Here is a 57,671-nt window from a genome sequence, read left to right as displayed (position 1 = left end):
ATATCGATCAGTTCCATAATCGCCGCAGTAATTGTGGTAATGATGATAATGATCTTAATAAATTTATTTCTTTCGGCGGCCATTCTCATCCTGATTAATGAATTTTAACATCTGCTTCTACGCTTAAACCAGCTTTTAAAATAGTCTGAAGTGACGCTAGATCGTCGATATCAATAATCACAGGAACCCGCTGTGTTACTTTTACAAAGTTTCCGGTCGAATTATCAGGGGGAAGGAGTGAGAATTTTGCTCCGGTAGCATCGCTAAAACCAGATATTTTTCCGGAGATCGTATGGTTTGGATAACCATCTACTTTGATGTTCACGGGCTGTCCCACTTTCATATGTTCGATCTGAGTTTCTTTAAAATTGGCCACCACCCAGTATTTTTCATTGCTGACCAAACTGAAAAGTTGCTGTCCTCCTTGAACGTACTGCCCCTTTCTTAAATTGGTTTTACCAACTTTTCCAGTAGATGGCGCAATAATTCTGGTATAAGACAGGTTAAGTCTTGCGCTTTGCAGGGCAGTCTCTTTAGCGGCAATATTAGCTTTAGCCTTTGCTATCTGTGCTTCAGCTGTACCGGTTTGTGTACTCGCCTGTGTGAGTCGGCTACGGCTCGAAATCAGCATTTTTTGTGCAGTTTCGTAGGCAGATTGGCTGTTCTCAAATTGCCGCTGCGTAATGGAACCCTCTTTAAATAAAGCCTCATCACGGGCAACGTCTCTTTTTGCCTTTTGTACTGCTACTTCTTCGACACTGATTCCGGCCGAAGCTACCTGTTTATTAGAACCGATGGTTGGCAGCTGGGATTGGGCACTGCTCAGGTCTGCTTTTGCGCCTAAAAGGTCGGCTTCAGCTTGTTGAACAGCCAGGGTATATTCATGATCATCAATTATTGCTATTGTATCACCTTCTTTGACAACCTGATAATCCAATAATGAAAACTTGCTGATGTACCCTGGTATACGGCTTAAGACTGGAACCGAATTTGTTTCGATCTGTGCATTATCTGTGTTTTCGTGATTTAAAGCATGATTTACTTTGTTGAATACAAAATAACAGACGACAATGGAGACCAACCCTGCCAAACCTATTTTTAACGTCTTTTTAGCTGACGATTGTTTTTTTTCTACTGTTTCCATGAGATTAATTATAGCAGCAAAAGTAAACTTAGTTGACTATTAAAGTCAACTAAGTTTACTAAATATATCAAGGTCGATTAGAAAAATACAATTATATGACAATGAGGTATACTTAAAAAAGTCCTATTTTTACAGCATGGAAAAACAGGATGCCAATGCGCGGGTAATTTTCAGAATAATGTATATTCTTAAAAGACTAACCGATAAATGGGTGTCTAATAATTTATCGAAAGTCAGTTCATCTGACTTCAATGTAACGCATTTACCGTATTTCATGAATATTGGTGAAAATGGGATTTCCAACCATGATTTGGTCCAGCTGATTAAGGTTACCAAGCAGGGTGTAAGTAAAATTATTAAAGAGCTCGAAAGTCTTGGACTTACTTATACTGTTAAAAGTGAGACAGATGCGAGGTCAATTATGATTTATCTTACTGACCAGGGGAAGTCCTTATTCGGTTTGCTGAAGGAGGAAACTTACCAGTTACACGACGAGTATAAAAAAGTTGTCGGAGTTAAGAACTTCGAAACAACCATTGATACCCTGCTGAAATTGATTGATTTGCACGAGCAGAAGGAAATTGATTCGGCTGCCGAAGGTAATTAGGTAATCCTGAGCCTGAAAGGCTCAGGATTATAGTTAAATATTAGAAATAAAAGGTGATTTATGATAGAATCGCGTGTCTGACAACTGCGCGATCAGAAATGATGCGATATTGCCTGCCGTAATTTGCTGACCGGGACAATCTGCCAGGTCTACCGCAATTTCAGTTTTTTGCGCACTAAATTCAATCATTGGTACCCTGACCATGGTCCAGTCTGCCTGGCTTTGGGTGAGCAGCGTGTAAGCATTTTGTCTGTCTGTCTGAATTTCCGGATAATTCTCTTTCATCCAGTTTGTTGCGATTAGCGTACTTTGTCCTTTTTGGTCTGAAGGGGTGTCTATATTGATCCCCGCAACCAGGATATAGCGTTTGATTTCGTCGGCAGACATAACTTTCAAAATGTTTTCCGTAGCCTGCCTGGCTATTAATTGTTCGCCCGGACGCTGCCCGATTGTACTGATAACGGCATTGCAGTCTGTTAATAAATTTCGAATGGTATGTAGATCGGCTGCATCACCTTTAATGATTTCAATCAAAGGGTTCTCGAATTGAAAATTTTCTGGGTTCCTTAATAAAACTCTAAGCTTAAGTCCCTTGTTAAGGAGTTGCTGAATGAGATATTGACCTGTTCTTCCGCCGCCGCCAAGGACAGCTATAGTCTGTATATTAGTTTTCATATTATCTTATAAAATTTGACATAAAGAATTTATGCCCGTACAATTAGTCCGGGCAAATTCAAAGGTCATGACCTTTGTTTGGAGTCAGTATTTTATAAAGAGATTCTAATAATACAAGTATAAGGAAAAACAAATAAGAATTCAGATTCGGATAATAAGCAATTATCATCTTATTTAAGATAGATCATGTTCAATACTAATTTTCTCGGGATGCGCCATTTTAAAAGAGTAAATTTAGGTTTGAGCAAAAAGTATAAAATTGCAGGGACCATTTTTACTATTATAGGTTTTGCATTGTTATTTCTTTAGACCTGCCATTAGGTGTATTTAGAGAAGGGTTAGGGGAAGCCTGCTAATCATATTCTGGGTGGGGGTTACCCTGTGATCTGTTGTCAGGTGTGTTTTTTTTATTGTTGACTATTGTTATGTTTCGAAACAACAGGTTAACTGGACAAAACGGGTCGCAGGGTATTTCCATTCCAATGGTAAACGGAATACCACCGGCAGGGATAGTATAGAAAAGCTACGCTGAAATATATAAATAGGCCCTGTCTTTTGCTAAACCGAAATCTTCGCCCCTTTGGAGGCGTGGGTGTTTTTTCATTACGTCCCGGATAGTTTTCTCAGAATCATTGGTGCTTCTGCAGTGAAAGTTATATTTTTCGGGAACCTCATGATCACTAAGACCTATAGTTCCGGTATAAGTTATATCTGCTCCGGATTCTATACAGATTATTAATAATGTCGTGTCGATAAGCTTACACATTTCTACATGTCCTGGTAGAAGCTTATTATTTGCCATTGCGTTCCGACTGGGTAAATTGATTTAATTTTTTTGCTGTCTGGCAAACTACGATGTCCAGTTCCTTGATACAATCAGAGATCATCAGATAGTATTCGCCCTTTTCTATTGGATCGGATGTCGTATTAGTCAGCTCTGATAAACTTAGTATCGAAGCGACAGGTTTGCGAATAGCATGTACGTTTACCCAGGCCATTTCTCGTAACAGGTTATCTTGCTTACTTATTCTACTCTGCTTTTCTTTATTATCTTCCAGACAGCTTATAAGCGACAAATGACTTTTCTTTTTTCGTTTGTTGTAAATACCAAGCACATAATTCAAAAACAGAGCGTTTGACAGAATAAAGATAAATCCCTTCATCGTGTGAATTATTGTTCTCCCGTCCGGAGTAAGGTTGGGTGTAAATATATAAATCAGCTGGTCACTGCTTATAATCCATACACAGCTTAGTAAAAGATAGCTGATAACAATTCTGTTCTTATTTTTCATTTTATTTTTTTAGGTAAAGAATAAGTATTTGTTGTTTATCTTACCTTACAAAGGTACTTTCGCTCTAAATGTGCTGAGGATCAAATCTTATTTTTAAATAACAGATAAAGACTAATGATAAAAACTGTCACCCATCGTTTTGGTGTTGAAACTGCTTGGATAACAGAGATGGCAGGGGCAATGGGTGGTACAGTTGATGGGAACTTTACATTGGTGCCGGAAATTCATACCGGAACGCGTTATACACTATCCATTAATGAAGATATCACAGTTTTACTGGCAGATGCGACCTACCATCAGGATGTACTGTTCAAACTCAGAAATACAGAAAACGATTTTGCCGGTATTTTTTTTAATCTGACCGAGGGTGAGTCCGTCCATATTATAGACGATATCAGCCGTTCGGTAGGCAGATGGGATTACAATCTGGCTATAGTTGACTCCCAACTTGATCTTGACTATCTTATAAAAGCTGGTAGTAAATCATATAACATCTCTATTTTTATAAAGAAAAAGATGCTCAGCGTTTATCTGGAGCGGGCGGGGATTCTGGAAGATGTGCGTAGCCGTATTTTTGATGGACAACAAAATACAATAATTCATTATGATCAAATGAGCAGCAATAGCTGGCATATCATCAATGAATTCAGACAACTCACACCAGGAGGTGTAACTTATGATTTGTTTCTCAGCAGCACAGTATATTATCTTCTCAGTGATTACCTGAGTTTTTTATTGTCGAGAGAGATTATAATCGGTAAAATAGAGAGTGGGGATGTCTTTAGAATTTTGGCCTCTCAAGCCACACTTGTCAAACATCTGAATGATGCGTTTCCTGGTATTTCAGAACTCGCTGCGGATGCTTTAATGTCAGAGACAAAATATAAGACACTTTATAAAAAAATAACCGGCTTTACACCGCACGCTTTTTTTATGCAAAATAAACTGGAACTCGGAAAGGAGCTGTTGGCTTGCAAGCAATATACCGTTGCTGAGATTGCTTTTAAATTGAGTTTCACTACTGCCTCTCATTTCACAGAGTTATTTAAAAATCAATTCGGCATGTTGCCAAAAGTGTATGTAAATTCTTTATGATGGGATCAGCAGAGGAGCGGCGAGTATTAAAAATTTCGCATCAAATGTCAATGGATTCGGAATGGAGAGCTGATTTTGTAGACCAGCTCGGTGCGCGGATTATAAATTCCAGGCAAATGCGTCTACCAGATGATATGGCAGAGGGATGCTCTTATTTTATGGAAGTTATGCCAGGTTTAATGGTACTTATCGTTGATTTCACATTTCATACCAGCATAGAGTTTACAAAACTTGCCAGTAAAGGAGAATTTTGTATTGTTTATTTTGATCTGAGTGACAATATCAGTCTGCATCAGGTAAATGGCACAAGACATCAGGTTGGCTACCAGTCCAAGCTCGGTTTAGGAATTGTAGATGCAGCTTTAAGAAGCACTTATATCCCTGCTGTAGGGGAAAGAATGTATTCGTTTCGTTTACTGGTATCCAAATCTTTGCTGAAGACATATTTTCAGGAAAATATGTCAGCGCTAATGGTAGATCGGACATTTGACGGTCGAAAGAATACTATGTTTTTCTATAGTCACATTAAAAGTTCGACCTGGCTTGCTTTAAACCAACTCAAAGATACCAGCTATGACAGCCCGTCATTCGAACTGATGCTTAAAGGAGTTACATTTAAAGTTTTTGGACACCTCATTGAGCAAATGAATGAAACAGGGCCGGTCATTGTCAGACAAATAACCGAGGTTGATGCTGCACAGGTTATGAAAACTCAGGCGTATCTTATGGAACAGTTGCAGGAGAACTTTCCTGGAGTTGATCTGTTGGCAGAAATGGCGGGAATGTCGGTATCTAAGTACAGCGATATATTTAAAAAACTTTTTAAGTTCAGTCCTAAACAGTTCTTTCTGAGAGAGAAAATGTTGTTGGCGCAAGTACTCCTGGGAAGCGGCGATTTTGGGAATATCAGTGAAGTTGCTTATGAAGTCGGCTTTGGAAAACCAGGATATTTCTCAAAGCTGTATAAAAATATGTTCAATGAGTTTCCTTCCACTGCTTTTAGGAGTCGGGAATAGTGCTTATTTTAGTTAAAACCCAAATATGAACCGTAGAAATTTTATTAGAAATTCGAGTGTTGCAGCCAGTGCCGCGTTACTTACAAACTCCCTGTCTGGATTCAGTATGGAAGCGAAGTCCAAATTTAAACTTGGATTACAGCTTTTTACCATTCGTGACGCTATGAAGAAAGACCCTGAACTAACGCTGAAGAGTGTTGCTAAAATGGGATATGAAGACCTGGAAACTTATGGAATGGGCGAAAACGGGCGCTTTTACTATGACATGCCTACCGCTGATTTTAGGCGTTTGTTGGGCGATTTAGGTTTAACTACCTCCAGCGGGCATTACGACTTACATAAATATATGAATAGTCCTGAAAATGAGATGCTCAATTATGTGGATAGCTGTATAGCTGGCGCATCTTCAATCGGACAAAATTATATCACATGGCCTTGGCTGGCTCCAGAGGACAGAACTTTAGACAAATTTCTTTCTTTAGCCAGGAAATTGAATTTAATTGGCGAACACGTTAGTAAGGCGGGATTAAAACTGGCTTATCACAATCATGATTTCGACTTTGCAGATCTGGGAGGGAGGTCTGGTTATGATATTATTATGGAAGAGACAGACCCTGATTTAGTAAAACTTCAAATTGATTTATATTGGGCAGTGAGGGCTTCAAAACATGATCCTGCTTACTATTTTGAGAAACAACCGGGAAGATTTGAAATGTGGCATATAAAAGATATGGATCGCGTGACTCAGGATTATACCGAATTAGGCAATGGAACTATTGATTATAAACCGATTCTGAAGCATGTGAAATTGTCGGGAATGAAATATTATTATTTGGAACAGGGTGGCAATTTCAGCACAGGTGACGCTATGGATAGCATCACACAAAGTATTCAATTTTTCAAAAAGAACCTTCAAAAATTAGTTTAACAAGTATTTAATTCTTTTTGAGCAATTACTTCCAGGCATTCATTAAGCGTCTTAAAATAATAATTTCAGCGACATGGTAAGCATTGTGATCTGCTATCTGAAGGGCTTCGCGGAATATGGTTTGTCCGTCACCACCTGGAATTTGCTGATATAGATCTTCGCTCTTAACCAGGTTTGTAAACTCTTGCAGATCATTTTTGATTTGTGTGACTGAATTGTTCCAGCTTTCTTCATCAGCGGGTTCAGCCTCTTTTGGCCAGAACCCCTCAGGCCAATCGGGTGACTGGTGCTTCACATTTTTGGAGAATTGCAGCATATCCCACTGTGCAATTCTGATGTGCTCAACCAATTGCCATATGCTATATGGTAAATTATGCGGCTGAACACCGCGTAGGTTTTTAGGAAGACCAGCGATTGCATCGCTCAGCCCGACATGAGCTGTACCTTCGTTTAGTAGTTTTTCAAGTTCTGAGACTAAGAGTTGTTGCTGATCATTCATTTTATGTAATTGATTGTTCGTCCAGTATATTAACATAAACCGCACTTTACTGTTTTAAATCAATTTAATCTCGGTGACTATCACTGGTAAATAGGGGAGTCGCATTACCAATGCTTTTCAACTCTTCTGCCCATATACTACGAAACTTTAGAAATAGATAACACGCTGTTTGTCAATTGTATTTATTGTGTTATGTTATATTTTCTTTACGGTTTACCGTAAAGAAAAGTCTTAACTGATCCTTATTTTTGTGTCTCAATTTTCAATTGATGTTCGAAGAATATAAGAAAGAGTTGCTAGAATCTTACTTTTTAAAAAAGTCGCAAAAACAACTTTCCAATAATTTGGAAAGTCCAGCTCGCTTGAAATTAAAAAAAGAGTGTCTTAAGATTTTCAGAGACAAATACACCAAAAGTGATGATGAGATGCTGAAGGCCTTTTTTGATCCTTTAAGCAAGTTTAATGATCATATAAAGAGTATTGAAAGATTTGAATTAGATAAATTCAGGCCTTTAGTCAATTTTTTGCAAAAAGGAACAAATATCAGAGATGAAGAATCTGTAAAGCTTTTAGCATGGCTGATAGACTTCGAGCCTTATCGGAATTGGAGGTGTAAAGACGATAGTAAAGGTACAGGTGTGCCACCCGGGATAACCGAAGGTGAGCCAGAGGGTAAAAGTGAGGGCACAGAGGATCCTCGTGCTAACGAACCGCAGGTGCCGGATCAGCAAAGTGGCTGGTCAAGTTCAATTAAAAGAACGATGATCTTTTGTATCACGTTATTTGCGGTTGCAGGTACTGGGTTCTTTTTATCGGGAGAGAGTAGGGTGGGTTCGGTCAGAGAACCGTTATCAGATGAGAAATGTATGTATTGGACAGGCGAACATTACGAGCCTATTAAATGTGACAAAAGCATTAAACATGCGGATGTAATGCCTTTGAATCTCGAAATGTTATATGGTTTAAGACGGATAAATGCGACAGATACCCTTACAAAGTATTCGCTTGGGAAAGTTTGGTATTCGAAAATACGAGGTAAACATGAATTTTTCACTGACAGTGGTACGCATCCTGTAGAGCCTAATAAAAGGCTAAAACCATTAACCAATTATATATTGAGTAATTACGTTTCCTATCATAGATATCTGTTGACACGATTAGTTTGGTCAATAGGAATAGGTATTACCGTTGCTGTATCAATAGGTATGGTTTATCTTTTTCGAAGAAAAAACAGGCTCAAAAGCCGAATTGGAAGCGGCATGATCTAATCTTTCAAATATCCTTTATTTCTAAGTTTATCGATTACTTGCTGACCTATCTGTAGATCCCATTCCTGACCTGCAATCATTGATTCCTGAGTAATCACAGGAGTTTTTTCTGCGAATTTTTTACCCACAGGTGTATCATAAAAAGCGATCACACCAGTTAGGTCATCTTCAGTTAAATGCTTTTGATAGATTGGTAATACTAAATTAATAAGCTGGTTAAGTGCATCTTTATTCATTTCTATGGCAACTTCATCCCAAAATTCTTTGGGAACGTTTGATTGCTTTTCTTTGAACATGGTAATCATTTGATTTATTACTCCTTTGTAAGCAACCTCTGATCCTGATACCTGCATCATTTTCTTTAATGATGCTCTGTAAGTACTATTTTCCTGACCGAAAGTAACTGTTGCGCTCAATAGAAGCAGTAGTGTTAGAATAGGTGTTTTCATGGTTGTTGTTTATTTGACTACAATTTCAATCAATTTTTCTTGATCCGATCCTGGATCCCAATTGTCTGAACCGATTGGATGGATATAAAACAAAAAAACCTTAAATCATCTGATTTAAGGTTTTTTGCCGACTTTTAAGTCTAATTGTCGGGGTGGCAGGATTCGAACCTACGACCTCCTGCTCCCAAAGCAGGCGCGATACCGGGCTACGCTACACCCCGAACAAGATCAACAATGAATTTCGTAAAGTTCTTCGTTGTTGTTGGGATTGCAAAAGTACAACATAAATCAGGATTACAAAATTTATTTATTGTTTTTTAAGACGTTTACGTACGTTTTTTAGTAACTATCTGTATTACAATTAGAAAAAAATATAAATTATAATGAGTTTCTTTTAATAACCCGGAAGGGTATTTCAATGCGGACCTTCGAATTATTTAAAATTAATCCAGCTGCTTCTTTTCCCATTCTTACGAAGTCACTAGAAATAGTTGTAATACCATTCCACATGAATTTTTTATATGGTGCGTCATGATAGGAAATCAGGCCGATGTCTGTTCCGGCAGTTAGTTGTTTTTCGTTAATTTTCTCTATTAAGACTGGTAGTTCATCGTCATTCAAGCTGATATAAACAGAGTTTTTTCTAATGTCGTGTGTATTAAGACAGAAAACCGTTTCACTCTCAAATCCATTTTTATGGCAGAACCTGAGAAAACCAATTAGTATTTCGTTCGAATGACACGCATGTTTGGAAAAGATGATCTTCAGATACCGGTATTTTATTAGATGAGGTATAAGTTCTTCCAGTGCATTAAAAATATCTTGTTCGTAGTTCTCATAGATGGCACTGAATTCGCCTGAAATAGATGCTGGAAGCGTATCTACGAGAATCAACTTTTTTGAAGGCAGGTTGTTAATTAGTTTGTATCCTAGGTGCTCGTCAACAGCAAAACAAGGGATAATTACATAATGATCGTAGGAATCTGCCCATGTGCTGAGGAGATCCCTAAAACGGTTAAAATTGTTATCATAGAGGTGTAAGTCGATATTGCCGAAGGATTGAATTTCCGAAACAAAAGCATCGTATATCATTCTTTTATGTAGAGTCATTCTGTCGAAAAGCAACATGATTCTTGGCATACGGATAGGGGAGGTCCCTGTTAAAAAATATCCTTTACCAGCGACAGATTTAACAGCTCCATTATTTTTCAATGCAATATATGCCCTCTCTACAGTACGCCTTGATGTGCCCGTTTTTACACTCAATTTATTTATAGAAGGTAATGCGTCATTTTCGTTAATGTGACCGGTAGTCGCGTTCATAATTGCATTAGCCAATTGCTGATACTTCGGAATGCCGGCATTCAGATCTAATTTTAGAATTCTAATGATATCGTCTTGATACATATACTTAAAATGAGTCTTTAAATGTATAATATCAGTTCTGTTTAGATGAAGGAGTAGAAAATATTAATCTTAAGTAGTTCTGGCGGTGAACATATCAGACCGGGTTACTGGTAGCCCTATCAAATAATCCTGATGGTCCGCATCAGGATTATTTGTAATCTCACTGTAACATTTTTTTGAACATATGCATCTTATGGGTATAAGATTCAAAAAATGAAAACGCTAATACTACTTACTGCCGCACTGTTATGGAATGTGATATTGCCGCAAAATATGCAGGCCCAGGATCAGCCGGTGTCAGGAAAAATATCAGGAAAAGTGCTGGATGAAAAAAAGGAAAGGTTTCCTTATGTTTCCGTAAGCTTGCTTCAGGCAAAGGATTCTGTCGTCCTTAAAGGAACGATCACTGATGATCAGGGTAGCTTTACGTTTCCAAAACTCATAGCGGGTTCTTATCTGTTGAAATACCAGGTAGTAGGTTATTCAGACATGGTTAAGGGGCCATTTGTGATATCAAGTGAGAAGCTGGCTGCGGAAGTACCGGCAGTAGGCATGTTAACTACTGTGAAACAATTAAATAATGTAAATGTCACCGCAAGAAAGCCGCTTATCGAAAGACAGGTGGACAAGACAGTTCTCAATATAGAAAATAGTGCACTCGCAACCGGAAATACAGCACTGGAAATCCTGCAAAAAGCGCCTGGTGTGAGCGTTGATAAGGACGGGAATATCAGTTTGCGTGGAAAAAAAGGTGTGACAGTTATGATTGACGGTAAACCAACCTATTTATCCAGCGAACAATTGGCAAATCTTCTACGTTCTACAGAAGGAAATTCAATTCAGTCTATAGAGCTGGTTACGAATCCGTCAGCCAAATACGATGCTGCAGGCAATTCAGGAATTATCAATATAAAATTGAAAAAGAATAGCAATTTCGGAACTAACGGGACCGTAACCGCAGGTGCCGGCTATGGTAAATATGGAAAGTGGAATACCGGGCTATCGCTTAACCATCGTCAGAAAAAATTCAACTTTTATGGTGATATCAATTACAGTAGAAACAAAAGATTTCACGTATTAAATATAGACCGGGTGAATGAAACAGAGGAGAACAAGACGTTTTTTGACCAGAAAAGTAATGCAGTCGGACGCCGGAGAAATATGAACTATAAAGCTGGATTTGATTATTTCATAACCGATAATCATACTGTCGGTGTTGCCGTAAATGGTTACAGAAGTACAGGAAAGAACGACGTAGATGTCAGCACTGCCATTGGGTCGCAACGATTTGAGACAGACTCTTCTGTAATTGCTTTTAATCCAAATGATTATAAATATACTGGGATAACTTATAACCTGAATTATAAAGGAACTTTAGATACTACAGGGCAGGAAATTAATGTGGACGCTGATTATTCCAGATATCTCGGCAATCCGGACAACTTATTTGAGAATAAATACCTGGACAAAAACGGGCAGGTATACAAGGCCCCCTTTATCTTCCGGAATGCAACGCCTTCTACGGTGAATATTTACACAGCTAAAGCGGATTATACTTATCCCATTAACAAGAAAATGAAGCTGGAAGCAGGAGTGAAGGCAAGTAAAGTCAATACAGATAATAACTCTATTTTTGAGAACTTCGTAGAGAATCAATGGCAGAATGACGTAACCAGAAGTAACCAGTTTATATATGACGAAAGAATTCAGGCTGGATATGTTAACCTCAATAAACAGTTTTCCGGGTTGACAGTGCAGTTAGGTTTGCGCGGAGAAAACACAAATTCGAAGGGTAATTCCATCACTGAAAATAAGATAGTTAACAGACAGTATTTTGATCTGTTTCCCAGCCTTTTTGTTAACCGTGAGCTATCTAAGAATCATGACCTTGGCTTTTCATACAGCAGGAGAATTGACCGTCCCGATTACGAATCGTTAAATCCATTTATCTTTTTCGTTGACCTTTATACATATGGAATTGGTAACCCATTTCTAAAACCGCAATACACAAACTCTTTTGAACTTAGCTATGGTTATAAAAAAATGATCAATGTGACAATGGGTTATAGTCATACCAGCGACGTAATAACCCGCGTACTTGTCTCTGATACTGCTAAGAAAACATTGTTTATTTCTTCGCAGAATCTGGCTGTCCGCAACGCCTATAATATGAATATCAGCTCCCCTGTGAACTTTACCAAATGGTGGACTTCATCTAACAATCTGACTGTTTATTATAATGAGTTTAAAACTCCTGATTTACTCGGTGTTCCCTATGAAAGTGGAAAACTCGCTTTCAACCTAAATACAAATCAAACCATTACCCTTGATCCCAATACTAAATTTGAGATGTCGGGATTTTATCAGTCGGCACAAGTTGAGGGAACTTTATCACTGAAAGCTTTCTATGGTGTCGATTTGGGAGTCAGCAGGACATTTATGGATAAAAAGTTAAATGTGAAGGTCGCTGCCAATGATGTGTTTTATACACAGAAATATCATATTACCAGTGCACTTCCCGGACAGAATTACAGAGTCAATGAAAGGAATGAAAGCAGGGTATTACGTCTGACCTGCAGTTATAGGTTTGGTAACTCTGGGGTAAAGGCAGCACGTCAGCGTTCCAAAAGTTCAGATGCAGAGTCAAACCGGGTTAAGTCGGGAGGTTAGACGGTCTGATCATATTCCGACTTAATCTGACTGATTACACTGCTGGTCATAATTTTACCGACGTCCTCTATATTTGCGAGATTATGCTTAACGAATTCATGATATGAAGCCATATCGGGTGTTTTAATTTTGAGCATAAAGTCAAATGTTCCGGTAAGCTGGTAACATTCCAGAACCTCTTTGGCATGCAGAACACACTGGCGAAAATTTGAGAAACTTTCGCCGGTGTGTTTTAACATCGTGATCTTAGTGATGCAGATTAATCCGGACTCTATTTTACTACGGTCGATAACTGCAATGTATTTTTTAATAAATCCAAGATCTTCTAAACGTTTTCTGCGTTCAAATATCGGAGAGATGCTTAGGTGAAGAGAATTCGCCAGTTCTTTATTGGTGAGTTTTCCATTCTGGTGTAGCAGTTTTAAAATTCCAATACTAGTTGAATCCAGTTGTGTTTTCATAGTTGAATTTTTCAATATTATAATGAGGGCAGGATCGTACAGGAGATCTGCCTTTACGTAAATGTAACCTTTTGATAACTTTTTATTGGCCCAGATGATTTTACTTTAGGTTAATTATACGTTTGTTTTTAGAGTTAGAAATAACCATAATTTCGGTGAACATGTGAGCTAAAAGGTTATAATCTCTTTATAACTGGCATTTTTTTTCACAGCGAATTCTCCCGTTCAGGGACATTATGATAAGGGGAATAGCGTTTCTTTTTCGGCTTTGATCAGAAGATACTTTTGCACATATTATGTTGATGAAATTCGACCCTTTTGAGGAATACCAACATCTCGGATCTGCAAAAATAGGGAATGTGAAAGGTTTTTTTTTAAGTGTTTAAGACTGGAAATGAGTGTTCTAGCAGTCATTTATTTCAATTACCGGCCTATTGTAAAATGATTAGTTAACAACACTTGTTAATAACCCGGATTTATCCACAATAGAAACTGTAAAAACGAGTTAATTAATTGTATAGTAGTGTTTTAGTGGTTGGGTATAAGTTTATATTTTAATGTTGGTAATTTTCTTGAACTTCGCATTCTCCTTCACGAGAGAAGTAAATTTAACATTAAACTTTATAATATTATGCTGACACAAAATACCTGTACTACTGTTTGGAATAACTCACTTCAGACTATAAAAGCAAATATCCCGAATCAAAGTTATAAAACTTGGTTTGAGCCAATTTCTGCTTTAAAGCTGGAAGGAAATGTTCTTACTGTACAGGTTCCAAGTTTATTCTTCTATGAGTGGCTTGAGGAGCATTATGTAGGTTTATTACGTAAAACTGTTAAGCAGCAGCTCGGTGAAGAGGGCAGGCTTGAATATAATATCGTTGTAGATAAATCTCCGGGCAGTATCTCTCCTTATCCGGCAGTGAACCAGGGAACATCTCATAACACAACTCAGAAAGCACAAGGCTCTTCTGCACAGATCACACAGGCTAAAGATTTGAAGAATCCGTTTACGGTTCCAGGACTGAAGAGACTGAATGTTGACCCTCAGCTGAATCAAAATTACACACTTGAGAATTACATTGAAGGTGATTGTAATCGTCTAGCACGTTCAGCAGGTTTTGCTGTTGCTGCTAAGCCAGGTGCTACGTCTTTTAACCCGCTTATGATCTATGGTGCGGTAGGTTTAGGCAAGACTCACCTTGCACAGGCAATAGGCAATGAGATTAAACGGACGTTACCTGAGAAACTAGTTATATATGTGTCCTGTGAAAAGTTTTGCCAGCAGTTTGTGGAGTCTCTGAAAAACAATTCTATTAATGACTTTGTAAACTTCTATCAGGCAATGGACGTGATCATTATGGATGATGTACATAACTTTGCAGGAAAAGAAAAAACACAGGATATCTTCTTCCATATTTTTAACCATTTACATCAAAGTGGTAAACAAATTATCATCACTTCAGATAAGGCACCTAAAGATTTATCGGGACTTGAAGAGCGTTTGCTGAGCCGTTTCAAATGGGGACTTTCTGCTGATTTACAAATTCCTGAACTGGAAACCAGAATTGCGATTCTTAAGAAAAAAATGTCAGATGACGGTATTGAGCTTCCAGCAGAAGTTGTTGAGTATGTAGCAAATCATATTGATAATAATATTCGTGAATTGGAAGGTGCAATGGTCTCTTTAATTGCACAGTCTACGCTAAATAATAAACAAATTGATCTTCCGCTTGCTAAATCAATGCTGAAGAATTTTATTAAAAATAGTACAAAAGAAATCTCAATGGATTATATCCAGAAGGTGGTTTGTGAGTATTTTGATGTCGCTGCTGAGCTGGTTAAATCTCCTACCCGGAAGCGCGAAGTAGTTCAGGCAAGACAGATCTCTATGTATCTTTCCAAAAGCCTGACTAAGTCATCTTTGAAAAGTATCGGTGCATTTTATGGTGGAAGAGACCATTCTACAGTAATTTATGCGTGTCAGACCGTAGACGATCTGATACAGACTGACAAAAAGTTTAAAACCTACGTGGCTGATATAGAGAAGAAATTGAAAATGAGCTAAACAGCTTTATAGATTTTGGAGAAAAAGGCACCGGTGATTTAGATTTCACCGGTGCCTTTTTTATTTTACACCTGCCACCCTTTAAATTTAAAGCGCATATTTATGAACTGCAACGAAAGACATGTCAGGGCTAATCTTATTTTTTAGCCTCAATAGCATTTGAAAGTGCAATTTCCAGCCCCTTATTCTGATAGGATGGGAGAACAGCGAGATCAAAAACGGATTGGTTTTCTTTTGTTGCAGACAACACTGCCGATCCTGCCGGGATACCATTAATAAAGGCGAGGTAATAATAATTATTATTTCTGCTAACGGATGGATAATCAATTGCTAGTTCTTGTTTAATAATAGCGGAGACGATTGACTGCTCTTCTGCAGTACTCACCAATTTAACCGTTATAATCTGCGGAGATTCATTTTTAGCTAATTTTTCCTTGACCATAGCTTCTGCTCTTTGCAGGAAACTGCTTTCCTTTAATTTCTCTTCAGTTTCGTTGAGTGCTTTTAACAGATTGTTCGTGTTTTCGGTTAAATCCACGAGGACAGACTCAATAATAGTCCAGATCGGGCGAAGCTGATGTACAAGGTCAGAACCCTTTTCTGTCAGGAACATATTTCTTTTCCGCTCATCTCTGGTATCTTTTACTGAATCAACGAGATCTCTTTTTTCAAGTTCTTTTAACAATGCAATAAGCGCGGGATGACTAAGGCCTATTTGCTGAGCCAAATCCATAATTCCTAATGGAGATTTGACAGATAAAACATATAGTACCGGAAACCATTTGGTTTCAAATTCAATTCCCTGTGTTTTATAAAAGCTGTTTCCGTCTGCGCGAAGTAAATCATGTATGCGGAGTAAGCGTGTTCCAATTGCTAAAATTCCAGCGTCATCTATAATATTTTTCATTCTTACCAAATATAATGAATGTGTAAATATTTACGTAAAATAAAACTGATGTAGTGTTTTATTTATATTTGGCTGGTAAAACCTATTGATCATATCAAAACTACATAAAATGAAATATAATTTTAAGAATGACTACACCAAAGGCTGCCATCCAGATATATTAGCGGCACTGTCGACACATAATATGAGTGCGGAGGATGGTTATGGTGAGGATAGTTTTTCTTTGCAGGCTGCTGCGCTGATAAAGGATAAGATTGGAAATAAAGACGCGGGGGTTTATTTTGTCTCCGGTGGTACCCAGGCTAATCTAACCGTTATTGCCTCTATCTTACGTCCGTATGAATCTGTAATAGCGGCAGAGAGCGCCCATATTCAGGTTCATGAAACCGGTGCGATAGAAGCTACAGGGCACCGTATTCAAACCGTAAAGTCTGCACATGGGAAATTAAAGCCGGCAGATATCGAAAAACAACTAGATAAGTTTGAGGAAGTCCATACCACAATCCCACGCATGGTGTATATATCCAATTCAACTGAAGTCGGTACCATCTACAGCAGGGAAGAGCTAATTGCAATTAGCAACTTCTGCAGAGAACATGACTTGATTTTATTTGTAGACGGAGCAAGATTGGCTTCTGCGTTAACTTCAATTGATAATGACCTTTCCCTGGAAGATCTCGGGCGTTACACAGATGTTTTTTATATCGGTGGAACTAAGGCGGGTGCATTAATCGGGGAGGCAATTGTTATCAATAAGCCGGATCTGCAAAAGAATTTCTTGTATAATGTAAAGCAACGTGGAGCACTATTGGCTAAAGGAAGGTTGTTTGGAATTCAGTTCCTGGAATTATTTAAAAATGAACTGTTTTTTACGCTCGGTGCACATGCGAATCAAATGGCCAGGAAGTTAAGTTCCGGCATAACTGATTTAGGATTCAGCTTTTTAACGCCAACATGTACAAATCAGATTTTTCCGATTTTCCCGAATGCTGTTATAGCGGATTTACAGCAGGATTATGCATTTTTTACATGGGAAAAGATTGACGCAGAAAAATCTGTGGTTCGTCTGGTAACTTGTTGGGCTACTGATGAGGGTGCCGTTGACGAATTTATACGGGACTTAAAAAAAGTATGCTCCAATCATACCTAAAATAATACGGGAGAAGCCTCCAATCATGCGATTTGGGGCTTCTCCTGTATTATTGATTACATATCAATTCTGCAGCAGCTTTTGCCAGTTTAATCGGATGTGAATTACCCAGTCCCTTACTTCGGATAATTGCGCCTTCAAATAGCATCATTACCTGCATGGACAATGATTTGCTATCCTCTAAATTTCCCTCTTTCAGATAGCGTTCAATCAGTTCCTGAAGAGCTTGGACATAAGCATCACAGGCCGTCTCAATTTCCATAGCCTTATTTGCGTATTCATTCTTAGCATTCATTGCAAAACAGCCGTACTGCTTACCGGCATCTACATGCATGGACAAGAAGTCGAAAATTTTTAACGCCTTTTCAACCGGTTTTTTTGAGTCATATTTTTGCAAATAATTGAAAATAACCGTGTACATAGTTTGGTGATAATAGTCTATTGAAGCAAGGATTAAACCTTCTTTAGAAGCGAAATGCTTGTATAGCGTACGTTTGGAAATGCCTGTGCCTTGAATTATCGCATCTACACCGGTAGCGTGAAAGCCATTTTTATAAAAAAGTTCGTAAGCGTATTTAATCATTTCATCCCGTTTAAGGGATCTCGAGCTCAAATTTACTTCTTTAGTCATAATTGATATTTTTCCATTGCAAATGTAAACTAAACGGTTTACATTTGCAATTATGTAAACCGATCGGTTTACATATAAAAGTTGAATTTAATTACAAGAAAAATGAAAGACAATAAAAACATGGGCACTGCAGTAGTAACGGGTGCGTCTTCTGGGTTAGGCGAAGTATTTGCCGAAAGACTAGCCAAACGCGGATATAATTTGAAACTGGTAGCACGTCGTAAAGACAGGTTGGATAGCCTTGCGGAAAAGTTAGAGAATAAGTATGGTATCAAAGTAACCAATCTGGTCGCAGACTTAGGGTCTGAAACGGATCTGCAGGGTGTGGTTAATGATCTGTCGGCAGATAAGAGTATTACTCTTCTCATTAACAACGCAGGTACTTCCACGCTTGCGTCAGTTACTGCGACAAGCACGGAGAAACAAAAAGCAATGATCGGTGTGAATGTAACTGCCTTAATGCTCTTATCAAATGCGGTGTTACCATTGTTTATAGAAAGAAACGAAGGTGTCTTAGTTAATATAGCCTCAGTTTTGGGATTTTATTCATTACCAATCAGTGCTGTTTACAGCGGAACGAAAGGTTTTGTGGTGCAGTACACACGTGGATTGCAAGAAGAATTGAAGGGAACAAACGTCCGGGTTCAGCTAGTAAATCCAGCGACCACTGCCACTGAGATTTGGGAAGTAGGAGGCATTCCGCTGTCGGCTTTAGATGCGTCTACTATTATGGAAACTGAAGACTGTGTAGATGCAATTCTCGTCGGGTTGGATAACGGTGAATTAGCTACGCATCCTTCAGTCAATGATCAGCAGTTAATAGATAATTATGAAGATGCCCGCCTCAAATTGTTCAAGGGTTCACAGCATAGTAAAGCCGCTGACCGTTATACTATTCAATAGAGAAAAACGGGTAGTTCATTAACCAAGGGTTAATAGAGTCATGTGTTGGTTTCATCAACATTTGCTTCACACTTTGTTCGGGGTTTGTTCGGACTTCCTTCATTGTTCCTTCAATCGGAATTGAAGAAACAATGAAGGAACTGTGGAGGTGATACGGACAAGATCCGATACAATCACGAAATACAGTCTATCGTATGGCGATAAATAGAAAACTGGAAAACTTTCTTTACTGTTCACTCCAGCCGGTATGATCTTCGAACCGTTTCTTGCCAGATTTAAGGAATTGATGATGATTATAATTGGCTTCTAAAACTCTTATGTCGAGAATATTCTAGCATTTTCATTAAATTGTGACATCATAATTTATAGATTAATAGAAATCATTAAAAAAAAGATAATTCTTATGAGTAAGAAGTTAACCTCTCTATTTGCAGCATCAGCGTTTATTTTAACTCTATGCTTTTTTACAGTATCCTATTCAACTGATAAAAAAGGACTGGAGAGTGAAATAGAGGGCAAGATCACTTACAATAAGGAGAAGCATAGCATCTCGCTATCATGGCCAGCATTTGGCACCTCCGGAGCTTATAAAATCACAAGAGGAGGTAGTCGTCTGGCTTCAGATTTTGCGTTCGTAGGGTCGACTTCCAAATTGATATTCACAGATATTAAACCAGGTGCGGATAAGTACGAAAACTATTATAAAATTACCCGCAACTCAATAACAATAATACTTTCGCTGGAAGGCCAGATTTTTGGTGACAATATGTATTTCTACGATAGAAAATACGAAAAAGCAGAAACTTCAAGGAATGAAATTAATTCGCATTTTTCCACGATCGGTCTGGGCGGACCGAATGGTGAGTGGACTACAAAACGTCAGGCGTATTATTTCAAAGCAAACGTTAATGAGCAAACTTATGATTCAGGCGGGTCAGGATCTGCATCATCGGCAGCGGCTAACTCGATAGAATTGGGATTTTACGCCCACATTGGAGGTTTGGGTAAAGTACCGGCAGATGTTAAATTGGGTTCTGTATTCACCAGACCTCACCTTTCGGGCGGAGCAAATGCCACGTGCACATTCTGGCGTTCTATGGAAAATGTGGCCGTGATGCGAGATTTTGCCTGGACAGTTTCTCAGTCAACCAGTGCGCGCAGGATGCTGATTGAAAGCACTTCGAAATATATCTCAGATGTTGGAAAAGACAATTTCTGGGGTAGCGGTGGTTTTATCGCCGATACGCATTATACATCGTCCAGACCAAACTGGGGTGGACAACAACAATGGTACACCAGAAATGCGGTTTTTCCTTCTGGTTCGGGAACTATGGGTGGTTCTTATAACATGGTTTGGCAGGGTTGCGTAAATCCTCCGCAAGCGGACGAGGCCAACTCTCCAATTTCTAATACACCTATTATCAGAGAGAAACCTTTCCTCTTTATAGATAACGATGGCGAATACAAAGTATTTGTTCCGGCATGGCAAAAGAACAGAGTAGGAGTTTCATGGTCGTCGACAGATATGGGCGAAGGCGAAATTCAGGATTTGCTTACCGACTGGTATATTGCAAAAGAAGGCGACACAGATTTAGAAATTAATACGGCACTAAAGGCCGGTAAAAATATATTTTTCACACCAGGACATTACGCATTGAATGCGCCTATTCAAGTGAATAGAAAAGATGCCATACTTCTGGGTGCTGGTATAGCTTCGGTAACGCTGGAGCCTACCGAGAAGAACACCTGGGGATGTATTTATGCCGACGATAAGGATGGGATTATCATTGCTGGATTGCTTATGGATTCATTCAATAGTACGACTTATCAGGTTAGAATTGGCGATGAAGGAGCGAATGCCGACCATGCCGCAAACCCTGTTTTGCTTACAGATATCACTTGCAGAGTGGGTGGGGTTCAATCAAAAAAAATTCAGATACATACTTCGATGCAAATAAACAGCAATAATGTAGTGGGTGACCACTTCTGGTTGTGGCGTGCCGACCATGGTTCGCAACCCGGAGGAGATGCGCGTTGGGTGCGGGATAGGTCTAAAAACGGACTGATCGTCACTGGCGACGATGTTACGATTTATGCTCTTTTTGCAGAGCACTATCAAGAGTATGAAGTGTTATGGTTAGGAGAGCGTGGCAGGACTTATTTCTTCCAAAATGAACCTCCCTATGATGCACCGAATCAAGCAAGCTGGACTAGTCAGGGAGGCAGAGTCGACGGTTATGCAGCATTCAAAGTGGCTAATTCCGTTAAAGAACATCATAGTATAGGAATGGGTTCTTACGCAGTGATCACAGGAACCGACGGTCATGTGAATAAGAAAAACGGATTCGAAGTACCTAATAGCCCGAAAGTGAAACTCGAAAAGATGTGTACTACACGTTTTGCTGGGCCGGGTAATATCCAAAACGTTATCAATGGGATAGGTGGTAGCACAGAAACCGGTGTGAAGCGTGTTGCATTGTATAACAACGGTGCAGGTAAGCAGCCTTATGATGAAGTATTTGATTTGCCGGATCGTGAGTCATATCCTGCAAAGGTGCAGTCAAACTAGGTTAGCTTTAAAAGGGATATAACGAAAAAAGAGGCCATAAGCCTCTTTTAATAATTTTGTGTCGGGGTGGCAGGATTAGCTGCGCTGATCCTGAATAGGGGGGATTCAAACTCAAGCCTCGTTCTTCGTACCTCAGAGCTGGCTTTTTTATTTACATACCGTCCTCCAAAACATCGCTGCGCTCGGTTTGGGACGGTATGTAAATAAAAAAGCCTCTTTTGCTTTAAGCAAAAGAGGCTTTCGTGTGTCGGGGTGGCAGGATTCGAACCTACGACCTCCTGCTCCCAAAGCAGGCGCGATACCGGGCTACGCTACACCCCGAAAAAATGGTATCACCTTTTTGTTTCCTTTAGGTAAGGATCTGCTATCCGGCAGAGACCAAATTTGCTGATCGTAATGATCTTTCTGATTTGGTGTGCGACAAAGGTAAGTAAATAGATCACATTTTATGCATTCGTTTTATTAAAAAAAATGAAAAATAACTTAATTGCCTGCTGTTCAATTAGAAAAATTTCAATTGGATGTAAAGCTTCTATTGAAAACGGATTTATGCTTCTGGAAATGGAGGTTAATTTGAGGTTCGATCCGGGAAACAGCATACTTTCCCGGATCAGACTGCTCAATTGTAAATGAGATTTTCGCAGATATTAGTTTGCAGACAGGAGCTGGAATGCGATTGCGGCAGTCAGCTTAGCCGTTCTATCCGCTTCGTCGTAAACCGGGTTAAGCTCGGCAATGTCCATGCTGATCAGTTTGCCGCTCGTCATGATGAGTTCCAGACAGCTGAAGAAGAAATGATCAGGATAGATTCCTGTAAAAGCAGGAGCGCTGACTCCGGGGGAGAAAGCTGCAGAAAAGACATCCATACAGATAGTCAGGTAAACATGATCCACAGAATCTATGAAGACTTTGATTTTTGCCAAAACCTCCTCCTGACCTTTACTAGCAAATAGCGCTGCCGGGATATGCGCGACACCTAACTTCTCTGCGGTCAGGAACAGTGCCTGGGTATTTCCATTTTTTTGAATACCGACTGGTAAATAGTTAAACGTCTTACCACTTTGCATACAATCATTAGCGATCTGTAGAAATCCGGTACCGGAACTAAATCCTGCAGACCCCTTTTCCCGAAGATCAAAATGAGCGTCAAAATTTATAATACCAATACTTTTTTCTGGATTAATGGCGTCATTGATACCACAGTAGTGTCCATATGCGATCTCGTGACCTCCGCCAATCAATAAAGGAGTAAGCCCTTTATGGAGGGCTGAAGTAACTAATTTAGCAAGCTCATGTTGTGCTTTTTCAAGATTACCATCCGTACAACAGATATCACCCAGGTCATAGATGGCAGTTTGTTCATTAAAATGTACGGGTAGGTTAGCAGAAGCCTTTCTGAAAGCAGCAGGGCCATTCACTGCGCCTGTTCTGCCACCATTTCGTCTGACCCCTTCATCAGATGAAAATCCAATCAGGGCAAATGCAATCGCTCCAGATGCAACGCTTGGTATTTCATTTTGCTGCAGATCAATGCATTGAATGCGCTGATGCCATCGCTGTTGTGTAAAATCAATTCCGTCTGTCCGTCCCTGCCAGTTTTCCTGCGGAGTACATTTATAGTTGAGTTGATCAATTTCCATATTAATTTTTAACTAGTCTTCCATCTTTCCAGACTTCAGCAGGTTTTAATTTCCCTTGATAGTATAGAATCTCACGATAATCAGCGGTAGGGTAGGCCTGCATATCGGCCACCATGCCTTTGGCAAGAACTCCTTTATCTACAATATTCAATGCTTTTGCCGCCCTGAAAGTTAGTGCTGCAAATACTTCTGCAGTAGTCAGCTTTTCGGATGCGCTTAGGACAGCAGCCTGCATGAGCAGATCTCCCATTGGGGCAGATCCTGGATTCCAGTCGCTGGCGATGGCTACGCAGGCACCGTTATTGAGCAACAGACGTGCTGGCGCGTATGACATGCCCAGGCCAAGAGATGCTCCCGGGAGCACAACTGCGACGGTTGAGGATTGATCGAGTAGACTCGCCTCCGCTTCACCAGATGCTTCCAGGTGGTCCGCTGAGATTGCACCAACCTGAATTGCAGCTTTCAGTCCGCCGGTGCTAAACTGGTCTGCATGCACCGTCAGGTTGAACCCCATTGCTGCAGCTTTATTCAAATAGGGGATAGCTTCTTCTACAGAGAAAGCACTCTGTTCAATGAAAATATCAACCCGGTTTGAAAGTTTCTGCCTGCTGATTTCCGGTAGAATGGTCTGCAAAACAAATTCGAGGTAAGCTGTAGCATTTCCACCAAAGTCTTTAGGGTGGAGATGAGCAGCGAGGCAAGTAGAAATGAGGTCTGCCTTGGTTTTCTGATTCGCGTTTCTTATCGCGGTTAATTGTTTAAGTTCATGTTCAAGATCAAGGCCATAACCACTCTTAACTTCAATCGTGGTAACACCTTCGTGTAAGTGCCTGTTCGCCCTGGAGATAATACCGGCTTCCAGCTGTTGAATACTGGCTTTTCTGGTCTGCAGCACAGAATCCCATATACCCCCTCCACTCTTAGCAATCTCCAGATAAGATCTACCCTGTATTCGAAGGCTGTAATCCTTTGCGCGGCTTCCGCCAAAGCAAATATGAGTATGGCAATCGATAAAACCTGGTAAAAGCACACGTTCCTGATCGATCTGTTCGACTATAGCGTAAGGGTGCAGGCTTCTTAATGTCTCAAAATTCCCTACGTCTTCGATTCTCCCGGCTTTGGTTAATATGCCTGCATTTTCAAGGCAAACCAACTGATCGTCGGAAACGGAACCATGCATTTTAATGCCCTCCATAGTCAGTATTTGTGAAAAGGGACCAATTAATTTATGTGTTTCTTTTTCCATTATCCGATTGTGAGGTTAAATCTTTCCGCCCATTCTTTTGCCTGATCGTAACCGGCATCTGCATGTCTGAAAATACCCATAGCCGGGTCATTGTACAGCACCCTGCGGATACAGCTTTCTGCTCTTTTCGTTCCATCTGCAAGCACCACCATTCCCGCATGTTGAGAATAACCCATACCAACTCCGCCACCGTGATGAAAAGATACCCAGGTTGCACCTCCCGCTGTATTTGACATCAAATTGAGTAGCGGCCAGTCAGATACTGCATCAGAACCATCCAGCATACCTTCAGTCTCCCGGTTTGGAGAAGCAACTGATCCGCAGTCCAGATGATCCCTTCCAATTACAACCGGCCCTTTAAGTTTACCGCTTGCGACAAGTTCGTTAAACAGTAAACCTGCTTTTTCCCGGTCACCCATTCCCAGCCAGCAAATTCTTGCCGGTAGACCCTGGAAACTAATCTTATCCTGAGCTTTTTGCAACCAATTGATGAGGTCTGTGTTTTCGGGAAATGCCTCCATTAAAGCACGGTCAGTGGTATATATATCCTCAGGATCACCCGATAGTGCGACCCAGCGAAACGGGCCTTTCCCTTCACAAAAAAGGGGACGGATATAAGCTGGGGTGAAGCCCGGGAAGTTAAAGGCATTTTCAGCACCTCCTTGTTTAGCAAACTCCCGAAGATTGTTTCCGTAATCAAAAGTGACTGCACCGGCCTGTTTCAATTTGAGCATGAAGTTCACATGCCTTGCCATACTTTTAATTGATTTTGCTTTATAGGTATCCGGATCACCAGCGCGTAAAACGCTCGCCTGTTCAACAGTGAGTCCATTTGGAATATACCCGTTTAACGGGTCGTGTGCAGAGGTCTGATCGGTTAGTATATCAGGAATCAGATTGTTTGCAATTAAACGCTCCAGCAGATCACCGGCATCGCTGACCAGACCCACTGATAACGGAATGCCTTTCTCAATAGCATCTTGCACCCATGAAATCGCTTCTTCGTAATCGTAGCTGATCTTGTCTATATAATTCGATTCTACACGTTTCATAATCCTTGATGCATCCGTATCCGCACCCAGAAAAACGGCTCCGGCCATCGTGGCGGCTAGGGGTTGTGCACCACCCATTCCTCCTAAACCAGCACTGACAATGAGTTTGCCTTTCAGATCATTGTTGAAATGTTCTTTTCCACAGGCTATAAAAGTCTCGTAAGTTCCCTGAAGAATACCCTGGGTTCCAATGTATATCCAGCTGCCTGCTGTCATTTGTCCATACATCATCAGGCCCTTGGATCTTAATTCATTAAAATGCTCCCAGGTTGCCCATTTTGGAACTAAATTGCTATTTGCAATTAAAACCCTCGGCGCTTCCGGATGACTGCGGATAATTCCCACGGGCTTGCCGGACTGGACCAGTAAGCTATGGTGCTCATCTAATTCAAGTAATAATTCAATTATCTTTCGCAATGATTCCGGGTTACGGGCAGCCTGTCCGATACCACCATAAACAACAAGGTTTTCCGGGTCTTCTGCAACCTGACCGTCGAGATTGTTTAGCAACATCCTTAATACAGACTCTGTCTGCCAGCTTTTAGCATGAAGCTGCATACCTGTAGGTGATTTATAATTTGGATGATTCGCGTATTTTTCAAGAAAGGCTGAATGATTCATCATGTTTTAAATTTATATGGTGAGCAGATGCAGTTTGGTTTGCAGTTTGTAGAAAACTGCCGCTTGTCAAAAGTTGATGGATGGCTTGTATATCCAATGCGAAAATCCGGTCTTCGGTAGCAAAGCTGCTTTTTTGGCGGATAAGCTCATGGCAAGCTTCTATAACGGGGCCTGATCGAAGGGGGCGGCGAAAATCGATAGCCTGAGCAGCATAAAGTAATTCTATAGCCTGAATGTATTCCAGGTTGTCAATTATCTGATTAAGTTTTCTGCCGCTGATTGAACCCATGGATACATGGTCCTCCTGTCCGAGCGAGGTTGGGACACTGTCTGCACTGGCAGGAAAGCAGAGTGTTTTATTTTCGGTTACTAATGCTGCTGTGGTGTATTGAGGAATCATTAAACCGGAATTCAGACCGGCATCAGCAATTAGGAGTTTAGGCAAATCGTACTTACCTTCATTCATTAGGTAACAACGTCTGTCTGCAATATTTCCAAGCTCGGCGGCCGCAACACACGCATAATCTAAAGCCATTGCAAGCGGCTGACCATGAAAATTACCACCGCTGATCGTATCGTCCGCGCTAAAAATAATTGGATTATCTGTCACGGAATTGAGTTCTATTTCCGTTAACTCCTTCAGATGCAGCCACGCATTTCTTGACGCACCATGAACCTGAGGCATACAACGTAAGCTATAGGGATCCTGAACCCGGCTGCAATGTGCGTGAGAGCTATTAATTTGTGAACCGGATAAAAGTGAGGTCAATCTCGCTGCGACCTGGATATTCCCTTTAAAGGGTCTTAACTGATGCAGCCTGGGGTCAAATGGTCTGGCAGAGCCTGTAAGCCCCTCCAGCGACATAGCACCGATCAGATCGGCACATTCCAAAGCATGGTGCAACCGCTCGACTCCTTTTACTGCAAAAGCAAGGATAAACTGGGTGCCATTGATCAATGCAAGTCCTTCTTTAGGCCCCAGAACCAATGGCTCCAATCCATGTTGCTTTAGCATTTCAGCGGCGCTTATCCGGCTTCCATTCCTGTAGACTTCGCCCATTCCTATCAGCGGCAGAAATAAATGTGAAAGGGGAGCAAGGTCACCGGATGCGCCGACAGATCCTTTTTCCGGAACTATGGGAATGATATTTTCTTCGATATGCCAGAGGATACGTTCAAGTGTCGTCAGCGCTATTCCGGAATATCCCTGGGCTAATGCCTGGACTTTGGTAATCAGCATGATTTTAGCAGTCTCGGCCGGAATTGGAGCACCTACACCAACACTATGGCTTTGGAGTATATTGCGCTGTAACAAAGAGGTGTCTTTTTCAGATATACGCGTATCACACAATGGGCCAAAACCGGTATTAATTCCGTAAACCGGATGTTCCCTGACGACAATTTCCTGTACCGAATGCCACGATATATTGATCTGGTTTTTAGCTGTTTCCGATAATTGTCCGACTATATTTCCAGCAGCAATGTCAAGACAGATACCGGTTGTCAGATGATCAATACCATAATTAAATATTTTCTTCATGACTAATAATGTTTTTAGAATTAAGGTTTTCCATGATATTATTTACCAAACCTTTCGATTTGAATTCATCTTCAAGTCTGGTGAGGTTTTCCAGCAGGTGATGCCCATCGGTACCAGCCATATCTTCCATTGCAATTCGGATAGCTTCCCAAACAGGCTTTACGCGCATAAGTAAGGTCTTTCCCTGCTCACTTAAGGTGATTTGTTGTTTCCTGGCATCTGCTGCATGTGCCTGACTGCAGACCAGACCTTTTTGTTTTAGTCCGGCAATTAACTGACTGGCTCCAGGTTGAGAAACTTCCATTTGCTCGGCAATTTCTTGTATTGTGAGTACTTTATGTTTATCGAGTAATTGGAATACGGGGAACCATGTTGTCTCGAAAGCGATCCCTTGAAGGCGATAAGCTTTATTGATTTCTGATAAAAAAAGCTCGCTTAATCTTTTCAGACGGCTGCCTAAGACCAGATATCCAAGTGATTGATAATAATTCATACCTAAATATATAAGTACTTATGTAATATTACCAGAAAAGGTTCAAAAATGTTCGTTACGCTTTAGCTCAAACCTGGAGGAGGGGGGTGTTCGACTACTGTTTTTTGGAGTTCTTATCAGATTCTTTAGGAACAAAATCGGGTGGTACGGCAAGTTCCTCACCATTTCTGACTGCCCGGTAATGTGGAGAAAGGATTTCTATGCCAGCAGCATTAAAAGTATCCTGAATGTTTTCCATCAGGTTGCTGTAAATCTGAGCCTGTTTATTGGGTTCTCTGGTATAAGCGTTAATCTGATAAGAGATGTAAAAATCGTCCAGACTGGTCTGCAATACAAAAGGAGTTGGATTAGAAAGAATATAAGGCGTCTTTAATACCGCTTTGATCAGAAGTTCATAAACATCTTTCCAGGGAACTTCATAACCTATTGTAAGGATATAGTGAATAATAAGCCCATCGCAATCTTCCCTGGCATGATTGGAATAATTGATCGTACTGCTCGATAAAACCATAGAATTAGGGACGGTAATATCTTCGTTTTTAATAGTCTTGATGCGGGTAACCAACATGGTTTTTTCTATAACATCTCCCGTAACCTCACCTATTTTCACACGGTCTCCTATCTTGAAGGGCCGCATGTATGTGATTACCAGTCCGGCAACGATATTGGTAATAGCACTGGATGATCCTAAAGAAATCAGAATACCCAGAAAAACGGAAACACCTTGAAAAGCCGGAGAACCTGATCCGGGCAGATAAGGGAAAATCAGGATCAGCATAAAGGCGTAAAGGACGAAGCGAAGAATATTAAACGTTGGTATCGCCCAGTCTTCGTGAAATCCGCGTAAAGTGATATTCTTCCTCTTTATTTCATAAAAAAAGTAGCGGATTCCTCTCAGAATATATCTGAATATAAAGTAGATGATTAGAATCGTAAACAGATTCGGGAAATAGTGGAAGATGGCCGCCAGTGCGATCCTTAAAGGACTCAGTATCCAGTTTAATAAAGTTCCGGTCCATTTCTCTGTTTCAGGGAAAATGCTGAATAACAGGGGAAGAGAAAGGTAGATAATTAGTATTATAACTATAATCCTTATGATATTGACGATTCTTAGAAAGATTCTTTCCAGATGTTCCGGTGTAAATATCCGGAGGTTGCGGAATTTAAGTCTGTCGAGGAATGCTGTACTTGCAGATTTCAGCCAGATGGAGGTTTTCCGGAAGAGTAAATTGATACCAGCTATAATCAAACCTAAAACTATAATAATCAGCAGAACCAAAGCAATTCTTTTCATCCAATTCACCAGGCTGTGAGCTTCTCTTTCTTTTATAATGCCAGATTTAATCTGTTCTTTGTATTCCCCGGCTAGCTGTTCATTGTTTTTATTAAACCATAGTCCGTCAAGGCCAGAAACAGAAATGATAATTTCTGAATCTTTATAAATCAGATCATAGTTATCGTCATTTTTACTGATTACAATTGAATCGGGATTAAAGAAGGGATCTTCATATAGTTTTTCTATTTTTCTTGATGCTGCAGCTGCGCGTTCGGCTGCGGTAAAAGACCCTGTTCGGGTATAAATATGGAATAATGTGTCCTGATTTAGATGTACAGGGTATCCTGGCGCAGTTTTCTTTAAATCAGCGATTTTACGAAACTGTTCAATTTTTCTCAGACTATCGCTTCTGGTGATCGCGGATAGCTTTTGTTCCAGCTCTATCGTTCTGGAACTATTTCCAGATGCCAACTTTAATTCGGCCTGTAGTTGAATCTTAACTAAAGAATCTATTTGCTGCTGCTGCTGCTCCTGTATCAGACGTGCCTCATCAATACGTCTGCTCTCAGTCTTGAGACTGTCTGCCGGGGTTTGAGCAGATAGATTGCCTGACAGTACAATAATAAATATGAAAGGGAGAAAAATGTATTTATGCATAGGATTAAAATAAAAATACAGATAATCTTTCTTTTCCGGGAATGTATACTCAACAAAAAAACCTTACTCCATCTGCATTGGCGCATCAGGAATAAGGTTTTTGCAATAGATTCAAATCTGCTTGTCAGCAATTTTTATTTTAAATCCGGCAGGAAGGATGGATATCTGTAATCCTGAGCCGGAACGAAAGATTCTTTAATTGTTCTTGGAGATACCCAGCGCAGCAAATTAATCATTGATCCGGCTTTGTCATTTGTACCGGAAGCTCTTGCGCCTCCAAATGGCTGTTGACCGACAACAGCACCGGTACATTTATCATTGATATAGAAATTACCAGCTGCATTTCTTAAAGCAACAGAAGCTTGTTGAATTGCATAGGCATCGGTAGCCATTACCGCGCCTGTTAATGCGTAAACAGATGTTTGATCTACTAATTCTAATGTTTCTGCGAAAGCATCATCTTCATAAATATATACTGTCAGCACAGGTCCAAAGAGTTCCTGGGTCATAGTCGCATATTTAGGATCTTTGGTGACAATTATAGTCGGCTCAATAAAATAGCCGGCAGATTTATCGTACTTACCACCAGCGATAATCTCGGTTGATTCGTTGTTTCTAGCTTTTTCAATCGCATCTGCAAGCAGGTCAAAAGAAGCCTCATTAATTACAGCATTAACAAAGTTGGTGAAATCTTCTACCGGCCCTGTTTTGATCGTAGCGAGATCAGCAAGAATACTGTCCTTAATTTCAGGCCAGAGTGAAGCGGCAATATATACTCTGGATGCAGCAGAACATTTCTGTCCCTGGTATTCAAATGCACCCCTTACAATAGCAGTAGCTGCTGCTTTTGCATTAGCGGACTGATGTACCAGGATAAAGTCTTTTCCTCCTGTTTCACCCACAATACGCGGATAAGTTTTGTATTTGTGAATATTGGTTCCGATAGTTTTCCATATATCCTGAAATACGCCTGTTGAACCTGTAAAATGAATTCCGGCGAAGTCAGCATGGTCGAAAATTACATCACCTGCAACCGGTCCCGAAACGTAGATCAGGTTAATTACACCGTCAGGAAGGCCTGCTTCCTTAAATACTTTCATTAATACCTGAGCTGAATAGATCTGGGTGTTCGCAGGTTTCCAAACAATAACATTACCCATCATGGCAGCAGAAGTCGGTAAATTACCAGCTATCGCTGTAAAATTGAAAGGCGTCAGTGCAAAGATAAATCCTTCCAGAGGACGTTGCTCTACACGGTTCCATACGCCAGAAGGTGATACCGGTGGTTGCTGACTGTAAATTTCAGTCATATATTTCACGTTGAATCTCAGGAAGTCTATGAGTTCACATGCTGCATCAATTTCAGCCTGGTAGGCATTTTTAGACTGACCAGCCATTGTAGCGGCAAGCAGCTCATTACGATATGGACCTGCAATCAGATCAGCAGCTTTCAAGAAAATTGCAGCACGATGTTCCCATGCAAGATTTTCCCATTCTGCTTTTGCTGCAAGTGCGGCATCAATTGCCAGTTTTACGTGGCTTGCATCTCCTTGATGAAAATGGCCTAAAATATGTTTGTGATTATGTGGTGGAGTAAGCGGTTTTAGGTTACCGGTTCTGATTTCCTGAGCACCAATATACATGGGTATGTCCAGTTGATTTTGGTACGCAGACTTTAAAGCAGCCTGCAATAACTCTCTTTCTTTACTTCCCGGTGCATAAGCTAATACGGGTTCATTTATCGGTGCAGGTACGTTGAAAAATCCTTTGATCATAATGGGGTTTATTGTTTCTACCAAATAACGCAGTCTTTTTGCGGATGAATAGCGCAAATATTATCAGTTAATTAACGAAAATTGCCGTATCTAAACATTTATGTCTATATATATCCGAATTAGACAGGTTTGTCAATAATTGTCCGGTCTGTAAGTTTATTATGGGGATTATGGATAATTTAAATTTATAAAGTATAAATTTATATGTTTACAAAAAAGGTTATTGCAACTGACCAGGCATATTTATTCCTTTTTGAACCTAAACACAAACCAGATTACGCTAAACTCATCTTATGAAAGTCATTCAATTTACCGTGCCCGTCGCGAACGAAGGCTCTGTGGTTATACAGGAAGATATTTTACCCTATTTCTATAACTATCTTCACCGGCATCAGGAAGCGCAGATCACCTTAGTCCTGAAAGGAGAAGGGACCCTTGTCATCGGCAATTATACCCAGGCATTTAAAGCAGGTGAAGTTTACATGATTGGCCCGAACCAGCCACACATGTTTAAAGGGGACCCTAAATATTTTGAAAATCTTCAGGAGAAAAACATCCATGCAATTCATATCTTTTTTGATATCAAATTTTTCGAAAAACATTTGAGTTTTCCAGAATTGGAAACGGTGAAAAAATTCGTCACGAATTTGCCCGGAAGCCTCCAGTTGCCTGAGGGGCATCCTGTCGCCAATGACCTGATTGTACAGATTAGCAGGTTAACTGGTCTGGACAGATTAATTCGTTTCTTTAACCTGCTGCAGTATTTTAGCAGTGCCGTAGTAAATTGGAAAGGTTTATCGACCGGATTTACACAGCAATATTATACGGAGTCAGAAGGAATTCGCATGAACGATATTTTCCAGTATACTATTGAAAATTTCTCAGAACAAATCAGTTTGGTGAAGATTGCTTCCATCGCACACATGACTTCACATTCCTTTTGTAAGTATTTTAAAAAGCATACCCGTAAAACTTATTTGTCATTTCTAAATGAGATCAGAATAAACGAGGCGTGTAAAGAACTACTTCATGGAGATTCCAAGTCGATTTCTGAAATCGCTTATGCAACCGGTTTTAACAGTGCAATTACTTTTAACCGTGTTTTTAAAAAAGTTATCGGAATGTCGCCGAGTGAGTATATCCGGGCATGTAAATTTAAAGCATCATAGATTTTTAAGGTTGTGCATTACCGAACAATGTCTGTCCGCATTTGAACACTTAACGATTTAATACTATGTTCAGCGGTGTTAATTCCGGTTTTCGGGTATTGGCATACCATTGGACTAGAATCTGAAAAATTAAAGTAATGTTTAGAATAAACCTGAAAATAGCAATCCGGAACTTATGGAAGTATAAAGTGTATAATTTCATTAATGTCGCTGGCCTGTCAGTTGGTATGGCTAGTTGCATCCTGATCTTTATTTTTATCAAATATCAGCTAAGCTTCGATCAGGGATACAAAAATGAGGATAGAATTTACAGAATTGTCACCGATTGGAATTATAATAGCTTCATAGATCACTCTTCCGGTTCTCCATTGCCATTGGCCAACGCAGCGAAGGGAGAAATTGCCGGAGTTGAAAAAATTGCCAGGGTGATCCGGAATGGAGGAGCTACCATTGTCAAAGACGAATCTGGAAGGCAAACATTTAAAGCAGCAAAGACTGTATTTTTTGCCGACCCGGAATTGTTTGACATCATTCCTGTGACCTGGCTGTCTGCCAGACCAGCTAATTTGTTGGCAGAACCAAATACTGTGGTTCTTTCAGAAGCAACAGCAAAACTGTTCTTTGGCGGGGCAGAGCAGGCTTTAGGAAAGACTTTCTTGTTTTGGAATCAGATGAACCTGAAAGTGACAGGTGTATTTAAGGACATCCCGGTCAATAGTAGTATTCCACTAAATATTGTGATAAGTATTGAAAGTACAGGACAGAAAAATAATAAAGATTGGGGTTCAGTTAGTTCAGGCGACCAGGTTTTCTTCTTAAAATCACCTAATGTATCGGAAGCTGCACTGCAGGCCTCTCTTGATCAATTTAATAAAGTTCATTTTACTGCTAAAAATGTACCTGGGAATCAGAAAAGTGTACTTCAAAAATTACGGGATATACATTTCAGTGAGAAGTACGATAATTTTTCAGACACTACAATTACCAGGAAAGAAATCTACGGATTAGCAATAATCGGTCTTTTCCTAATGGTAACTGCTTGTATAAATTTCATCAACCTCGCCACCGCACAATCTGTGAACCGGTCTAAAGAAGTGGGTGTACGAAAAGTAATGGGTTCCATGCGCAGACAGCTCGTCTTCCAGTTTTTAACGGAGACTTTAGTGATTACGGTAGTTGCGCTGCTTATTTCCTGTATTCTCGCAGAACTGGCATTTCCAGTGATGCAGAATTTATTCAAAGAAAAAGTTGTCTTCAGTCTGTTTCAGGATCCTATTATACTGGTATTTATGTTGGGGTTAGTTGTATTCGTTGCCTTTCTGGCAGGTTTCTATCCCGCAATGGTCATGTCCGGCTTCAGCCCTGCAATGGCTATTAAAAATAAGGTCAATATAAATTCCGGTAGTCTCAGTTTGCGCAGAATCCTGTTGATCGTTCAGTTTTCTATTACAATAGTATTGATAATCAGTACAATCGTAATCATGAAACAGATGGAATATGTGCGAGAGAAACCATTGGGCTTTGCCAGTGATGCAATTGTAATGATAGATATTCCGGGAGATAGCCTTTGCAGAACGAGAATGAATTCTTTCAAAGAAAGTGTGAAAAATATTAGAGGAGTTGAAATGGTGAGTTACTGTGCACGGCCTCCGCTTTCGAGCTCAATGAGTACGACGAACTTTAGCTTTAATGGAATTGAAAACAAGGATTTTGAAGTTAGGGTGTCCTCCAATGACGAAGCATACTATCAGTTATTTAATATTCCATTTCTGGCAGGAAAGGTCTATACAAAAAGTGATACTATAAACGGTTATATAGCTAACGAGAGCTTCATTCGAAAAGTAGGGATCAATGACCCACAAGCAGCTCTGGGGAAGATTATAAATCAAAATGGACGCCAGGCGCCAATTGTAGGTGTAGTGAAAGATTTTAATGACCAGTATCTGAAAGAGAATATTTCCCCAATGATATTTTATCAGATGACCAGGTTTTACGGTCAGCTTGCGGTTAAAATTGATAAGCAAGAGATTAGGCATGCCATGAAAGAGATAGAGACTCAATGGAATGAATATTTTCCGAATGAAATCTACGGGGCGAGATTTTTGAATGATGATATCAATAGCTATTATCAGGCAGATCAGGTTACTGGTTTTCTTTTCCGGGTATTTGCAGGAATTATTATTTTCATCTCCTTTATTGGTCTTTTCGGACTAATTTCTTTTGTAGCAACACAAAGAACAAAGGAAATTGCTATCCGTAAAGTATTGGGTGCGTCGACTATGGAGCTGGTTAAAATGCTGAACGGGTCATTTTTGATCATGGTATTCTTTGCGAATATAGTGGCCTGGCCATTAGCATACCTTTTTGTCTCCAATTGGCTCGACGGTTTTGCTTATCGTATGGATTTGAGCATCTGGCCGTTTTTGCTGGCTATGTGTATTTCGATGGTGATTACATTAATAACAGTAAGTATACGTTCCTACAACGCTGCGGTCACAAATACAATAGATGCGCTGAAATATGAATGATTAGTCAGAATTCGGCTATTTACAACATTAGAAAATCTGCATAAAAGCCAGTTATTTTATTGGTATAAATAGCTTGTGCAACTGCTTGAATTTTTAAATTAAATTATAATATTTACACTGGAATTCTAAATAATGCTTATAGCTGGATTAAATGATGGATTATTTTGTCATAGGTGATATTCATGGCTGTTTTTATACATTTCGAGAAATGTTAAAGAACTGGAACAAGGAAAAGGATCACCTTATTTGTGTCGGCGACTTGATCGATCGTGGAAATCATAGTGCTATGGTTGTTCAGGAATGTATGCAGCTAACTGAAATTTATCAAAATGTAACGATTATAAAAGGTAATCATGAGGCTGAAATAATTGAATACTATGAAAAGGGGGCGCTTGAACACTGGATAGTACAGGGGGGAAAACAAACATTAGAAAATCTCGAACAACATCAGGTACGACTGTCTGATGTGATCCCCTGGTTTGAAGGTCTGCCGCTGAAATTTGAGCAGGATCATCTTTTTGTAAGTCATGCCGGACTTTCGAATACCTTACGGCCCTTCGAGGAAGAAAATCAAGATGGTGTCTTGTGGAACCGGAAGCCATTAAAGAATATTGGAAAAATCCAGGTTCATGGACATACACCTCTGCGGAGCTCCAGCCCGCAATATACGGCAGAATCCGAATCATGGAATATTGATACTGGTGCGGCATATGGCTACGGGTTAACGGGGTTAAAAATATCCTTTGACGGAAAGGTATCTGACGTCATTTTCATCAAAACGCTGGAAAAAGATGTGCGAATTATTTAAGTTGCCCAATTAGTTTGAAAAGCCTAATTCTATGTAACTTTGATTATGCCATTTAATCTCTAACGGAGCTCCCGCATCACTGATAGTTTCTGTACTGACTGGTTTCCCCGTACCATAGTTAATTTCTGAAAATGGATTTTTATTGATATTGAGCATGACTAGTAAACGACTCCCTTTGCTCAGCCGCTTGCTGAAAACCCTGGAACGATAAAAGGGGATATCCGTAGCTTTTCCTGGATTTAGTAACTGTCTTCTGCTCATATCTTTTGCATAACTTGCCCTTCCCAGAAAGTATGAAAGTTGAAAATATTCACCTGTGGGTGTAACTTCATATAATGATAAGCCAAAATCCATATCTTTTTTATTAATAGTTACCCGAAGGTTTCCTTTAAGCAGGCCGCTGACGCTTGTAGCAGTATCGAAAGGTTGGCTTATAAAAAACAGACCATTAGTCGTGTCCAGTTCACTCTTGATAATCGGACTGGGATAATAATCGTTATTCGACGTGATGCGGTCTGAAAGATCGACAATCTGGGTTAAATAATCGTTTTTTACAGGCTTACGATCAGAAAGTGTAAAGGCAGTACCATTTTTCAACTTATCCAGATATAATCGTCGTTTTCTAGGTCCCATCTGGTCAATAGATTTCGCATGATGCCATTTGTTTTCACCCATCACTTCAAAATTGATTTTATCCTGAATGATATCGGGTTTTTTTGTACCCTTCAATACATAATCGAGCCACTGAAATGTAATCTCTCTGGTATTGATCAATGCTACGGAGTCTACCTGGTAGCCTCTTAGTTGTGCTGTTCCTCCTTTTTGTGCGCCAAAATGATCATATGGTCCGATCAGAAGATAATGGGCTGCATGAGGGTTATACTTGTAGTGCTCGCGTAGATATTCCAAGGCGGAAACCTGTCCATCATCATAATAACCCGTAATACTCAGCACTGGGATATTAATTTTGGAGAATTCTTTTTTGTAAGGAACCATCGATTGCCAGTATTCATCGTAATCTGGATGTGACAACCATTTTTGCAACCAGGGGTTAGGAGTTCCGTCAAGGCTGTCTATCCGATTGTAAGCTACCCCGGTTTCCCACCATCGGTCTCTCATTCGGTGCCAACGCTCATTGTCGTTATTAACCAGATCATCAGTGAATTTGTTATTGGTGATATAAAATGCCCATTGATAATTTGCCGTTAGAAATACATTGTTCTCCATTGGGAGACCTAATCCTGGTATTGCAGCAACGTAAGGCACAATAGTTTTAAGTGCAGGATGCAAATATTTAGTGGCCGCCCACTGTGCAAATCCGGAATAACTACCGCCATACATTCCCACGCTTCCATTACTCCATGATTGTTGGGTAATCCAGTCAATTACTGAGTTCACATCCCGGGCTTCATGCTCGTAAGGTTCGATCTTATCTGGACTTAAACGTTTTCCACGGGTATCAGCCACTATACCAATATAACCGTAATCTGCAGCAAATTTGGCTTCTGCTAAACTTCTCTCCGTATTACTATAAATAAAAAACATCAGCGCTGCAGGAAGTTTACTAGTAAACGGTTTTTTAATTACAGTTACTGCCGATATTGTGGCACCGTCTGAAGTCTTGATTAATACTTTATCGTTAATTAAATAATTGGCCGTGTCGGGCAATTGAGGGCTGGTTTGAGCCAAGCACAGCCCGCTCACTAAAAGACAAAGCGCGGCCATGACGAAAAATCGAATATTGTTCATAGTTAGATGGGTAGGTTTATTTGTTTTGGTTATATAGCTTCTTTAGTTTAACGGCCTGCCGAATAGAGACTGGAAAGTGTTGCCCAGATTTAAGTTCTACTGAAAGGCTGTTTTCCTCCTGTTTAATGGATTCAATATAATTCAGGTTGACAAGCTGTGCCCTGGCGATTCTAAAAAATGTAGAGTTATCAAGTTTTTCTTCCAGCTGGTTTAAAGAACTCTTGAAAAGTATATTCTTATAACCAAAGTAAATGCGGACGTAATTATCGAGGGATTCCACGAGATGTACTTCAGACCATTTAATTAGATGATATTGCCCTTTATCTTTAACAAAAAGGTGATCATTTCCAGCTTCTTTAAATCTGCTCTTAATTTCCGAAACTGCCTTTTTTAACCTTTCTTCACGCAAGGGTTTCATCAGGTAATCAATGGCACTTACATCAAACGCCTTCAAGGCAAAAGTCTCATAAGCGGTAATAAAGACAATCAGAGGAGTTACAGAGAGTGATTCCAATAAATCAAACCCAGATCGCACCGGCATTTGAATATCCAGAAAAATAACGTCGGGTCTGAGATCCGAAATCATTCGCTCTGCCTGGTCTGCATTTGCGGCTTCTCCGATTATATTAATTTCGTGGAATTCGTTGAGCATCAACCTGAGTTCATCTCTGGCAAGGCGTTCATCATCGATTATCAATGCTCGGATTTTCTTCATGGCAAAGGGATTCTTATCACAGAATAAATCAAATCGTCGTTCTTCTTAAACAGCTTAAAAGTTGCTTGACCGTGATAGGCTAGCCGCAATCTTTCTTTTAGATTTTTAAGACCAATTCCGATATGATCCGGATCTTCATTTATTATACCCGGATTAGTTACCATGATCTCCAGAAATCCGGTTTCACGGCTTATGTTTATGGCTATATGTCCACCGTCCTTCAGCTTCGATACCCCATGCTTTAACGCATTTTCCGCCAAAGTCTGGATGGATAAACCAAGTACAGGGAAGTTATTCAGGCTTTGGTCAGCGTGCACGCTAAATGTAAGTCTTTCTTCCATTCGCATCTTTTCTAACTCGAGATAGTCTTTTGCAAGCTCGAGTTCTTCTGCTAATGTATGGGTCAGAGAAGCCTGGCGATACAGACTACTTCGTAACAATTCGCTTAATAAATCTATTCCTCTTCTCGCCAGTTTTGTGTCAGTGCTAATCAGAGATTTTATAGTATTCAGTGAGTTAAAGAGAAAATGTGGATTGAGCTGATCCGAAAGCTTGTCAAGCTGTGCTTCCCTATATCGTAGTTGTAAAGAAGCATTTTCTTTAACCAGTCTAATCTCCCGGCGGGAATACTGGTAAAGATGGTAGGCAAGCATCCAAATAGCCATAAGTCTAAATCCAGCCATCAAGATACCAGGTAAGTTTTGTCTGATAAATTCCAGGATTTCGACGTTGGTTCCTTGTGCGAATACTAACCTGATGAGATATATTTTTGTCACTGTTACTCCAGTGTAAGCGATGGCCATAATAGGTAGGGCCAGTAACAAGCGTTTAAATAATAGATTAAGAGGCGAATTCTGCCAATTATTATTCCTTGCAAAAGTCCGGTAAAGATGAGTGATTAAAATATACAGTGCTATATCAGCGAGAAAATGGAGCAGGCCAGCCGACCAGCTAAATCCATCTCCGGAAGAACCTTGCACAAACCAGTACAATGATGCTCCAGACCAGCCTATAAGCTGACATTTCCAGTAAAAGGATACACTGTTCTTCATTTTTTTATGTTACTCAACAAATCAACGAAAACATATCCAAACAGAAAAGATAAAGTACAGGAACGCATTAAAACAGGGGATGGGCGATTAGTTGTCAATTAAGCGGAAGTAGGGGGGATATTTTAACTGATCTTAACCAGCTCTACACGTCTGTTTTTAGCTTTATTTTCCTCTGAATCGTTCGGAGAGATAGGTTTGTCAGCACCGTATCCGGCCGCCTTTAAACGCGATGGGTTTATAGCTCCTTTTTCAATCAGGTATTTCATTACAGATTGTGCTCGCTCTTTTGACAGTTCGACATTCCTGTTAGCCAACCCAGTATTATCGGTATATCCTTCAATTGAAATTTTCAGTCCCGTATTTTCGTTCAGCAGGTTAGCAATTTCATCTGCAACCTGTTTGCCCTCCGGCTTCAATGTGGCTTTATCAGTGTCAAAATTGATGTATAGCACTGCTTTTCCGGTTTTGTCTATTTCGGAACCAATTTCTGTAGCAGTATATTTTTTTATGGTCCCTTCAAACGCTTCTAGTTCCATTATGAAAATGGTACCCTGCGCGGAATTGGACTGTACGTTAATAATATAGTTTTTCCCCTGATTTCTAAAGGCATAAACAGTTACAGGCTGGTCATCTGATGTTCCTGTCGTACGATTAACTCCACTGTACATGTTTTCCTTCAGTTTTTCCCGCACACTCTCTTCTTTTGACAGGGGGCCGCTATATAAAATTTTCGCACCTATTTTATCCAGATATCCATATACATTTTTATCGAAATAACGATCGTTATAACCGGGTTTCATTTCCATTACGATTACACCTAATTTTCCCTCAGTTTTGATTAACTGATCATTGCCTAGATAATTCTCTAGCTTCTCATATTCAAAATGTTCGGTCAATCCATTTTTCTCAGTCTCAATTTTCAGGCCTTTAGGTGCTGTGATAAACGGATATGAACCGATATCTTTAAGATCAGGGATAGTATTCCAGTCGATTGCACCCACCGCATTATGATTTGCAGCTACAGTGTCAACTGGATTGTCCTGTGCGGTAAGTACTGAATCAGTATTGCCGGAACCGGATTGCTGCTTGTTTGAATTGCAGGCAAATAAAAATAAGCTGATAGCGAACAGTAAAACTGTTTTTTTCATGAGGCAGAGGTTTTAATTTCAAGTGAATATAATTAAAACTGTATCTCCTTTTCAGCAAAATTACATAAGTGTTCTAATAAAAAACTTAGGTCTGGTTGCAAGAGTTAGTAGAGGCTATTTTTTAATAGCCTCTACCATTTTTTCTGTGACAATTTTTTTATTGGAATTGCCCCAGGAATTTTGAATGTAATTGATTACATCTGCAATCTCGTCATTACTTAATCCCGGATTTGGCATCATTGTATTATATTCTACACCATTAACCGTTATTTTACCATTTAGGCCATACTTAACAGCATGAATTGCTTTCTCCGGCATTTTTATTAGATAATCAGCTTTGGCCAGCGGAGGAAAAGCTCCGGGAACACCCTCGCCTTTGCCCATATGGCAGGTAATGCAGGATTCCTTGTAGATTATTTTCCCTCTATCCATGCTTTTAGTCAATGGATCTTCCTGCCCGGAGATATAGGAGGAAGTGAACAGAACACCACAAAATAATATTGAAAATAGTTTCACAGATTAATGGATTTAAATTTTGTGCTTATGCTTTTGGGCTGATTTTTAAAATACTGCCGGAATCTTCTACTACTACATAGATATTTCCATCCGGACCCTGGCGTACATCTCGTACTCTACCTATTTTTTCAAAAATGATTTCTTTTTTTACGACTTTATTGTCTTTAATAACCAGGTGTTGTAAGTAATTGAACTTCAGAGATCCAACGAGTAAATCGCCTTTCCAGTCCTTAAATTTTTCACTGGTTATGAAGGCCATTCCACAGGGTGCAATAGATGGCTTCCAATAAAGCACGGGTTGCTCCAATCCTGTTTTTGCGGTATCTTTTGAAATGATGCTGTTATCGTAGTCAATTCCATAGGTGATCAACGGCCAGCCATAGTTTTTACCTTTTTCAACAATATTCAGTTCATCACCACCTTGTGGACCATGTTCGTGTTCCCAGATCACACCTGTCGTAGGATTAATAACTAAACCCTGAGGATTACGATGTCCGTAGCTCCAAATTTCAGGTTTTGCACCTTCAGTTTTTACAAATGGATTATCGGCAGGTACTTTCCCATCTTCGTGAAGACGTATAATTTTGCCTTGGTCTTTGCTCAGATCCTGTGCCTTTTCCATTTGGCCGCGCTCTCCCAGGGAAAGAAAAACATAACCTTTATTGTCAAATATAATTCTTCCACCAAAGTGTGGGTTAGACTTTACATTTGGTAAAGCCTTAAAGAGGATTTGTACGTCAGTAAGAGCGTGATCTTTAAGTTTAGCACGTAACATTGCAGTATTTGCGCCACCGTCGTCTCCCGGTTCACCAGCAGCTTTTGGTGAAGAGTAACTGATGTATATCCATCCATTTTTTGCGTAGTCGGGATGGAGGACAACATCAAGTAAGCCCCCTTGTCCTTTATACAAAAGCTTCGGAAGACCAGTGATTTCTTTAGGATCTATTTTGCCATCTTTTACCAGGCGAAGTTTTCCGGTTCGTTCTGTTACAAGTAATCTGCCGTCTGGTAAAAATGCTGTTGCCCAAGGCATATCCAGACCTGTGACAACCGTCTCTACTTTAAGATCCGATTCTTTCAGGCTTTTTTTGATCACTGGATTTTCCGTCGCCTCGCGATAGCTCATTAGTAGCGGGGTGGAAGCAATTAATAAACCCCCTAATGCAGCAGTCATGATATTCTTTAATACAGGCTTGTTCTTTCTCATTATTGATTGGTTTTGGTGGGTTTAAATTAGTTAAATTAATTTAAAGGGGTTATCTGATTAATTTTAAATCGTTTAAATGCCTGGTGATTAGCGCTGTTTCTTCCTCGTTAGGTTCGAGATCTGCAGCAGCCGCATTTTCGAATGTGTATACTGAATTCCGAGCGTCTGCAAGGGTAATCAGGGCAGAAAAGTAGATGCAATGGTCTCAAAACTATTTTCGTAATGATGCCCGCCTTTAAGGAATATAACTTTAGCTCTTTGTTTTGATATTTCTTCGGCCGGAAGATCACTTTCGTCTTTTCCGAAAAAACATACTGGGCGTATGTCAGCAATCTTGTCGATTTCTGCCGGAACGGAAAACCCTTTTGGAGCTGATCCAATATTAAACAGGTCAGTTACATGAACCTCAAAATCAGTATCTTTTGATGGCGACAGCAGTCCAAGTCCGATTATGTTTCGTTTCAGTTTTTCCGGAAGGCGATTATATACAAATGGCATAACATCTGCACCAAAGGAATATCCAACAAGAATAACTTTTTCTTTTTTCCATTCAGCAGAATAAGTTTCGATTATTCTAATTATGTCAGCGGTAGTTTCTTCGGGACTTTTACGCTGCCAGAAATACTTCAGCGAATTTAGTCCGGCAACCGGTGCTCCTTTTGCTGCAAAAGCCGTCGCCATTTGTTGATCAAAACCCGTCCATCCTCCATCTCCGGAGATGAATACAACCATCGAATTACTATTTTTATCTTTTGCAGCCTTTGTGAAATGGAGGGGCAGATTTAGATTTTTAGCAGCGCCTTCGTACATGTTTTCTTCGTTTTGTTTAAGCAGACTATCATATACAGACTTAAGTTGAGGAAGCCAGTTCTTTTCGACACCATAACCATGCCCAACCTTTGGCAGAGATATAACCTTTGCGTTCGGTACTTTTTTAAGAAAAGCTACAGTTTTTGCATAGTTACAGACCTGATCTGCTTCTCCCTGCAAAGATATAAAGGGTGTCGAGAGGTTTGCCACAGGACCTATATCATAACCCCGGCCGTTTTTAAGTTTCGCCAACGTGAATTTTCCTGAACCGGTACATAATGGCCTGTCTATCTGAAAATCAGGGCAGAACCCTAATGCAAGGCCAGCTCGGAATGTGTTTTGTGGTGCTTGTGCTACTAACCCGTAAACCAGTGTGGCTCCGGATGAGTAACCAAGCAGAATAGGAATGTTATAAGTTTGATAGCCTAGTTTCTTTTGTATAAACTGACTCATACGTTCGAAGTCAGCAGCTGGATACAAACACGATTGCCTACTCGTTTTCATATACTTTAATACCTGACGAATATCTACACCTATGAGTAATGTGTTTTCTGTTTTGAGATGAAGAGCGATCCCTTCGATGCCTGAATTCCAGCCACCATCGCCGGAAATACAAATGAGTACATGATCAGGTGTTTTCGCGGGTTTAAATAGTTTGAGATAACCGAAACCCGAACACGCTATGGAATCCTTTTCCAGTGCTGAAATCATTGCGGCCTTTGTGCTTCCGAATAGCATTAAAAATACTGCGCATATCAGCATTCGATTAACCCAGATAATTCTTTCATTTGGCATTTTCATAGGTAGCTACATTTTCAGGGTTTCATTACCGTATTAAGTGCAACAGGTAATCTGAGCAGGTCATAATGATTATCATATACTAAAAATTCATCCTCCCACTCCGGTGAGAACTTCTCTTTGAAATCTCTCAAACCATGGTAGTGACGGAAAGAGCGTAATTTTTCGTAACTGAATTTAATTGTCCTTTCCGGAAGATCCCTGCCTTTAATAATACCAGACATCGGAGCCATTCCAAGGTTTAGTTTTGTATATCCTTTTTCTTTTGCATAAGCGATCAGTTCTACAATAAGTACATCCATATTTCCGCCGGGCGCATCATCTGTCTTTCGAATCAAATCGTAAGTGAGTTCTCCGGGGACGTAATCGGGAATAATATTTAGGAAGGCAACGATTTTCTCATCTTCATTTTCCAATGCCAGGACCGTTTGTTTACCAATTTCATCCGCATCAAAAATCCCCTGTGAAAAAACCATTTCAGCCCTTTCAAGACTGCTTAGCCAATTATTGCTTACCTGTTCTAATTTTTGAATGGTGCCGGCTTTGATTGGTGCGTCGTATATTTTAAGCTTATATCCTTTTTTGAGAACACTGCTCATGGCATTTCTTAAAGACTTCCGGTTTCCACCTTCCATCGTGAATCCTGGCAGGTCAACTATTGCTTCCTGCCCGATAATAATATTTTTTTTATTCAACAAGTCAAAAACTTCAAGACCTTTACGATCTATTCTATAATAAGCAGGCTTCAGACCGTTGCGCAGACAGAATTCTTCATACTCCAGAATAATACGTCTGGAAGTTTGGATATCTGGTGCACAAACCGGTGTTCCGAGTGCTATAGCAAAGTCGCCGCCTATCCTATAGGAAATAAAGCCGTCCCTGTCTTCTGCGAAGAAAAATAATTTATCGCGGTAAGTTTTGAAGTAATCCACAGCTGAGTTTCCATGTTTTTGTAATAATTCTTCTGCGCGTAAAAACTCATCCTCCTCCGCCTTGTCTTCAAATAAATATGGTTTAATGGAGCCATAAAACACGAGTAATATCGAACTGGCTCCCAGTACTCTGATCGAATATAAAAACAGATGTGCGAAATGCGTACGGGGTTCTAGTCCTCCCGTGTTGAGAAAAATGAAATTGTCAAACGTGCTGCTTACAGACTGAGTCAGGCTGAAATCGATTCCAAAATGCTTCTGGTCCAGAAAATAGAAGCCGACTATCCCGTAAACAGTAACTGCAGTAAATATCCACAACGAAACACCGAGACTGAAATTTTGAAGATTTCGGTTCGCAAGGACGTAATACTGTTTGCGGGTTAGCCATAGGGAAAATAAAACAGCAAATGCAAGCGTTGCTTCTTCATAATCAAGTCCTTTGGTAAGATTACCCGCGATAGCAAGCGTGCAGAGTATAACTGCAATATTCCAGGCACTGCGCATTCCTCTCAAAAGAAATGCAGAAGTAATCAGCTGAAGAATGCCGATAAGCAATACAAGACCATTAGACAAGCGTAGCGCCTCTACCGGAAGGAAATCTGAAAGCAACTGGATACGAGTGCCCAATGCCGGCGTAAGTACTGATATAATGTCTACAATACCCAGAGTGAACAAGAGCATTGCCGGGAAGATCCTGAGAAAAAGATTGCCCTTGTTCAGAATAAAACTCATGGCTCCTGCCAGCATAGGTAGCCAGAATTCGAACAAACGATAAAGAAATGTTACAGCAGCGGCCTGTGTTGCACTGAACCCGTAACTCTGAAGAACCAAAACCAGACTCAGTTCAACAGCCCCTAAACCTTTTAGAAATGGAGAAATAACAAGGAAAAGTGTAGCGATAACATAGCCGACTACTGCGGCATCAAAATGACCTTCCAGTCCTAATGCATACATCGCAATGAGCAAATGTGCAATTCCAAGGAATTCAATTGCCAGAGAAATAAGGATAGTCGAAATCAGGCTGGAAATGGAGAAGTCACTGTCAGCAATTTCATCCAGAATCAGTTCGGTATCAGGTTTAAAGGCAAGAATTTTTTTATATAGCCAACCTTTCTTATAGAGAGAGATTGTTCCTGTAGTCAAAAGAATGATAGTCAGAGTTAATACGCCAAACGCAATTAGTTCGCCAAACATGTGCTGACGGGTAAATAACAGGTAGATTATTACTGGAATAGTAACCAAAAATACGGTGAATATCCCTATCAGTCCGTAGATGTAGGATGCCAGATTAATCTTTGTCTGACTTATTCCTTTGTTTTCGATCTCTTTAGAAAAAAAAGCCAGGGATGTTACGCCACCTCCGGGTAGAAAGACACTTACAAAGTTTCGCTTAAGAAACAGTCGAAGGCCATCGGTCCAAAGGATTTTTGAGCCGATGGTTTTAAAGCTGTAACTGTACATCAGGGCATGCGATAGGGCATAGAGAACGGTAACAATTAAGCCCGTCAACAGGATCCATTGGTTCGACGACCGCAGTACGCCACCAAGAGATCGAAGTTCGTGCCCCTCGTGTCTGAAAAAGTATATTGCAAAAAGAATGAAGAGAAAGCCAAGTATTTCCTTTGCGTAGTAATTTTTTGATCTTAGATAGTGACGGTTAAACTTCATACGATAGATGAGTTACTTATAACGCTATGTAATAATAATAAATTTTCTTCTTGTTGTGGTAGGAAAATAAAGGGGAATTTTTGCGAAAAAAATGCCGCTTATGTGGGCGGATATATACTTGGCTATTCGTTAACAATTTAAGTATATTGGCTGGGCGTTTGAAATATGCATGCTTTTATGGATGAGTTCAAAGAATTAAATTACGAACATAATGCACTGCGGCTTGCCGAAGAACGAAATGCGATGTTTGCAGCAATCGTGGATTCCTCAGATGATGCAATTATAAGTAAAGACTTGCAAGGAGTAGTAACGAGCTGGAATCCTGCGGCAAAACGTATATTCGGTTATACTGCAGAAGAAATGATCGGGCAGCCGATTCTGAAAATAATCCCCGCAGACAGGCTGGGAGAGGAGATAGACATTCTTACCCGTTTACGCCGGGGCGATCGTGTTGAACATTTTGAAACGCGCCGGATGGCAAAAAGTGGTCGCCTGCTGGATATCTCCTTGACAATATCACCTATCCGCGACTACTTTGGTGGTATTATTGGTATTTCTAAGATTGCCAGAGACATTACACTTCTCAAGCAGGCAGAAGAAAAAAGTGCCGTCCTTGCAGCTATCGTCGATTCTACTGACGATGCAGTTATTAGTAAAGATCTTCAGGGAATTATAACGAGCTGGAATATCTCAGCAGAAAGAATCTTTGGATTTACTGCGCAGGAAATTATCGGTGAGTCTATTTTAAAATTGATTCCTGAGGACAGAAAAGAAGAAGAATATTCGATACTGGCCCAATTGAAAGCTGGAAGGCGTGTAGATCATATTGAGACCAAGAGACTAACAAAGGATGGACGATTGGTTGACGTCTCTCTGACCATTTCTCCTGTTAAAGATACAAAGGGAAACATCATCGGAATTTCTAAAATAGCGCGGGATATTACCGAGAAAAAACTGGAAGAACAGCGTAAAAATGATTTCATAGCTATTGTCAGCCATGAATTAAAAACGCCATTAACTTCCGTTCGTTCCTATGTGCAGCTTGCCCTTTTAAAGGCCAGGCAGCGAGGGGATCTTTATACTGAAAAGGTGTTGTCCCGTGCAGAAAATCAGACAGTTAAAATGACCAGTTTGATCCATGATTTTCTCGATTTGTCCAGATTGGATGAGGGTAAAATGGCCTTAAATTTATCTAGATTTTCGCTTCCGTTATTGATGAATGAGATCGTAGATGAGGCCGTAACCCTGGCGCCCCTGCATCAGATATCTTATCAGCTTTGTGAAGAAGTACATATCCTGGCTGACAGGGAAAAGATCAGCCAGGTTATGACAAACTTACTTAGCAATGCGGTTAAATATTCTCCAGCCGGGACAACCGTTACGGTGAGCTGCCTGCGGGTTGGAAACGCTATGCAAATTTCTTTTGCAGATCAGGGAATAGGGGTGTCTCCTGCGGACCAGAAGAGACTTTTTGAACGCTTTTACAGGGTGAACAATGAACAGATGAAAAACGTATCGGGTTTTGGGATCGGGCTTTATCTGGTTACCGAGATTTTAAGGATGCATGGAAGCGTAATTGAGTTGCAGAGCCAGCCAGGACAAGGGTCAGTTTTTTCATTTTCATTGCCTGTTCAGTAACGCTGACAATCAGAATTCAATCTGCTTAATTAAAAATTCTTGTACAGATACACTATATACCGATCTTGCGTTAAAGGGGGGAATGTTTCTGAAGCATAGATAATCCAAGCTGCATTCCGGTCTTGTAACAGGCTGCAATTCCGGTTTAACATTTATTTTTTAATTCTAAGTTTGTAATTAGTGCAGCTTTTACCTGGGTGAAAGCATCGTCTTTGGCTTCTGCATAGGATACATCATATTTTCTTTGGATAATCTGCATGTGCTCAGGAAACCTTTCCAAAAGTTTATCGTAATAAATATCCAGAACAGACCGCGTAGGCATCTCGAAGCCAATGGTTAATTGAAAACGTCTGAGCAATGCTATATCAATGATTGCTAAGTGATTGGTTGCGCCGATTAATAAAGACCTTTCCGGAAAATAATCTATTAGTTGAATCAATGTATTAACTAGTCTTCTCATTTCCCCGACATCTTTATCCTGATGATCACGTGCTTTGCCTATCTGATCAAATTCATCCAGAAATAACACGGCCTTTTCACGTGCAGCTTTGTCGAAAACCTGTTTGATGTTCTGTGAAGTTTCGCCGATTCGTGAGCAGATCACATTACTCAGGTTGAGGATCAGCAAAGGTTTCCCTAAAGCATTGGCGATTGCTTTGGCTGTCGTTGTTTTACCGCAGCCTGAGCTGCCATGCAGCAATAATTTGTTATTTACTGGAAGACCGTATTGGTGTAGCTCTTCTATATAAGAATACTCCTTAATGAGCAGTTCCACACTTTTTCTATTTTCTCTGTTCAGGAAGATATCGTCCAGCTTTGTCTGCTCTTTATCAAAAATAATCAGATCGAAAATATTCATTCGTTTTTATACTTTGAATTGTTCCTATTATTCCATTCTTCGCTCTCAATTGCATATACAAAGTTTAATTTAGGTGATTCTCCAAAATATGTTACTTCCTGTTCAGTAACTTTCTGGGCTCCTAAACGACCAATAGCTATTTGCGAGCGGATGTTGCTGGCACCGATATGAAAGGATACTTTTGATACAAATTGGAAAAGGTAATCCAGCATCATTTTTTTTACTGATGAATTGATACCTTTTCCCCAGTACCGGGTAGCATAAAAAGTGTAACCAATCAATATGCTGTTATCTGTTTCGTCGTAATCGTAAATTCTGGTACTTCCCGCGACATCTCCGGTAGCTTTATCTATGATTAAAAAAGCGCCCTTACTCTGAATTGCTCCGGTAAAAAAGTTTTGAAATACGTCTTCTTTCCAGCGGTCTTTATTAGGGTGTTGCTCCCATATTTTTGGATCTGAAGCTACATTATATAAAACCTTGAAATCCTGTTCCAGCAAAGGTTGCAGCATAAAGGTTTCATTTTCTAAAAAAGGTTGAATATTGAATTCCATGGCTAATTCTAATTTCTTTCTGATGGTATCAAAATTAGGTTAAAATTGAAATACGTATGTAGTCCAATTATAATATAATAAGTAGTCCAATTACCGTCAGGCTATTCGATAAATAATTTTATTTGCCCCAAATTCTATTTATAAATTTCCTGCTGGGGCGCTCCACCCATTGATAGGTAACGTATGAAATAAGCACAAGCAGGATTAAATATATGATGCAATACAGCATTCCACTGGAGAAATCAATATTCTGTTTACCTCTTCCTATGCCAATAGTTCCCGGCAAATATATACCATGCGAAAATGGCTCCTGAAGAAAAATCTGCATCAGGTAAATAGAATAGGAAATATTTCCCAGGAACTGTAGAATTTTCCCGCTGCAGATTTTAGCTATTCTGCCACTATTTGCTGTAAAACTGAGTACCAGAACTGCAAATAGAGAAACAGTGATTCCATCATTTAGAGAAAAGTGCATCGATATAATAATCCCAAGAATTATAAACACAGAAATCAGATCTGAGGAGAACGCTTTTCTGATGGCTTGCAGTTCATAAGCAAGGTAGATGAGAATGCCAGTGGTAAATCCGGCTATCCCGCGGATATATCCATAGTCAAACGTTGTATTTAGATTATGTGGGACTGGTATTGCGGGGTTTATTGGGTTTTTTCGTGGAAGTACATACATAATAGAATAGTAGGCAGCTAAAACCAGAACTGCAAACAGGATAATCGAAACAGCCTTTTTCTTATTAATGCAGATTGCAATTACTGGAAATAGGAGGTATGCTGCCCACTCCGCGCTAATACTCCAGGAGGGGATATTCCACGAGTATATCTTTGTGAATCCAAAAGAGTGGAGTAACAATATGTTTGGCAAAATATCAGATGGCTGTTCCAGAAGAATAGGTGGATTACCCCAATCAGTAAGCCAGCGTACGATTACTACCAGTAACAGGAGCGAAAAAAGGTGAAGTGGGTAGATCCTTGCAAACCGGGCGACCAGAAAGTTCTTCAATGTACTTGCCTGTATTTTGTCTTGAAACTGATCGCTATATACATGTAGCATGATGAAGCCGCTCATGATGAAAAAGAGATCTACCATCAGGTAGCATTTTTCAAAGAACATTGTTTGATCGGCGGGAACGAAGCGTGCAGCAGCCATTTCGAAATGGAACACAGCCACTAATAATGCAGCAATGCCACGTAAGGCCGTTAATGAGGAAAGGTACGCTACTTTTTGAGTTGTATTTTGAATTGATTCGGTGTTTACAACCTTTGTTACCCCGGCAGATTGAGAAGTTTGGTTCATATTATAGTCCGACTCCTATGCCAGCGTTTACAAGTCTGTAGTTACCTTCAATTCCATAAGAAGCATATAATCTGATGATGGGAAATCTAAGCTCAAAACCCATGTCCGCACGAAAACCGTCGACGTATGTTTTTTCAATTTTAACCGGATCTGTATACGTTGTGTATAAAATTTGGTCGGACGTTACATTTGTTGCGATAGGATAATTACCTTTTATACCAACTTCCGCCTTGGAAGTGTTATAACCCAAGGCTACATAAGGAGTGAAAAATGAAATCTTTTTAGAGAAAATTGCCTGAAACAAATAATTGTCGAATTGGCCGTATATCTTCTGGTTACTAAAGTCTGTTGATTGCTCTTTATCGGCAGGAACTGCAAAACCCTCAGGCTGCAAATTTAGACGTTTTTCGTATTTAAGACTGTTATAACTGAAAGCTACAGCGAAGTCAAAAGGCACAGATAGCCCCGCAACTGCGAAATCTTGCGCAATGTTATGTTTAATACCAAAACCAATTAGTGAGATAGATCCAAAATCCTTGTTTATTTTCACTTTCGGCATTGCCCGAACGGTAAAATCGGTATTTTGAATAAGACCAACAGTGGCCTGTATCTGGGGTGTAGGCACTATGTCCTCAAATATCCCCCTCGGTAAATGGAACGAAGTAATCTTCTTCCCGTTATCATCGTAAATATTCATTTCCGGACCACTTACATTTCTATTGCCGCTGAAAGTGGGGGAGATTACTTTACCAGGAACTGCAGGACCGATATTACTTGATAGACCGATCTTGCTTACGTTGAAAGATTTGTCAGACGCTGGTACCACTACACCAGTAGCCGTAACACGAACATCAACATGAAAAAGATCAAGTGTTTTTGCACTGTTGGTCCAGCCGCTATTCATTCCCAGACCGAAACCCTTTAACAACGGCTTGCCGTAGGCTTCAACTAATTTAGTGGCATCGGCGGGGCCAGCTTTTAATAACTGTTCGAAGCCATTTTGTGCCTTTAAAACACCAGGAGAGAACAAGAGTAATCCAGCAATAATAAGTAAGCGTCCTTTTTTCATTTTGATTTTGCTATAATTTGGTTTCTGTGCCCAGAATCCTTCACAATCAGTTCGATCTCCTGTGATTTTTGTTCAGAAAGCGTTTTCCTAGTGATAGCATTAGGTTAATAACTGCTAAAATACCAGTTTGTTGTATACAGATTTTAATTTTATTTAAACAAACATAACAAAATGCCAGATGATGAGGTAGAGAAATCAATTCATCTGGCACTAAGTCGGTAACAACGTCTATTTTTTGGCAAAACTTCCGGCAAGTTCGTTAAGTTGAGCTGCGCTTATAGTTTGTCTGCCATTGTTAATAACAATCCGATATCGGAAAGTTACCGACTCTCCCTTTTTAAGATGGAGGTTCTTCTCGGATTTACCGTTGGTGAAGATCTTTTCGCCAAGAGGATTAGCAGCAAACAAACCATATCCCCGGGCATGCCAGAAAGTTGGGTAATTGATGTTTTTAGGGTGGTCTATGATACTGATGCTTACCGAATCAGCACCCATCTTACCAAAAACTTTGCACCAGACCGCTCTGGAACTCCAGGCATCGTTTCCTGTTTTGCCGGCGCTGGTTACATAATTTCCAGTCGCTAAACGGTCCTTGTCAAGTAGCTTCGCATCTTCGGCATCAGGTATCTGAAGTTCATGGGCCAGGCGTATTCCGAGCATTCCATCTTTAGCGTCATTAAAAGCGGCATCTTTATTTGCTTTTAAAGTCGTAAAACGGTCAATTATACGCTGATCGCCATCACCGCTAAATTCATATCGGGTTGTCTCTTCCAGTATAATATCTTTTTGTTCGTTAGTCCAGTTCGCGTGGTAAGTTAGTACACCCGTATCGCCACTTTTTGTCTCCAGAATACGATCAGTTCGTATCCAGCCATACAGCTTCTTTTTATCTGCAGGGATAGCGTAGGAATTATTCCAGAAATCCAGACCGTTCACACTCTCAAAGTTAAACCAAACTCCGAGATGATGCGGATGATCGGTTGGGTCGCCCGCTCTTGACTCCAACGGGAAACTGCGCGTAACGACAGTTCCGCTGGCTGCGCGCAGCGGATATAGCACCGGTTTTTCCAGTGAATCCGGATATAGGAAGCTTGTAAAAGGCCTTCCCCCGATGGAAATATCCACTTTATTTTCATTCGCCGATTTCAGCACTTTAACCTGCAGATTCTTTTGGGCAAATAGAATGGGAGCCAAGGTCATAAGCGGTATAAAAAAGCTCAAAATTTTAAATCTGATCATCATTTAGTATTTAAATATTTTGCCATTTGCTATAACTTCCTGTCTTTTTTCGTCAAATGTTGCTTTATAGCCAGTGTGTACTGCGGCAGTAGTCATAATATTCGCTATAGAGTGACTATATCCAGCTTCCACTGGTGCATTTGGTTCTTTACGGCTGCGTACACATTCCATCCAGTTACGTATATGATTTGACGTCATAATGTCACCACCGGTGTTAGCAGAAGCAATTACTTTCTCTGTACTCTTAAGGCTAATTTCCGGGAGCAGGTTTGGCTGCATATTCATCGCAGCAGCCATGTTCTTTGTTAAGCCTCCTTGAGGAGAAACTTTGTTGGTGTTCAAGTTTAATTCGCCCCCATTTGAATAATAGATCTCTGCGGGATTCTCATCTCCATTATGCATCCGAGAACTGAAAGTAACCTGAAAACCATTTGAAAGATCATCAAGCGGGCCGTAATCAAAAGCAGCCAAAATGGTATCCCAGTTTCTGCGGCCGTCTTTCCATTGGTAAATACCGCCATTGGCCACCACACTACGTGGATGCTTAAGTCCTGTAAACCAGTGTACAGTATCAATCTGATGACTCATCCATTGGCCCGGGAGCCCAGAAGAATACGGCCAGAACAAACGGTACTCTAAATATTTTCTGGGATCAAAAGCTTCGTAAGGCCGGTTCATGATAAATCGTTTCCAATCGGTGTCAGCCTCTTTTATTTGTCCTATTAGTTCGGGTCTGCGCCAGCGTCCCGGCTGATTAACATTCCATGATAATTCAACCATAGTAATGGGGCCAAATTTCCCTGAGCGGATGAAATCATTAGCAGCATGGTAATTGGCACCGCTTCTGCGCTGTGAGCCAATCTGAACAATTTTTCCGGATTCTCTGACAGCCTTAAGTGCGGCACGGTTTTCTTCCATGGTCTCGGCAAATGGCTTTTCAACATAGGCATCACACCCTGCTTTTACAGCTTCAATTGTATGATTGGCATGCTGGAAATCTGCAGTGCTGATAAATACCGCATCAATTGTATTGCTATTATATAATTCCTCATTGTTCCGGTAAGCTTTTACATCATTCTGCATTTGCTTTTTCCAGACTGCAGCACCTTCCTCCCTGCGGTTTTTCCAGATATCTGACACACCGACAACTTCAAAATTAAGTTCTTTATAGTGGCTCATGAAACTTGGAATATGTGAACTTTTGTGCCTGTCAGAAAAGCCCACGACACCAACCCTTACGCGGTCATTAGCTCCAATAATACGTTTATAACTCTTGGCATTACTCCAACTGGTTTTAGGAAGCAATACACTGGCGCTAGCCAATGCAACTTGCCTGATAAAAGTACGGCGTGATTTTTCCATGCTGTTTAAAAATGTTTTGGTTTAGGTTATTTCGAGATTGTTTTTTAGGGGCTATTTCAAATATCGAAGAAATTATACAAAAAGCAATATTATTTTTCTACGATTAAATATAGCAAAGGATAGCGCGATTTTACATTAGTTCTCTTCTGATACTCCAGTTAAGTTTTTGATTACCTCGACCTCATCCTTTTTATATGGAGTACCATCTTTGCGGAAAATTTCGTGGAACCAAAGTTCTGGTTCTTTACCTGCAGGGGTCGGCTTGTCCCAGGTATATTTTGTATTTGTTTTTCCATCAACAAGTCCCCAGTTATAAGCGCTGATATTTTCATTTTTCAAAAGAGGCATAATTGTGCTGAATAAGCTGTTTCTGGATCTGGCCATGTATTCTGTACAAACCAGCGGACGCTTAGACACACTTCTAAGCGTATCTATCGCCTGCTGATGTTCTTTTACACCATCATAGTTATGGTAAGTGATCACATCAGAATTTTTAAGCTGATAGTCGGTCAGTTCTTTCAGCTTGAAATCCCAAACGCCCGCAGAAAGTGGCTGAGTGGGGTTAACAGTGCGCGCCCATTCAAATACTTTCTTCAATAATGGTAAACTTTCATTGCCATTTTTAGAATTTCCAGGCTCGTTATAAAGATCCCAGAGTACAATACGCTTGTCGTCTTTAAACGTAGTTAAAATGTCCTTGACATAAGCTTCCAATACTTTTTCAAGTTTAGGATCCTGTTGATAAAGTGGTCCAGGATCTCTTACCCAACCAGAATTATGTACTCCGGGCTTGGGGGCTGGCTGGCGCCCTATGGTATAGGTAGGATTCCAGCAATCGTCGAAAAACACAAACAAGGTAGAGATATGGTGTTTTTCTGCTATGTCAAGGTAAGTAGACACTCTTTTCTTGAATCCTTCCTTGTCTTGTTGCCAGGCAGCATGGTGCAGATATACGCGCATAGAATTCATCCCGATTGCTTCTGCCCAACCGAGTTCTTTGCTGATTGTTTCAGGGTCGAAAGTTTCTTTTTGCCACATTTCTAACTGGTTGATGGCAGTACTTGGGGTGAAATTACTTCCCCTTAGCCAGCCCCATTTTTTTTGCCATTCCTGTGCCTGTGCTACCGACCATATTGCTCGTGGAGAAGGGCCCGGCTTTTCTTGCTGTTGGGCGAAGGACTTAGATACCAGCGGCAGTAAAATCAGGACTAAGTAGATCTTTAAATTTTTCATAATATTTGTTTTTAAGATGAAGCTATTACCTCCTGTGTTTTGTCAGCACAGCCGGCACATACCGCTCCAATAGTATGCATTAATAACCAGGATTTTGAGTAAGTACCGCTGTATTGTTTCTTTCTATCTCATCTGCAGGAATAGGCCATAAGTTATATTTTGGTAACGCATCACTGTAATACGGATTGTGTTTTTTTACACGGTCATACCATAGGCCTAAACGCATCAATGTTAGTCTGCGTTTTTCCTCGACACCCAATTCGCGCATACGCTCATCCAGAATATAGTCAATATTTACATTGGCGGCGCTTACATCAGAAGCATTGGAGCGACTACGTACAGCGTTTATATCTGCAGCAGCAAGGGCGTTCTGGTTAAGTCCCATATAAGCTTCTGCTCTGATCAGATAGGTTTCTGCCAGTCTGAACATATATTGGTCCAGATAAGTGCCACCCGCAGTCGCTTTCAGCAGACCATTCGCAGGATTTGCAATTAGGTTTAAAGGGTGTCCGCCTGGTGTAGTAGATTTGGCCTGAAAGGCATAAAATGGCCTTGAAGGCGTCGTAATTCCCGATGGTGGATTGGCAGTAGATATAATTGTGTTATAAAGTGGAGAAGCCGGATTGGTAGCCTTAAAGTCCCTGACAAAGTTAATATTGGCATTTCGAATATCATTGTTAAAGTCACTTTGCCAGATCACATTACTAAAGTAATCAGTCGAAATGGCCCAGCCTATTCCACGACCACCGGTAAGGTCACTTACAGGATGTAGAAAAGGGTTAGGGATTTTAGTGATCTGGGCCAAATAAGGTGCGTGATGTCTCTCCAGGAGATAATTACCAGCTTGCCCGGTTGATACAGCTGAGCCCCCTGGAACATCTGTTTCCAATTGAATTACCCAAAGACCTTCCATATTCCCAGATTTGCGGTTTTGGTTACCTGGTTGAAAAAGATCCCAGTATACATTACCTGTAGCCACAGTCGATTTTGTGCCAAACCGGTTCCGCATTAAACTTACAGGTTCTTTACCGATTACCGAGGTGGCGGCATCCACCGCATTTTGGTACTCACCAGCAGCAAGGTAAACTTCAGCTAGCAAATGGGCAGCTGCTGCGGAGTTAATTTCGCCATCCAGAACGGCATTAATAGGGGCCAGGTTAGCCACGGCATATTTCAGGTCTTCAATACACTGCGCATATACCTCTTCTTTAGTGGCACGGACATAATCTGTCTTTGGCACGCTGATTTCTTCTAATGCCAAAGGCACCC

General features: G+C 40.3%; 48 protein-coding genes and 2 tRNA genes (2 of these 50 cut by a window edge). 14 read left to right on the top strand and 36 right to left on the bottom strand.

Annotation, left to right across the window (positions count from 1 at the left end):
* Nucleotides 1-83 carry the 5' end (the start) of a DHA2 family efflux MFS transporter permease subunit gene (locus tag BM192_RS04715; RefSeq protein ID WP_037438418.1) on the bottom strand. Its footprint begins 1,498 nt before the window's first position, so the window shows 83 of its 1,581 coding nt (coding positions 1-83); it begins with the start codon at nt 81-83; its stop codon lies off the left edge, out of view.
* A gap of 11 nt (nt 84-94) precedes the next feature.
* Nucleotides 95-1,144 carry an HlyD family secretion protein gene (locus BM192_RS04710; RefSeq protein WP_037438366.1) on the bottom strand — a complete coding sequence of 350 codons (1,050 nt, stop codon included), beginning with the start codon at nt 1,142-1,144 and terminating at the stop codon, nt 95-97.
* Nucleotides 1,145-1,280: 136 nt separating this feature from the next.
* Between BM192_RS04710 and BM192_RS04705 the strand changes: the two genes are divergently transcribed.
* Complete coding sequence (locus tag BM192_RS04705) at nt 1,281-1,751, top strand: MarR family winged helix-turn-helix transcriptional regulator (RefSeq protein WP_037438365.1); 471 nt, start codon at nt 1,281-1,283, stop codon at nt 1,749-1,751.
* Nucleotides 1,752-1,784: 33 nt separating this feature from the next.
* Here the strand turns inward: BM192_RS04705 and BM192_RS04700 are convergent, their stop codons facing one another.
* The 3 genes from BM192_RS04700 to BM192_RS04690 form a co-directional block, all read right to left on the bottom strand.
* Nucleotides 1,785-2,426, bottom strand: coding sequence for an NAD(P)-dependent oxidoreductase (locus tag BM192_RS04700; RefSeq protein WP_037438364.1), 642 nt, complete (start codon nt 2,424-2,426; stop codon nt 1,785-1,787).
* Nucleotides 2,427-2,949: 523 nt separating this feature from the next.
* Entirely contained in the window at nt 2,950-3,228 is a 279-nt protein-coding gene (locus BM192_RS04695) for a hypothetical protein (protein ID WP_037438363.1), read from the bottom strand.
* Nucleotides 3,218-3,718: a hypothetical protein gene (locus BM192_RS04690; protein WP_037438362.1), complete on the bottom strand. Its 501-nt coding sequence runs from the start codon at nt 3,716-3,718 to the stop codon at nt 3,218-3,220. Before BM192_RS04690 ends, BM192_RS04695 begins: the two co-directional genes overlap by 11 nt.
* A 114-nt stretch (nt 3,719-3,832) precedes the next feature.
* On the opposite strand from BM192_RS04690, the gene BM192_RS04685 reads away from it, so the two are divergent.
* The 3 genes from BM192_RS04685 to BM192_RS04675 are packed head-to-tail and all read left to right on the top strand — an operon-like array spanning nt 3,833 to nt 6,757.
* Entirely contained in the window at nt 3,833-4,813 is a 981-nt protein-coding gene (locus tag BM192_RS04685) for a helix-turn-helix domain-containing protein (protein WP_037438361.1), read from the top strand.
* A 44-nt stretch (nt 4,814-4,857) separates the two neighbouring features.
* On the top strand, nt 4,858-5,829 hold the full coding sequence (locus BM192_RS04680; protein WP_157282784.1) for a helix-turn-helix domain-containing protein: 972 nt from the start codon (nt 4,858-4,860) through the stop codon (nt 5,827-5,829).
* 25 nt (nt 5,830-5,854) lie between these two features.
* Complete coding sequence (locus tag BM192_RS04675) at nt 5,855-6,757, top strand: sugar phosphate isomerase/epimerase family protein (RefSeq protein ID WP_037438360.1); 903 nt, start codon at nt 5,855-5,857, stop codon at nt 6,755-6,757.
* 25 nt (nt 6,758-6,782) lie between these two features.
* Here BM192_RS04675 and BM192_RS04670 read toward each other — a convergent pair whose 3' ends face one another.
* A complete protein-coding gene (locus tag BM192_RS04670; RefSeq protein ID WP_234797506.1) occupies nt 6,783-7,292 on the bottom strand; it encodes a DinB family protein in 510 nt (169 codons plus the stop codon).
* A gap of 233 nt (nt 7,293-7,525) precedes the next feature.
* Between BM192_RS04670 and BM192_RS04665 the strand changes: the two genes are divergently transcribed.
* Nucleotides 7,526-8,524 carry a hypothetical protein gene (locus BM192_RS04665; RefSeq protein WP_037438359.1) on the top strand — a complete coding sequence of 333 codons (999 nt, stop codon included), beginning with the start codon at nt 7,526-7,528 and terminating at the stop codon, nt 8,522-8,524.
* Here the strand turns inward: BM192_RS04665 and BM192_RS04660 are convergent.
* The 3 genes from BM192_RS04660 to BM192_RS04650 all read right to left on the bottom strand — a co-directional run bounded on the left by BM192_RS04660 (nt 8,521) and on the right by BM192_RS04650 (nt 10,380).
* Nucleotides 8,521-8,973, bottom strand: a complete 453-nt coding sequence (locus tag BM192_RS04660) for a DUF2059 domain-containing protein (RefSeq protein WP_037438358.1) — start codon at nt 8,971-8,973, stop codon at nt 8,521-8,523. The genes BM192_RS04665 and BM192_RS04660 overlap by 4 nt on opposite strands.
* Nucleotides 8,974-9,120: 147 nt before the next feature.
* Nucleotides 9,121-9,194, bottom strand: a tRNA-Pro gene (locus BM192_RS04655).
* Between the two features lie 157 nt (nt 9,195-9,351).
* Nucleotides 9,352-10,380 carry a GntR family transcriptional regulator gene (locus BM192_RS04650; RefSeq protein ID WP_074963905.1) on the bottom strand — a complete coding sequence of 343 codons (1,029 nt, stop codon included), beginning with the start codon at nt 10,378-10,380 and terminating at the stop codon, nt 9,352-9,354.
* A 213-nt stretch (nt 10,381-10,593) separates the two neighbouring features.
* Here BM192_RS04650 and BM192_RS04645 point away from each other — a divergent pair, with 213 nt between their 5' ends.
* Nucleotides 10,594-13,050 carry a TonB-dependent receptor gene (locus tag BM192_RS04645; protein ID WP_037438357.1) on the top strand — a complete coding sequence of 819 codons (2,457 nt, stop codon included), beginning with the start codon at nt 10,594-10,596 and terminating at the stop codon, nt 13,048-13,050.
* Here BM192_RS04645 and BM192_RS04640 read toward each other — a convergent pair.
* A complete protein-coding gene (locus BM192_RS04640) occupies nt 13,047-13,511 on the bottom strand; it encodes an Lrp/AsnC family transcriptional regulator (RefSeq protein ID WP_037438356.1) in 465 nt (154 codons plus the stop codon). The genes BM192_RS04645 and BM192_RS04640 overlap by 4 nt on opposite strands.
* A gap of 631 nt (nt 13,512-14,142) precedes the next feature.
* Here BM192_RS04640 and dnaA point away from each other — a divergent pair.
* Nucleotides 14,143-15,579, top strand: coding sequence for a chromosomal replication initiator protein DnaA (gene dnaA, locus BM192_RS04635; protein WP_037438355.1), 1,437 nt, complete (start codon nt 14,143-14,145; stop codon nt 15,577-15,579).
* 136 nt (nt 15,580-15,715) lie between these two features.
* Here the strand turns inward: dnaA and BM192_RS04630 are convergent, their stop codons facing one another.
* Nucleotides 15,716-16,486 (bottom strand): bifunctional helix-turn-helix transcriptional regulator/GNAT family N-acetyltransferase, encoded by a 771-nt coding sequence (locus BM192_RS04630; RefSeq protein WP_070808187.1) that lies wholly within the window; start codon nt 16,484-16,486, stop codon nt 15,716-15,718.
* 109 nt (nt 16,487-16,595) lie between these two features.
* On the opposite strand from BM192_RS04630, the gene BM192_RS04625 reads away from it, so the two are divergent.
* Nucleotides 16,596-17,636, top strand: coding sequence for a threonine aldolase family protein (locus tag BM192_RS04625; protein ID WP_037438354.1), 1,041 nt, complete (start codon nt 16,596-16,598; stop codon nt 17,634-17,636).
* A gap of 49 nt (nt 17,637-17,685) precedes the next feature.
* On the opposite strand, the gene BM192_RS04620 is transcribed toward BM192_RS04625, so the two are convergent.
* Nucleotides 17,686-18,267: a TetR/AcrR family transcriptional regulator gene (locus BM192_RS04620; RefSeq protein WP_051759617.1), complete on the bottom strand. Its 582-nt coding sequence runs from the start codon at nt 18,265-18,267 to the stop codon at nt 17,686-17,688.
* A 102-nt stretch (nt 18,268-18,369) separates the two neighbouring features.
* On the opposite strand from BM192_RS04620, the gene BM192_RS04615 reads away from it, so the two are divergent.
* Together BM192_RS04615 and BM192_RS04610 are read left to right on the top strand one after the other, a co-directional pair.
* Complete coding sequence (locus BM192_RS04615) at nt 18,370-19,170, top strand: SDR family NAD(P)-dependent oxidoreductase (RefSeq protein ID WP_037438352.1); 801 nt, start codon at nt 18,370-18,372, stop codon at nt 19,168-19,170.
* A gap of 403 nt (nt 19,171-19,573) precedes the next feature.
* Nucleotides 19,574-21,739: a hypothetical protein gene (locus BM192_RS04610; protein ID WP_037438351.1), complete on the top strand. Its 2,166-nt coding sequence runs from the start codon at nt 19,574-19,576 to the stop codon at nt 21,737-21,739.
* A gap of 247 nt (nt 21,740-21,986) precedes the next feature.
* Here the strand turns inward: BM192_RS04610 and BM192_RS04605 are convergent.
* The 8 genes from BM192_RS04605 to pruA all read right to left on the bottom strand — a co-directional run bounded on the left by BM192_RS04605 (nt 21,987) and on the right by pruA (nt 32,039).
* A tRNA-Pro gene (locus BM192_RS04605) sits at nt 21,987-22,060 on the bottom strand.
* A 326-nt stretch (nt 22,061-22,386) separates the two neighbouring features.
* Nucleotides 22,387-23,379, bottom strand: coding sequence for a formimidoylglutamase (gene hutG, locus BM192_RS04600; protein WP_037438350.1), 993 nt, complete (start codon nt 23,377-23,379; stop codon nt 22,387-22,389).
* A gap of 1 nt (nt 23,380) precedes the next feature.
* Nucleotides 23,381-24,625, bottom strand: a complete 1,245-nt coding sequence (gene hutI, locus BM192_RS04595; protein ID WP_037438349.1) for an imidazolonepropionase — start codon at nt 24,623-24,625, stop codon at nt 23,381-23,383.
* The gene (gene hutU, locus BM192_RS04590; RefSeq protein ID WP_234797505.1) at nt 24,625-26,301 is read right to left on the bottom strand and encodes a urocanate hydratase; all 1,677 of its coding nucleotides are present in this window, start codon (nt 26,299-26,301) and stop codon (nt 24,625-24,627) included. The genes hutI and hutU overlap by 1 nt, the downstream gene beginning before the upstream one ends.
* Nucleotides 26,276-27,838, bottom strand: coding sequence for a histidine ammonia-lyase (gene hutH / locus BM192_RS04585; RefSeq protein WP_037438348.1), 1,563 nt, complete (start codon nt 27,836-27,838; stop codon nt 26,276-26,278). Before hutH ends, hutU begins: the two co-directional genes overlap by 26 nt.
* Nucleotides 27,822-28,331: a MarR family winged helix-turn-helix transcriptional regulator gene (locus BM192_RS04580; protein WP_051759616.1), complete on the bottom strand. Its 510-nt coding sequence runs from the start codon at nt 28,329-28,331 to the stop codon at nt 27,822-27,824. Before BM192_RS04580 ends, hutH begins: the two co-directional genes overlap by 17 nt.
* A 94-nt stretch (nt 28,332-28,425) precedes the next feature.
* Nucleotides 28,426-30,264 carry a mechanosensitive ion channel family protein gene (locus BM192_RS04575; protein WP_037438347.1) on the bottom strand — a complete coding sequence of 613 codons (1,839 nt, stop codon included), beginning with the start codon at nt 30,262-30,264 and terminating at the stop codon, nt 28,426-28,428.
* Between the two features lie 134 nt (nt 30,265-30,398).
* A complete protein-coding gene (gene pruA / locus BM192_RS04570) occupies nt 30,399-32,039 on the bottom strand; it encodes an L-glutamate gamma-semialdehyde dehydrogenase (RefSeq protein ID WP_037438346.1) in 1,641 nt (546 codons plus the stop codon).
* A 293-nt stretch (nt 32,040-32,332) separates the two neighbouring features.
* On the opposite strand from pruA, the gene BM192_RS04565 reads away from it, so the two are divergent.
* The 3 genes from BM192_RS04565 to BM192_RS04555 all read left to right on the top strand — a co-directional run bounded on the left by BM192_RS04565 (nt 32,333) and on the right by BM192_RS04555 (nt 36,544).
* Nucleotides 32,333-33,208, top strand: coding sequence for a helix-turn-helix domain-containing protein (locus BM192_RS04565; protein ID WP_037438345.1), 876 nt, complete (start codon nt 32,333-32,335; stop codon nt 33,206-33,208).
* 137 nt (nt 33,209-33,345) lie between these two features.
* The gene (locus BM192_RS04560) at nt 33,346-35,736 is read left to right on the top strand and encodes an FtsX-like permease family protein (RefSeq protein ID WP_037438344.1); all 2,391 of its coding nucleotides are present in this window, start codon (nt 33,346-33,348) and stop codon (nt 35,734-35,736) included.
* A 151-nt stretch (nt 35,737-35,887) separates the two neighbouring features.
* Nucleotides 35,888-36,544: a metallophosphoesterase gene (locus BM192_RS04555; protein WP_201771350.1), complete on the top strand. Its 657-nt coding sequence runs from the start codon at nt 35,888-35,890 to the stop codon at nt 36,542-36,544.
* A gap of 9 nt (nt 36,545-36,553) precedes the next feature.
* On the opposite strand, the gene BM192_RS04550 is transcribed toward BM192_RS04555, so the two are convergent.
* From BM192_RS04550 to BM192_RS04515, 8 genes are all read right to left on the bottom strand, one after another.
* Nucleotides 36,554-38,293 carry a CocE/NonD family hydrolase gene (locus BM192_RS04550; protein WP_037438343.1) on the bottom strand — a complete coding sequence of 580 codons (1,740 nt, stop codon included), beginning with the start codon at nt 38,291-38,293 and terminating at the stop codon, nt 36,554-36,556.
* Nucleotides 38,294-38,309: 16 nt separating this feature from the next.
* The gene (locus BM192_RS04545) at nt 38,310-39,008 is read right to left on the bottom strand and encodes a LytR/AlgR family response regulator transcription factor (protein ID WP_051759614.1); all 699 of its coding nucleotides are present in this window, start codon (nt 39,006-39,008) and stop codon (nt 38,310-38,312) included.
* Nucleotides 39,005-40,060, bottom strand: a complete 1,056-nt coding sequence (locus tag BM192_RS04540) for a sensor histidine kinase (protein ID WP_037438342.1) — start codon at nt 40,058-40,060, stop codon at nt 39,005-39,007. The genes BM192_RS04545 and BM192_RS04540 overlap by 4 nt, the downstream gene beginning before the upstream one ends.
* A gap of 122 nt (nt 40,061-40,182) precedes the next feature.
* Nucleotides 40,183-41,208, bottom strand: a complete 1,026-nt coding sequence (locus BM192_RS04535) for an OmpA family protein (RefSeq protein WP_037438341.1) — start codon at nt 41,206-41,208, stop codon at nt 40,183-40,185.
* A gap of 114 nt (nt 41,209-41,322) precedes the next feature.
* Nucleotides 41,323-41,724 (bottom strand): c-type cytochrome, encoded by a 402-nt coding sequence (locus tag BM192_RS04530; RefSeq protein WP_074963904.1) that lies wholly within the window; start codon nt 41,722-41,724, stop codon nt 41,323-41,325.
* 25 nt (nt 41,725-41,749) lie between these two features.
* Nucleotides 41,750-42,931, bottom strand: a complete 1,182-nt coding sequence (locus BM192_RS04525) for a PQQ-dependent sugar dehydrogenase (RefSeq protein WP_037438340.1) — start codon at nt 42,929-42,931, stop codon at nt 41,750-41,752.
* A gap of 177 nt (nt 42,932-43,108) precedes the next feature.
* Complete coding sequence (locus BM192_RS04520; RefSeq protein ID WP_051759612.1) at nt 43,109-44,542, bottom strand: AcvB/VirJ family lysyl-phosphatidylglycerol hydrolase; 1,434 nt, start codon at nt 44,540-44,542, stop codon at nt 43,109-43,111.
* Nucleotides 44,543-44,556: 14 nt separating this feature from the next.
* Nucleotides 44,557-47,139, bottom strand: a complete 2,583-nt coding sequence (locus BM192_RS04515) for a phosphatidylglycerol lysyltransferase domain-containing protein (protein ID WP_037438339.1) — start codon at nt 47,137-47,139, stop codon at nt 44,557-44,559.
* A 177-nt stretch (nt 47,140-47,316) separates the two neighbouring features.
* Between BM192_RS04515 and BM192_RS04510 the strand changes: the two genes are divergently transcribed.
* The gene (locus BM192_RS04510; RefSeq protein ID WP_169741364.1) at nt 47,317-48,777 is read left to right on the top strand and encodes a PAS domain-containing sensor histidine kinase; all 1,461 of its coding nucleotides are present in this window, start codon (nt 47,317-47,319) and stop codon (nt 48,775-48,777) included.
* Between the two features lie 145 nt (nt 48,778-48,922).
* Here BM192_RS04510 and BM192_RS04505 read toward each other — a convergent pair whose 3' ends face one another.
* From BM192_RS04505 to BM192_RS04470, 8 genes are all read right to left on the bottom strand, one after another.
* Nucleotides 48,923-49,636, bottom strand: a complete 714-nt coding sequence (locus BM192_RS04505; RefSeq protein WP_037438338.1) for an AAA family ATPase — start codon at nt 49,634-49,636, stop codon at nt 48,923-48,925.
* Complete coding sequence (locus BM192_RS04500) at nt 49,633-50,190, bottom strand: GNAT family N-acetyltransferase (RefSeq protein ID WP_037438337.1); 558 nt, start codon at nt 50,188-50,190, stop codon at nt 49,633-49,635. The genes BM192_RS04505 and BM192_RS04500 overlap by 4 nt, the downstream gene beginning before the upstream one ends.
* Nucleotides 50,191-50,308: 118 nt before the next feature.
* A complete protein-coding gene (locus tag BM192_RS04495) occupies nt 50,309-51,499 on the bottom strand; it encodes an acyltransferase family protein (RefSeq protein WP_051759610.1) in 1,191 nt (396 codons plus the stop codon).
* Between the two features lies 1 nt (nt 51,500).
* Nucleotides 51,501-52,568, bottom strand: a complete 1,068-nt coding sequence (locus BM192_RS04490; RefSeq protein ID WP_037438336.1) for a DUF6588 family protein — start codon at nt 52,566-52,568, stop codon at nt 51,501-51,503.
* Between the two features lie 228 nt (nt 52,569-52,796).
* Nucleotides 52,797-53,807: a DUF6807 domain-containing protein gene (locus tag BM192_RS04485; protein WP_212611578.1), complete on the bottom strand. Its 1,011-nt coding sequence runs from the start codon at nt 53,805-53,807 to the stop codon at nt 52,797-52,799.
* A 3-nt stretch (nt 53,808-53,810) separates the two neighbouring features.
* Nucleotides 53,811-55,169 carry a Gfo/Idh/MocA family protein gene (locus BM192_RS04480; RefSeq protein WP_037438335.1) on the bottom strand — a complete coding sequence of 453 codons (1,359 nt, stop codon included), beginning with the start codon at nt 55,167-55,169 and terminating at the stop codon, nt 53,811-53,813.
* A 135-nt stretch (nt 55,170-55,304) separates the two neighbouring features.
* Nucleotides 55,305-56,402 (bottom strand): cellulase family glycosylhydrolase, encoded by a 1,098-nt coding sequence (locus tag BM192_RS04475; RefSeq protein ID WP_037438334.1) that lies wholly within the window; start codon nt 56,400-56,402, stop codon nt 55,305-55,307.
* 79 nt (nt 56,403-56,481) lie between these two features.
* Nucleotides 56,482-57,671, bottom strand: the 3' portion of a protein-coding gene (locus BM192_RS04470; RefSeq protein WP_037438333.1) for a RagB/SusD family nutrient uptake outer membrane protein. 472 nt of this gene lie beyond the right edge of the window; only the last 1,190 of its 1,662 coding nucleotides appear in the window; its start codon lies beyond the right edge, outside the window; it ends in the stop codon at nt 56,482-56,484.

This window comes from Pedobacter antarcticus (assembly GCF_900112985.1).
Classification (GTDB): domain Bacteria; phylum Bacteroidota; class Bacteroidia; order Sphingobacteriales; family Sphingobacteriaceae; genus Pedobacter; species Pedobacter antarcticus.
Note: the sequence above shows the minus strand (reverse complement) of the source record. Positions and strands in the feature narration are given on the sequence as shown.

Bases quoted from the DNA above. Each gene is read 5' to 3' on its own strand.
- BM192_RS04535 (WP_037438341.1), bottom strand. From the start codon at position 41,208: ATGAAAAAAACAGTTTTACTGTTCGCTATCAGCTTATTTTTATTTGCC.
- BM192_RS04495 (WP_051759610.1), bottom strand. From the start codon at position 51,499: ATGAACCAAACTTCTCAATCTGCCGGGGTAACAAAGGTTGTAAACACC.
- BM192_RS04515 (WP_037438339.1), bottom strand. From the start codon at position 47,139: ATGAAGTTTAACCGTCACTATCTAAGATCAAAAAATTACTACGCAAAG.
- BM192_RS04690 (WP_037438362.1), bottom strand. From the start codon at position 3,718: ATGAAAAATAAGAACAGAATTGTTATCAGCTATCTTTTACTAAGCTGT.
- dnaA (WP_037438355.1), top strand. From the start codon at position 14,143: ATGCTGACACAAAATACCTGTACTACTGTTTGGAATAACTCACTTCAG.
- BM192_RS04665 (WP_037438359.1), top strand. From the start codon at position 7,526: ATGTTCGAAGAATATAAGAAAGAGTTGCTAGAATCTTACTTTTTAAAA.
- BM192_RS04505 (WP_037438338.1), bottom strand. From the start codon at position 49,636: ATGAATATTTTCGATCTGATTATTTTTGATAAAGAGCAGACAAAGCTG.
- BM192_RS04580 (WP_051759616.1), bottom strand. From the start codon at position 28,331: ATGAATTATTATCAATCACTTGGATATCTGGTCTTAGGCAGCCGTCTG.
- BM192_RS04670 (WP_234797506.1), bottom strand. From the start codon at position 7,292: ATGTTAATATACTGGACGAACAATCAATTACATAAAATGAATGATCAG.
- BM192_RS04540 (WP_037438342.1), bottom strand. From the start codon at position 40,060: ATGAAGAACAGTGTATCCTTTTACTGGAAATGTCAGCTTATAGGCTGG.
- BM192_RS04705 (WP_037438365.1), top strand. From the start codon at position 1,281: ATGGAAAAACAGGATGCCAATGCGCGGGTAATTTTCAGAATAATGTAT.
- BM192_RS04640 (WP_037438356.1), bottom strand. From the start codon at position 13,511: ATGAAAACACAACTGGATTCAACTAGTATTGGAATTTTAAAACTGCTA.
- BM192_RS04615 (WP_037438352.1), top strand. From the start codon at position 18,370: ATGAAAGACAATAAAAACATGGGCACTGCAGTAGTAACGGGTGCGTCT.
- BM192_RS04620 (WP_051759617.1), bottom strand. From the start codon at position 18,267: ATGACTAAAGAAGTAAATTTGAGCTCGAGATCCCTTAAACGGGATGAA.
- BM192_RS04675 (WP_037438360.1), top strand. From the start codon at position 5,855: ATGAACCGTAGAAATTTTATTAGAAATTCGAGTGTTGCAGCCAGTGCC.
- BM192_RS04500 (WP_037438337.1), bottom strand. From the start codon at position 50,190: ATGGAATTCAATATTCAACCTTTTTTAGAAAATGAAACCTTTATGCTG.
- BM192_RS04510 (WP_169741364.1), top strand. From the start codon at position 47,317: ATGGATGAGTTCAAAGAATTAAATTACGAACATAATGCACTGCGGCTT.
- BM192_RS04565 (WP_037438345.1), top strand. From the start codon at position 32,333: ATGAAAGTCATTCAATTTACCGTGCCCGTCGCGAACGAAGGCTCTGTG.
- BM192_RS04550 (WP_037438343.1), bottom strand. From the start codon at position 38,293: ATGAACAATATTCGATTTTTCGTCATGGCCGCGCTTTGTCTTTTAGTG.
- BM192_RS04685 (WP_037438361.1), top strand. From the start codon at position 3,833: ATGATAAAAACTGTCACCCATCGTTTTGGTGTTGAAACTGCTTGGATA.
- pruA (WP_037438346.1), bottom strand. From the start codon at position 32,039: ATGATCAAAGGATTTTTCAACGTACCTGCACCGATAAATGAACCCGTA.
- hutU (WP_234797505.1), bottom strand. From the start codon at position 26,301: ATGATGAATCATTCAGCCTTTCTTGAAAAATACGCGAATCATCCAAAT.
- BM192_RS04695 (WP_037438363.1), bottom strand. From the start codon at position 3,228: ATGGCAAATAATAAGCTTCTACCAGGACATGTAGAAATGTGTAAGCTT.
- BM192_RS04625 (WP_037438354.1), top strand. From the start codon at position 16,596: ATGAAATATAATTTTAAGAATGACTACACCAAAGGCTGCCATCCAGAT.
- BM192_RS04485 (WP_212611578.1), bottom strand. From the start codon at position 53,807: ATGATCAGATTTAAAATTTTGAGCTTTTTTATACCGCTTATGACCTTG.
- BM192_RS04680 (WP_157282784.1), top strand. From the start codon at position 4,858: ATGTCAATGGATTCGGAATGGAGAGCTGATTTTGTAGACCAGCTCGGT.
- hutG (WP_037438350.1), bottom strand. From the start codon at position 23,379: ATGGAAATTGATCAACTCAACTATAAATGTACTCCGCAGGAAAACTGG.
- BM192_RS04630 (WP_070808187.1), bottom strand. From the start codon at position 16,486: ATGAAAAATATTATAGATGACGCTGGAATTTTAGCAATTGGAACACGC.
- BM192_RS04525 (WP_037438340.1), bottom strand. From the start codon at position 42,931: ATGAGAAAGAACAAGCCTGTATTAAAGAATATCATGACTGCTGCATTA.
- BM192_RS04700 (WP_037438364.1), bottom strand. From the start codon at position 2,426: ATGAAAACTAATATACAGACTATAGCTGTCCTTGGCGGCGGCGGAAGA.
- BM192_RS04645 (WP_037438357.1), top strand. From the start codon at position 10,594: ATGAAAACGCTAATACTACTTACTGCCGCACTGTTATGGAATGTGATA.
- hutI (WP_037438349.1), bottom strand. From the start codon at position 24,625: ATGGAAAAAGAAACACATAAATTAATTGGTCCCTTTTCACAAATACTG.
- BM192_RS04610 (WP_037438351.1), top strand. From the start codon at position 19,574: ATGAGTAAGAAGTTAACCTCTCTATTTGCAGCATCAGCGTTTATTTTA.
- BM192_RS04490 (WP_037438336.1), bottom strand. From the start codon at position 52,568: ATGAAAAAAGGACGCTTACTTATTATTGCTGGATTACTCTTGTTCTCT.
- BM192_RS04545 (WP_051759614.1), bottom strand. From the start codon at position 39,008: ATGAAGAAAATCCGAGCATTGATAATCGATGATGAACGCCTTGCCAGA.
- BM192_RS04650 (WP_074963905.1), bottom strand. From the start codon at position 10,380: ATGTATCAAGACGATATCATTAGAATTCTAAAATTAGATCTGAATGCC.
- BM192_RS04575 (WP_037438347.1), bottom strand. From the start codon at position 30,264: ATGCATAAATACATTTTTCTCCCTTTCATATTTATTATTGTACTGTCA.
- BM192_RS04480 (WP_037438335.1), bottom strand. From the start codon at position 55,169: ATGGAAAAATCACGCCGTACTTTTATCAGGCAAGTTGCATTGGCTAGC.
- BM192_RS04660 (WP_037438358.1), bottom strand. From the start codon at position 8,973: ATGAAAACACCTATTCTAACACTACTGCTTCTATTGAGCGCAACAGTT.
- BM192_RS04555 (WP_201771350.1), top strand. From the start codon at position 35,888: ATGATGGATTATTTTGTCATAGGTGATATTCATGGCTGTTTTTATACA.
- BM192_RS04520 (WP_051759612.1), bottom strand. From the start codon at position 44,542: ATGAAAATGCCAAATGAAAGAATTATCTGGGTTAATCGAATGCTGATA.
- BM192_RS04560 (WP_037438344.1), top strand. From the start codon at position 33,346: ATGTTTAGAATAAACCTGAAAATAGCAATCCGGAACTTATGGAAGTAT.
- BM192_RS04710 (WP_037438366.1), bottom strand. From the start codon at position 1,144: ATGGAAACAGTAGAAAAAAAACAATCGTCAGCTAAAAAGACGTTAAAA.
- BM192_RS04475 (WP_037438334.1), bottom strand. From the start codon at position 56,402: ATGAAAAATTTAAAGATCTACTTAGTCCTGATTTTACTGCCGCTGGTA.
- hutH (WP_037438348.1), bottom strand. From the start codon at position 27,838: ATGAAGAAAATATTTAATTATGGTATTGATCATCTGACAACCGGTATC.